The 57671-nt window shown below is 46.5% G+C and carries 50 protein-coding genes and 1 pseudogene (1 of these 51 running past the window's edge); 30 read left to right on the forward strand and 21 right to left on the reverse strand.

What is annotated here, in order from left to right; translation table 11 throughout:
• The 3 genes and pseudogenes from CIK04_RS08620 to CIK04_RS08630 form a co-directional block, all read right to left on the reverse strand.
• Positions 1-203: pseudogene (locus tag CIK04_RS08620) on the reverse strand (IS5/IS1182 family transposase); the annotation flags it as partial.
• A gap of 155 nt (positions 204-358) precedes the next feature.
• The gene (pta, locus tag CIK04_RS08625) at positions 359-2503 is read right to left on the reverse strand and encodes a phosphate acetyltransferase (protein WP_017790247.1); all 2145 of its coding nucleotides are present in this window, start codon (positions 2501-2503) and stop codon (positions 359-361) included.
• 138 nt (positions 2504-2641) lie between these two features.
• Entirely contained in the window at positions 2642-3838 is a 1197-nt protein-coding gene (locus CIK04_RS08630; RefSeq protein WP_097352787.1) for an acetate kinase, read from the reverse strand.
• Positions 3839-4179: 341 nt separating this feature from the next.
• Here CIK04_RS08630 and yfbV point away from each other — a divergent pair, with 341 nt between their 5' ends.
• From yfbV to CIK04_RS08660, 6 genes are all read left to right on the forward strand, one after another.
• On the forward strand, positions 4180-4632 hold the full coding sequence (gene yfbV / locus CIK04_RS08635) for a terminus macrodomain insulation protein YfbV (RefSeq protein ID WP_011080095.1): 453 nt from the start codon (positions 4180-4182) through the stop codon (positions 4630-4632).
• 264 nt (positions 4633-4896) lie between these two features.
• Complete coding sequence (locus CIK04_RS08640) at positions 4897-5862, forward strand: ABC transporter substrate-binding protein (protein ID WP_038939735.1); 966 nt, start codon at positions 4897-4899, stop codon at positions 5860-5862.
• A gap of 60 nt (positions 5863-5922) precedes the next feature.
• On the forward strand, positions 5923-6855 hold the full coding sequence (locus CIK04_RS08645) for an ABC transporter permease (protein WP_011150648.1): 933 nt from the start codon (positions 5923-5925) through the stop codon (positions 6853-6855).
• Positions 6852-7646, forward strand: coding sequence for an ABC transporter ATP-binding protein (locus CIK04_RS08650; RefSeq protein WP_011080098.1), 795 nt, complete (start codon positions 6852-6854; stop codon positions 7644-7646). Before CIK04_RS08645 ends, CIK04_RS08650 begins: the two co-directional genes overlap by 4 nt.
• A gap of 142 nt (positions 7647-7788) precedes the next feature.
• Positions 7789-9627, forward strand: coding sequence for a maltodextrin glucosidase (gene malZ, locus CIK04_RS08655; protein WP_128824609.1), 1839 nt, complete (start codon positions 7789-7791; stop codon positions 9625-9627).
• Positions 9628-9739: 112 nt separating this feature from the next.
• Positions 9740-11233: a GGDEF domain-containing protein gene (locus CIK04_RS08660; RefSeq protein WP_232708660.1), complete on the forward strand. Its 1494-nt coding sequence runs from the start codon at positions 9740-9742 to the stop codon at positions 11231-11233.
• Here the strand turns inward: CIK04_RS08660 and dusC are convergent.
• Positions 11203-12159, reverse strand: coding sequence for a tRNA dihydrouridine(16) synthase DusC (gene dusC, locus CIK04_RS08665; RefSeq protein ID WP_097352784.1), 957 nt, complete (start codon positions 12157-12159; stop codon positions 11203-11205). The two genes, CIK04_RS08660 and dusC, sit on opposite strands and share 31 nt — an antisense overlap.
• A 163-nt stretch (positions 12160-12322) precedes the next feature.
• Between dusC and CIK04_RS08670 the strand changes: the two genes are divergently transcribed.
• Positions 12323-12931 (forward strand): SEC-C metal-binding domain-containing protein, encoded by a 609-nt coding sequence (locus tag CIK04_RS08670; protein WP_097352783.1) that lies wholly within the window; start codon positions 12323-12325, stop codon positions 12929-12931.
• A 79-nt stretch (positions 12932-13010) separates the two neighbouring features.
• Here the strand turns inward: CIK04_RS08670 and dsbB are convergent, their stop codons facing one another.
• A complete protein-coding gene (gene dsbB, locus CIK04_RS08675; RefSeq protein WP_017421915.1) occupies positions 13011-13529 on the reverse strand; it encodes a disulfide bond formation protein DsbB in 519 nt (172 codons plus the stop codon).
• 87 nt (positions 13530-13616) lie between these two features.
• Entirely contained in the window at positions 13617-15206 is a 1590-nt protein-coding gene (nhaB, locus tag CIK04_RS08680; protein ID WP_017421914.1) for a Na(+)/H(+) antiporter NhaB, read from the reverse strand.
• Positions 15207-15845: 639 nt separating this feature from the next.
• Between nhaB and fadR the strand changes: the two genes are divergently transcribed.
• The 9 genes from fadR (at position 15846) to CIK04_RS08725 (ending at position 25564) form a co-directional block, all read left to right on the forward strand.
• On the forward strand, positions 15846-16685 hold the full coding sequence (gene fadR, locus CIK04_RS08685) for a fatty acid metabolism transcriptional regulator FadR (protein ID WP_011080105.1): 840 nt from the start codon (positions 15846-15848) through the stop codon (positions 16683-16685).
• Positions 16686-16898: 213 nt separating this feature from the next.
• On the forward strand, positions 16899-17495 hold the full coding sequence (gene ribA, locus CIK04_RS08690; protein ID WP_011080106.1) for a GTP cyclohydrolase II: 597 nt from the start codon (positions 16899-16901) through the stop codon (positions 17493-17495).
• A 170-nt stretch (positions 17496-17665) separates the two neighbouring features.
• On the forward strand, positions 17666-18928 hold the full coding sequence (locus tag CIK04_RS08695; RefSeq protein ID WP_026050638.1) for an imelysin family protein: 1263 nt from the start codon (positions 17666-17668) through the stop codon (positions 18926-18928).
• Between the two features lie 72 nt (positions 18929-19000).
• Positions 19001-20380 (forward strand): di-heme oxidoredictase family protein, encoded by a 1380-nt coding sequence (locus CIK04_RS08700; protein WP_097352782.1) that lies wholly within the window; start codon positions 19001-19003, stop codon positions 20378-20380.
• A 9-nt stretch (positions 20381-20389) separates the two neighbouring features.
• The gene (locus CIK04_RS08705) at positions 20390-21415 is read left to right on the forward strand and encodes an imelysin family protein (protein WP_176463307.1); all 1026 of its coding nucleotides are present in this window, start codon (positions 20390-20392) and stop codon (positions 21413-21415) included.
• Positions 21396-22490, forward strand: coding sequence for a DUF1513 domain-containing protein (locus CIK04_RS08710; protein ID WP_097352780.1), 1095 nt, complete (start codon positions 21396-21398; stop codon positions 22488-22490). Before CIK04_RS08705 ends, CIK04_RS08710 begins: the two co-directional genes overlap by 20 nt.
• An 82-nt stretch (positions 22491-22572) precedes the next feature.
• Positions 22573-24129: a murein L,D-transpeptidase gene (locus CIK04_RS08715; protein ID WP_038941635.1), complete on the forward strand. Its 1557-nt coding sequence runs from the start codon at positions 22573-22575 to the stop codon at positions 24127-24129.
• A gap of 163 nt (positions 24130-24292) precedes the next feature.
• Entirely contained in the window at positions 24293-24838 is a 546-nt protein-coding gene (locus CIK04_RS08720; protein ID WP_038941634.1) for a YcbK family protein, read from the forward strand.
• 69 nt (positions 24839-24907) lie between these two features.
• Positions 24908-25564, forward strand: a complete 657-nt coding sequence (locus CIK04_RS08725) for an MBL fold metallo-hydrolase (RefSeq protein WP_026050641.1) — start codon at positions 24908-24910, stop codon at positions 25562-25564.
• Positions 25565-25637: 73 nt separating this feature from the next.
• Here CIK04_RS08725 and CIK04_RS08730 read toward each other — a convergent pair whose 3' ends face one another.
• A complete protein-coding gene (locus CIK04_RS08730; RefSeq protein WP_097352779.1) occupies positions 25638-26306 on the reverse strand; it encodes a DUF2982 domain-containing protein in 669 nt (222 codons plus the stop codon).
• A gap of 248 nt (positions 26307-26554) precedes the next feature.
• Here CIK04_RS08730 and CIK04_RS08735 point away from each other — a divergent pair, with 248 nt between their 5' ends.
• From CIK04_RS08735 to CIK04_RS08760, 6 genes are all read left to right on the forward strand, one after another.
• Positions 26555-26953 carry a hypothetical protein gene (locus CIK04_RS08735; RefSeq protein ID WP_017421904.1) on the forward strand — a complete coding sequence of 133 codons (399 nt, stop codon included), beginning with the start codon at positions 26555-26557 and terminating at the stop codon, positions 26951-26953.
• Between the two features lie 445 nt (positions 26954-27398).
• Positions 27399-28487, forward strand: a complete 1089-nt coding sequence (locus CIK04_RS08740) for a TRAP transporter substrate-binding protein (RefSeq protein ID WP_097352778.1) — start codon at positions 27399-27401, stop codon at positions 28485-28487.
• A gap of 124 nt (positions 28488-28611) precedes the next feature.
• Positions 28612-29151, forward strand: coding sequence for a TRAP transporter small permease subunit (locus CIK04_RS08745; RefSeq protein ID WP_017421903.1), 540 nt, complete (start codon positions 28612-28614; stop codon positions 29149-29151).
• A gap of 10 nt (positions 29152-29161) precedes the next feature.
• Positions 29162-30448, forward strand: a complete 1287-nt coding sequence (locus CIK04_RS08750) for a TRAP transporter large permease subunit (RefSeq protein ID WP_097352777.1) — start codon at positions 29162-29164, stop codon at positions 30446-30448.
• A 111-nt stretch (positions 30449-30559) separates the two neighbouring features.
• Positions 30560-31915, forward strand: a complete 1356-nt coding sequence (locus CIK04_RS08755) for a cache domain-containing protein (RefSeq protein WP_011080111.1) — start codon at positions 30560-30562, stop codon at positions 31913-31915.
• On the forward strand, positions 31908-32546 hold the full coding sequence (locus CIK04_RS08760; RefSeq protein ID WP_039468368.1) for a response regulator transcription factor: 639 nt from the start codon (positions 31908-31910) through the stop codon (positions 32544-32546). Before CIK04_RS08755 ends, CIK04_RS08760 begins: the two co-directional genes overlap by 8 nt.
• Before the next feature lie 72 nt (positions 32547-32618).
• Here the strand turns inward: CIK04_RS08760 and CIK04_RS08765 are convergent, their stop codons facing one another.
• Entirely contained in the window at positions 32619-33104 is a 486-nt protein-coding gene (locus CIK04_RS08765; RefSeq protein ID WP_017421900.1) for a MarR family winged helix-turn-helix transcriptional regulator, read from the reverse strand.
• A 397-nt stretch (positions 33105-33501) separates the two neighbouring features.
• Between CIK04_RS08765 and CIK04_RS08770 the strand changes: the two genes are divergently transcribed.
• Complete coding sequence (locus CIK04_RS08770) at positions 33502-35073, forward strand: BCCT family transporter (RefSeq protein ID WP_026050643.1); 1572 nt, start codon at positions 33502-33504, stop codon at positions 35071-35073.
• Positions 35074-35263: 190 nt separating this feature from the next.
• A complete protein-coding gene (locus tag CIK04_RS08775; RefSeq protein ID WP_097352776.1) occupies positions 35264-37147 on the forward strand; it encodes a methyl-accepting chemotaxis protein in 1884 nt (627 codons plus the stop codon).
• A 112-nt stretch (positions 37148-37259) separates the two neighbouring features.
• Here CIK04_RS08775 and CIK04_RS08780 read toward each other — a convergent pair whose 3' ends face one another.
• Together CIK04_RS08780 and CIK04_RS08785 are read right to left on the reverse strand one after the other, a co-directional pair.
• Complete coding sequence (locus CIK04_RS08780; protein ID WP_045595249.1) at positions 37260-37976, reverse strand: 3'-5' exonuclease; 717 nt, start codon at positions 37974-37976, stop codon at positions 37260-37262.
• Positions 37977-37979: 3 nt separating this feature from the next.
• Complete coding sequence (locus CIK04_RS08785; protein ID WP_053543101.1) at positions 37980-39857, reverse strand: DUF294 nucleotidyltransferase-like domain-containing protein; 1878 nt, start codon at positions 39855-39857, stop codon at positions 37980-37982.
• Positions 39858-40043: 186 nt separating this feature from the next.
• Here CIK04_RS08785 and CIK04_RS08790 point away from each other — a divergent pair, with 186 nt between their 5' ends.
• Positions 40044-40676 carry an outer membrane beta-barrel protein gene (locus CIK04_RS08790; RefSeq protein ID WP_017790265.1) on the forward strand — a complete coding sequence of 211 codons (633 nt, stop codon included), beginning with the start codon at positions 40044-40046 and terminating at the stop codon, positions 40674-40676.
• A 57-nt stretch (positions 40677-40733) separates the two neighbouring features.
• Here CIK04_RS08790 and CIK04_RS08795 read toward each other — a convergent pair whose 3' ends face one another.
• The 4 genes from CIK04_RS08795 to CIK04_RS08810 form a co-directional block, all read right to left on the reverse strand.
• Complete coding sequence (locus CIK04_RS08795; RefSeq protein ID WP_026130723.1) at positions 40734-41924, reverse strand: amino acid aminotransferase; 1191 nt, start codon at positions 41922-41924, stop codon at positions 40734-40736.
• A gap of 305 nt (positions 41925-42229) precedes the next feature.
• Complete coding sequence (locus CIK04_RS08800; RefSeq protein WP_225482632.1) at positions 42230-43684, reverse strand: HD-GYP domain-containing protein; 1455 nt, start codon at positions 43682-43684, stop codon at positions 42230-42232.
• Positions 43685-43982: 298 nt separating this feature from the next.
• Positions 43983-44282: a hypothetical protein gene (locus tag CIK04_RS08805; protein ID WP_026050646.1), complete on the reverse strand. Its 300-nt coding sequence runs from the start codon at positions 44280-44282 to the stop codon at positions 43983-43985.
• Positions 44283-44459: 177 nt separating this feature from the next.
• Positions 44460-44690, reverse strand: coding sequence for a hypothetical protein (locus CIK04_RS08810; protein ID WP_017421892.1), 231 nt, complete (start codon positions 44688-44690; stop codon positions 44460-44462).
• Positions 44691-44850: 160 nt separating this feature from the next.
• Between CIK04_RS08810 and CIK04_RS08815 the strand changes: the two genes are divergently transcribed.
• Positions 44851-46257, forward strand: a complete 1407-nt coding sequence (locus CIK04_RS08815; protein WP_039539784.1) for a PLP-dependent aminotransferase family protein — start codon at positions 44851-44853, stop codon at positions 46255-46257.
• An 82-nt stretch (positions 46258-46339) separates the two neighbouring features.
• Positions 46340-46573, forward strand: coding sequence for a hypothetical protein (locus CIK04_RS08820; protein WP_011080124.1), 234 nt, complete (start codon positions 46340-46342; stop codon positions 46571-46573).
• 67 nt (positions 46574-46640) lie between these two features.
• Here CIK04_RS08820 and asnS read toward each other — a convergent pair whose 3' ends face one another.
• Positions 46641-48041: an asparagine--tRNA ligase gene (gene asnS / locus CIK04_RS08825; RefSeq protein WP_097352775.1), complete on the reverse strand. Its 1401-nt coding sequence runs from the start codon at positions 48039-48041 to the stop codon at positions 46641-46643.
• Positions 48042-48216: 175 nt separating this feature from the next.
• Positions 48217-49842, reverse strand: a complete 1626-nt coding sequence (locus tag CIK04_RS08830) for a methyl-accepting chemotaxis protein (RefSeq protein WP_039548542.1) — start codon at positions 49840-49842, stop codon at positions 48217-48219.
• Between the two features lie 299 nt (positions 49843-50141).
• Here CIK04_RS08830 and queD point away from each other — a divergent pair, with 299 nt between their 5' ends.
• Positions 50142-50504 carry a 6-carboxytetrahydropterin synthase QueD gene (gene queD / locus CIK04_RS08835; RefSeq protein WP_026050647.1) on the forward strand — a complete coding sequence of 121 codons (363 nt, stop codon included), beginning with the start codon at positions 50142-50144 and terminating at the stop codon, positions 50502-50504.
• Positions 50505-50576: 72 nt separating this feature from the next.
• Here queD and CIK04_RS08840 read toward each other — a convergent pair whose 3' ends face one another.
• From CIK04_RS08840 to CIK04_RS08860, 5 genes are all read right to left on the reverse strand, one after another.
• Positions 50577-51044, reverse strand: coding sequence for a GNAT family N-acetyltransferase (locus tag CIK04_RS08840; RefSeq protein WP_038964189.1), 468 nt, complete (start codon positions 51042-51044; stop codon positions 50577-50579).
• 180 nt (positions 51045-51224) lie between these two features.
• Positions 51225-52940 (reverse strand): EAL domain-containing protein, encoded by a 1716-nt coding sequence (locus CIK04_RS08845; protein WP_097352774.1) that lies wholly within the window; start codon positions 52938-52940, stop codon positions 51225-51227.
• A 267-nt stretch (positions 52941-53207) separates the two neighbouring features.
• On the reverse strand, positions 53208-54569 hold the full coding sequence (locus tag CIK04_RS08850) for an L-serine ammonia-lyase (RefSeq protein ID WP_017421173.1): 1362 nt from the start codon (positions 54567-54569) through the stop codon (positions 53208-53210).
• A gap of 96 nt (positions 54570-54665) precedes the next feature.
• Complete coding sequence (locus tag CIK04_RS08855) at positions 54666-55919, reverse strand: aromatic amino acid transport family protein (protein ID WP_045628834.1); 1254 nt, start codon at positions 55917-55919, stop codon at positions 54666-54668.
• 290 nt (positions 55920-56209) lie between these two features.
• Positions 56210-56836 carry a CoA pyrophosphatase gene (locus CIK04_RS08860; protein WP_017790269.1) on the reverse strand — a complete coding sequence of 209 codons (627 nt, stop codon included), beginning with the start codon at positions 56834-56836 and terminating at the stop codon, positions 56210-56212.
• 67 nt (positions 56837-56903) lie between these two features.
• On the opposite strand from CIK04_RS08860, the gene CIK04_RS08865 reads away from it, so the two are divergent.
• Both CIK04_RS08865 and CIK04_RS08870 read left to right on the forward strand, forming a co-directional pair.
• Positions 56904-57461, forward strand: a complete 558-nt coding sequence (locus CIK04_RS08865; RefSeq protein ID WP_017421171.1) for a heme NO-binding domain-containing protein — start codon at positions 56904-56906, stop codon at positions 57459-57461.
• Positions 57454-57671, forward strand: partial view of an ATP-binding protein gene (locus CIK04_RS08870; protein WP_097352773.1) — the beginning only. It continues 1501 nt past the right edge of the window; the window shows 218 of its 1719 coding nt (coding positions 1-218); the start codon lies at positions 57454-57456; its stop codon lies beyond the right edge, outside the window. The genes CIK04_RS08865 and CIK04_RS08870 overlap by 8 nt, the downstream gene beginning before the upstream one ends.

The following is a 57671-nucleotide window of genomic DNA, read 5'->3' on the forward strand; positions in this document are numbered from 1 at the left end:
CCAAGCAAGATGATTTTGAAGAGACGAACAGGGTCAACTGGTGGACGCCCATTATCTTTACAATAAAGATGAGCAACTTCATCACGAATGAATTCGAAGTCGATAGCATTATCGATTTTGCGCACTAAATGGTCTTTAGGAACTAACTGTTCCATCGTCACCATTTCCAGTTCGTATTGTTGCGGGGTGGGTTCTTGAAGCATATCGGAGTGTCCATATTTCGATACCCCTATTAGATCAAAGGTCTAGCTCGAAAGCTAGACCTTTGTCAGCAGTCTGAGGGGTTGGCATAGTGCCAACCCCTTTTTCGTTCTATTGCTGCTCAGTCTTACTGACAAGAGACAAAAGATTCAGTGGATTATTGCTGATCTTGAGTCGCTTGGATTGCCGTTAGAGCGATGGTGTAGACGATATCGTCGACTAGCGCGCCACGAGACAGGTCGTTTACAGGCTTGCGCATACCTTGCAGCATTGGACCGATAGAAACAAGGTCTGCTGAACGTTGTACCGCTTTGTAAGTCGTGTTACCCGTGTTGAGGTCAGGGAATACGAATACAGTCGCTTTACCTGCTACTGGAGAGTTAGGCGCTTTAGAAGCTGCCACGTTTTCCATGATCGCTGCGTCGTACTGCAGAGGACCGTCGATGATCAGATCAGGACGTTTCTCTTGAGCCAGTTTGGTCGCTTCACGCACTTTATCAACGTCTGCACCCTTACCAGATTCACCAGTAGAGTAAGAGATCATTGCTACGCGAGGGTCGATACCAAAGGCTGCAGCAGAATCCGCAGATTGAATCGCGATTTCTGCAAGCTGTTCTGCCGTTGGATCTGGGTTGATCGCACAGTCACCGTAAACCAGTACTTGATCAGGCAGAAGCATGAAGAATACAGAAGATACGATAGACGCATTTGGTGCAGTCTTGATGATTTGGAACGGAGGAACGATGGTGTTTGCCGTCGTGTGAACCGCACCAGAAACAAGACCGTCAACTTCATCGTTCTCAAGCATCATAGTGCCTAGGAACACAGAATCTTGCAGCTTCTCACGAGCCACAACTTCCGTCATGCCTTTCGAGCCACGTAGTTCAACAAGACGAGCAACGTAGTTTTCACGAATCGCGTCTGCATCAATGATCTTAACGCCAGCGCCCAGTTCAACACCTTGTTGTGCTGCCACGCGCTTGATCTCTTCAGGGTTACCTAACAGCACACATTCTGCGATACCGCGTTCAGCACAGATCGCTGCCGCTTTTACAGTACGTGGCTCGTCACCTTCAGGAAGAACGATGCGTTTACCCGCTTTACGAGCAAGCTCAGTCAACTGGTAACGGAATGCTGGAGGACTTAGACGACGAGAACGCTCAGTACCTTCTGTCATTGACTCAATCCAGTTGCCATCGATGTGACCCGCAACGTGGTCATTGATGAACTCGATACGCTCTTTGTCGTCTGCTGGTACTTCTAGGCTGAAGCTCTGTAGATTGAGCGAAGTCTGCCAAGTGTTACCTTGTGCTTTGAAAATTGGAAGGCCACTTTCAAACGCAGGCTTACATAGGTTTTCGATCTCTGTAGGAATATCGTAACCGCCAGTCAGCAGTACCGCACCGATTTCCACACCGTTCATTGCTGCTAGAGAAGCCGCAACGATAACGTCTGGACGGTCTGCAGAAGTCACAAGCAGTGAGCCTGGTTTGAAGTGCTCAATCATGTGTGGCAGAGAACGTGCACAGAAGGTGATGCTCTTAATACGACGAGTGTTGATGTCACCTTCGTTGATCACTTCTGCTTTCAGGTGCTTCGCCATATCGATTGCACGAGTTGCAATCAGGTTGATGCTCCATGGCACGCAACCTAGAACGCGAATTGGGCTAGAGTTGAAGATTTGCATCACTTCTAGCTGGTTTTGTTTCGCGCTGTCTGCGTCATCAAAGATCTCTGATAGATCAGGACGCGTACGGCCTGCTTCATCAACTGGTGCGTTTAGCTTGTTGATGATAACACCAGAGATGTTTTTGTTTTTTGTGCCACCGAAGTTTGAACAAGCCACTTCGATACGCTCTTTTAGCTGTGCTGGGTTGTCAGTGCCTGGGGTCGCGACAAGAACAATTTCAGCACCAAGTGTTGCCGCGATTTCGGCGTTTACTTGGTTAGCAAATGGGTGCTTACGAGTAGGAACAAGACCTTCGATTAGCGTTACGTCTGCATCTTTATTAATTTGGTTGTAACGTTCTACAACCGTTTCTAGCAGTTCGTCCATGTTGTCGTTACCGATTAGGTTCTCAGCAACAGACATCAATAGGGGTTCGCCAATCTTCATATCGCTGTTTGCGCCAACGATAGTGGTAGTGAGATCAGGAAGATCACCGCCGCTACGTGGTTGTGCGATAGGCTTGTAGAAAGAAACTTTAACGCCTTTGCGCTCCATAGCGCGAAGAACACCCATGCTTACGCTAGTAAGACCAACACCAGCACTCGCAGGGATAAGCATAATAGTACGGGACATCAGAGAAAGTACCTTTAACTATTGGGGGATTTAAAGCTTTACTGCTTATGGTTTGGTGGACCAAACAATAGAAGTGAAGCCCCAGATTCTTTATCAAAAAGAAATCTGGCTAGCCTGAAGGCTAGCCAGAGAAGTCAATTAAAGACCTGCTAGGCGAGCAGTGTCTTCTGCAATAACAAGCTCTTCGTTAGTCGAGATAACCATTGCTGGGATACGGCTGTTTGCTGTTGTGATAACACCTTCGCCGCCGAAACGTGCTTTAAGGTTAGCTTCGCTGTCAACTTCGATACCGAAGATGCCTAGGCGGTTAAGAACCATTTCACGGATAGGTGCAGAGTTCTCACCGATACCACCAGTGAAAGTGATAGCATCTAGACGACCTTCTAGAGTAGCAGTGTAACCAGCTACGTATTTCGCTAGGCGGTGGCAGAATACGTCCATCGCACGCGTTGCTTCTTCTTTTTGACCGTAGTTGTCTTCAACGAAACGACAGTCAGAAGTCACTTCAGTTAGACCAGCAAGACCAGACTCTTTGGTTAGCATAGTGTTGATTTTCTCAACAGAGTAGCCAAGAGTGTCGTGTAGGTGGAAGATGATCGCAGGATCGATGTCACCACAACGAGTACCCATTACTAGACCTTCAAGTGGCGTTAGACCCATTGAAGTGTCTACAGATTTACCGTTCTTGATTGCACACACAGACGCACCGTTACCTAGGTGACAGTTGATGATGTTTACTTCTTCAACTGGTTTGTTTAGTAGGCCTGCAACTTCACGAGTGATGAATAGGTGTGAAGTACCGTGCATGCCGTAACGACGGATACCATGCTCTTTGTAAAGGTTGTATGGAAGTGCGTATAGGTACGCTTCTTCTGGCATAGTTTGGTGGAAAGCGGTGTCAAACACAGCAACGTTTTTCAGTGCTGGGAAAGATTTTTGAGCGGCTTTGATACCAATGATGTGCGCAGGGTTGTGAAGAGGAGCAAGCGTTGCACAATCTTCAATACCTTTAAGAACTTCGTCAGTGATTAGAGCTGATTGAGTGAACTGCTCACCACCGTGTACTACGCGGTGACCGATTGCAGCTAGGTTTTCAGAAAGCTCTGGCTTAGAAGCAAGAATAGTTTCTACCATGAACGCTAGTGCTTCTTCGTGTGCTGCACCGTTACCTAGTTGAGCTTCGTGCTTACCATCAAGTTTCCACTTGATGCGAGCTTCAGGAAGGTGAAGACATTCAGCAAGACCTGAAAGATGCTCTGCACCATTCTCAGCATCAACAACAGCAAATTTAAGAGAAGAACTACCGCAGTTTAAAACTAAAACTAGCTTAGACATGTGTGACTACCTGTTATTCGTCTGATTAAAATCAGTAAGGATGAAAAATCATTCACAAGAATAGACGATGCAACCAAAGCTGCGCACTAATCTTGGTCAAAAAACTTTCAATTTCCGTATTTCTAAGAGAGAGGTGAACCCGTATCACCACTTTGCGATCCATTGCAGAAGGTCTTCAGAGTTGCTTAAATTGTAAATAACAGCAACAATGAGATTGAGGGTCTGCAAAGGATAGCGATAATAAGCAATGATAACAAAAAAAATTTGAAAGAATATTAACTTTCATCAATTTTTTGCGTTTTCAGTTGAAATCTTCAACTAATTTTTAGTGAGAGAGCAGTATGAACAATAAAGTCGGACTTGCCCACAGTCTGAGAGATGGGCAAAAGTACATGGATACTTGGCCGATGCGCAAAGAGCTGAGCGCAATCTTTCCTGAGCAAAGGATTATCAAAGCGACGCGTTTTGGTATTAAAGTGATGCCTGCGATAGCGGCCATCAGTGTCCTGACTCAAATGGCGTTCAACAATTATCAAGCTCTGCCTCAAGCGATTGTCATGGCTTTATTTGCACTGAGTTTGCCTTTGCAAGGAATGTGGTGGTTAGGTCATCGTTCCAATACTCAACTGCCACCGGCACTGGCCACGTGGTATCGAGAATTGCATCAGAAAATTGTCGAAAGTGGTTCGGCATTAGAACCGCTTAAATCCCGACCTCGCTACAAAGAGTTGGCGCATACCTTAAACCGTGCTTTCCGTCACTTAGATAAATCCGCGCTCGAGCGTTGGTTCTAAGTTTCCACTTGTTCAAAAAAGATCGTTAACGGGCAGCCAATCGGGTTGCCCGTTTTGCTTTTGCCCGCTGAGTGACCGTCATTGATCTCTCGTTTTGTTGTATTTCTGTTAAATCCTGCTTTCCTAATAGAGAAGTTGCTGGTAATAATGTCATTCAGATGTACAAAAAGTGCACAAAAATAATTGCTTAACCTTGCTCATCCAGAGTGGAGGTTTCGTGATACCACACAACATCTCAACCTATGCTGAATTCAAGGAGTCAAGATGAAAGCAGGAAAACTGATCGCCACGGCCGTTCTTGCCGGTGCTGCTTTAATTTCTTCCCATTCTGTGATGGCAAAAACGGCCAAAGTTGCCGTTTCACAAATCGTTGAACACCCCGCACTTGATGCCACCCGACAAGGCCTTTTAGATGGACTAAAAGCAAAAGGGTATGTCGAAGGAGAAAACCTCGAGTTCGATTACAAAACGGCGCAAGGTAACCCAGCGATTGCGGTACAAATTGCTCGTCAGTTTGTGGGGGAAAGCCCGGATGTCTTAGTTGGCATCGCGACCCCAACGGCTCAGGCACTGGTGTCGGCCACGCGCTCTATACCGGTTGTTTTCACCGCAGTGACCGATCCGGTTGGCGCTAAACTGGTGAAATCCATGGAGCAACCGGGGAAAAACGTCACTGGTCTTTCCGATCTCTCACCCGTATCTCAGCACGTCGACCTGATTAAAGAGCTGTTGCCCAACGCCAAGGCGATTGGTGTAGTGTACAACCCAGGCGAAGCAAACGCGGTTACCTTGGTTGAGCTATTGAAGAAAAGCGCGGCAGAAAAAGGGTTAAAGGTGGTGGAATCGACAGCACTAAAAAGTGCGGATGTGCAATCTGCGACTCAAGCGATTGCTGCGAAATCTGACGTGATTTACGCTCCGACGGATAACACAGTGGCCAGTGCGATTGAAGGGATGATTGTTGCTGCCAATCAAGCGAAAAAACCGGTATTTGGTGGTGCAACTTCCTATGTTGAGAAAGGGGCAATCGCAGGCTTAGGTTTCGATTACTACCAAGTTGGAGTGCAAACGGCGGATTACGTTGCTGCGATCTTGGAAGGTCAAGAGCCAGGTAAGCTCGACGTAAAAGTGGCAACGGGATCAGATCTTGTTGTGAATCAAGGCACTGCAGAGAAATTAGGTATTACTATTCCAGCCTCTGTGCTTTCTCGAGCCACAGACGTCAAATAAAATCCTATCTAGGGCCGACGGAGATTCGGCCCTTTGTTAGAGCAGAATAAAGGAGTTGCTATGTCTGCTTTTGCGTTTTTCGGTGCGCTAGAAATTGGCTTACTTTACGGCTTAGTTGCCTTAGGTGTTTACTTAACCTTTAGGGTTCTCGATTTTCCGGATTTGAGTGTCGATGGCAGTTTCCCGATGGGTGCTGCGGTTGCGGCAACCGCCATCGTTGCGGGAGTGAATCCATGGCTAGCCACTGGGATGGCCATTCTAGCGGGTGCGATGACTGGTTGGGTGACCGCTTTTTTGGCGGTGCGCTGCGGTATTCTTCATCTTTTGGCTTCCATCCTAACCATGATTGCGGCGTTCTCAATCAACATTCGTATTATGGGGCGACCAAACTTGGCGTTACTAGGTGAAGAGACCATTTTGACCCCGTTTGAAAGCTTGGGTGATCCCATGTTCATCCGCCCATTGGTGGTCGGTATTCTCGTTTTGATCTCCTCTTGGCTGGTGGTACGCCTGCTCAACAGTGATTTTGGCTTAGGCTTACGCGCTACCGGTGTTAACGCACGCATGGTGCGCGCACAAGGTGGTAGCACCTCTTTTTACACCTATTTCGGCCTTGCGCTGTCGAATGGCTTCGTCGGTTTTGCGGGGGCGTTATTTGCGCAAACCAACAGTTTTGCCGATGTGACGTCGGGTGTCGGGACCATCGTGGTGGGTTTGGCTGCAGTGATTCTTGGGCAAACGTTGATTCCGGGACGAAAAATTTGGGTTGCCGTTGTCGCGGTCATCGTCGGCTCAGTCCTTTACCGTTTGGCGGTCGCCTTTGCGCTAAGTTCTGGCATGTTTGGTCTGCAAGCGTCGGATCTCAATTTAGTCACGGCAGTGCTGGTTGCCATCGCGTTGATTGCGCCAAAACTAAAAGGAAACATGGCGATAAAAAAGCCCGTTAACTCAGGAGCAAGTGGTGGCAAACAGAAGTCAGGAGGTGCGCTATGATTCGTTTGGAAGATATTCAGGTCACCTTTAATCGAGGCACCATTTTAGAAAATCGTGCGCTACGTGGTGTCACGCTCGAAGTGCCAGAGCATCAGTTTTTGACGGTGATTGGTTCTAACGGGGCGGGTAAGTCGACCTTACTTGGCGCGGTGACAGGTGAAACCCCCATGGTGGGTGGCAAGGTATTGATCGATGACGTCGATGTGACATCACAAACGGTTGACCAGCGAGCCTCTCTTTGTGCTCGTGTGTTCCAAGACCCGCTTGCAGGCACCTGTGGCGCGTTAACCATTGAAGAAAACATGGCGCTCGCGTACATGCGTGGAAAAAAGCGAGGTTGGCACTTATCGCTCTCAGCAAAGCGTCGCAAACTGTTCCAAGAGCGGATCAGTATTTTGGGGCTAGGGCTAGAAGATCGTTTGGGTGACAGTATTGGTCTTCTTTCTGGTGGACAACGTCAGGCAGTAAGCCTTGTGATGGCTACGTTGTCAGACAGCAAACTATTACTGCTTGATGAGCATACTGCAGCACTTGATCCACGCATGGCGGCGTTCATCATTGATCTCACCAAACGGATCGTCAAAGAGTTTAACTTGACCGTTATGATGGTGACGCACTCGATGAAAGATGCGTTGGCGTGTGGCGATCGCACGGTCATGCTGCACCAAGGTGAAATTGTGCTGGATGTCGCTGGTGAGCAGCGAGAGGGGATGCAGGTGAAAGATCTCCTCGAGATGTTCTCAAAAGTGCGTGGCGAAGAGTTGGCCGACGACAGCTTACTGCTCAATTAGTTTTTCTCTACGCCCTCATTATCCTCCTACCGATTGTGATCTCCCCTTGAAAAATAACGTGATTTTTATTTCTCAAGGGGGGATGTCGCTCAGCACTGTGCTTTTAGAATGGTATGAAATACCGATTAAAAGAGTACTCGCAATGACCCTACCTTTTCTTTTTCATGCGCAAACGCCGGATTATTTCCGCGTTGAGAATCAAATCGCTCACGTTACCTTAAGAGCTCAGCCTGAAGGCATTCAAGCCGTCTACCTGCGGCACGAGCCGGACAATGAAGAATACTTAGTGGAAATGCAGCGAGTGTCTAAGTTGGGAGATCTCGATGGCTGGCAAGCGTCATTCCCTTTGAATAAAGACCGAGAGATTACCCAGTACGTTTTCAAAGTGATCACAGAGGGTGCCACCGTCTGGTTAGACGCTCGTGGCGTACAGAAACGGATGCCAGGCAGCGAGTACCATTTCAAATACAACCAATCTCATCAGCCGCCAGAGTGGGTGAGTGAGCAGATTTTCTATCAAATTTTCCCTGATCGCTTCTGTAATGGTAACCCAGAGATCAGCGTTAGAAGTGGCGAATACTCGGTAAAAAATGGCACACGTCCTGTGGTCGCAAAAGAGTGGGGAGCAGCCGTTGACAAAAACAATGGCTATGGGGGTTGTGAGTTTTATGGCGGGGACTTGGCTGGAATTCGCAGCAAACTGGATTACCTGCAAACCTTAGGCGTGACAGCGCTCTATCTTAATCCAATTTTTTCGGCGCCAAGCAATCACAAATACGACACCACCGATTACTTAACTATTGATCCGCATTTGGGAAGCAATCAAGAGTTTGCAGAGTTGAGCGAAGTGCTTCATCAACGCGGAATGAAAATTGTGCTTGATGCCGTTTTCAATCACACCTCATGTGAGCACCCTTGGTTTGATAAAAATGGGGTAGGTGAGATGGGGGCTTATCACCACATCGAATCGCCGTATCGCCATTATTATTTTTTCGAAGACGATAGCCAGAATTATATTGGCTGGAAGGGCGTTGACAGCTTACCAGTACTGAATTTTGAACATGAAGAGGTACGTAATTACATTTATGCCAGCGAACAAGCGGCCATTCGCCACTGGTTGAAAGCACCTTATCGAATCGATGGTTGGCGTTTTGACGTGATCCACATGCTTGGAGAAGGTGAAGGGGCGCGCAACAATGCCTACTATGTTAAGCAGTTCCGCAATGCGACTAAACAAGAAAACCCTCAAGCTTATGTATTGGGGGAGCATTTCTTTGAGGCGAGTAAGTGGCTCCAAGGCGATCAAGAAGACGGCTCGATGAATTACTACGGCTTTGCGCATCCAGTGAGAGCATTATTGGCCCAAAAAGACATTGCCTACCATCCTATTGAGATCGACTGCATCGACTTTGTTGATTGGCTAAATGAATCACGCGCTAAAGTACCTTGGCTTAACCAGCTCAGCCAGCTCAATCAACTCGACAGCCACGACACCGCACGTTTTATTACCTTGTTGGGAAATGACCAAGCGCGCATGAACATTGCTCTCGGCTTGCTGTTTACTTATGTTGGAACGCCTTGTATTTATTATGGTAGTGAAGTTGGGCTGGAAGGTGAAAATGACCCAGATAACCGTCGCTGTTTCCCGTGGGAGCAGGTTGGTCATGTGGAAACGTTCCAATATCACCAACGTCTAATTGAACTTCGCAAAACGTCTAAGGCGCTACAGCAAGGAGCGATCCAATTTTTGCATGTTGAGCCAAAGTTGTTCAGTTTTGCTCGTCAGTATGGTGAAGACACTCTGCTTGTTATGGTCAACTTAGATTCAAAAGCATGCACTATGACGCTGCCAATTTGGCAACTTGGAAAGCCGCTAGGACGTCTGGTTTCCCTATTGGGTAATGAAAGTACTTTGCAAGTAAATGGTAAAGTTGTGGTTAATATCTCTTCTGAATCCATTCAAATTTGGAAACTTGAGTGACAGTTCTAGCACAATCTATTAATATTTAAACTGTTCTCAAACAAAAGACATCAAACCCTTTGACATGCAATGCAGTCAAAGGGTTTTGTTTCTCAGCACCCTTGGTTATCGAATGAGAAAAAAAAGACAATTTAGCCGACGCTTTGTGGTTCTTTTCCCTGCGTTAATTTTCTTCACAGTAATGTTTATCACTGTGAAGAATTACTACGATTCGGTAAACCGCAACATTGCTGAAGAATATGACCGTATCAATACAACATTAACGCGTAGCATTAAAATACTGACGGCGCTCGAATACAGCTTTAGCAGCTACACCGATGATGGCTACTCGATTCTCAGTAATCACAATGCCAAAATTGAGAATGGACTTTGTTCTATCTGGCCGATAGACCCTCTGTTGCGCGCTGAGGGAAAAGTGCCTGACCAACCCGAGGTTGATATTAATTACATGTTGGTTGGTGTGACTGAGTTGTGTGAAGTCAATAGTGAGCTGAATGTGAGAGTCAGTAACAAATCAGGCTTTGCTCCGTCGCTTTCATTTCTACATGACATTGAGCCCTTTATGGTGGGCATTTTGTATCTTGATAAACATGGCTATGCCATTACGTCACCAGACAGTTACGCCAGTTCATTTTCATTGGAACTATTAGACACGCTCAAAGCGAGACCATTTTGGCAGAAGACGGCAAACTCGCCAGGGAAAGTCACCTTTACTGGACCAGGATATGATCTCAATTTGGGACGTGTTCAAAATGAAAGCCGTTATTCATTGTCCATCCCCGTTTTTGAGCATAGCGAACACCAGGGCATGCTAATGATGACGCTTGACAGTAATGTTCTCTTGCAAAACAAAAAACAGCTGGGGGGTCAGATACATCTTGCCAATCTGAACTCCGCTTTGCCCGACAATGCGTTTCTTGTCACTAATATAGAGTTGCCCACCTTGGATGACACGCACGCGCTGTATTATGGGTTTTCTTGGAAGAAAGAACTGCAAAATTTTGTTAGTTATGAACGTTATAGTGTGATTGCGGCGGTGTTCATTTACTTACTTTCTACTTTTACTTTGTTTTTAGTTAACACGCGCACTGAACGTCAATATTTCAAAGAACTTGCTACCAGAGACCCAATGACAGGACTACTCAATCGCCGTGGGATGCAGGCGGTTTGGCGAAACAAAATTTCCAAGAAGAAGATAGCGCTTGCGGTGTTTGATATTGATGATTTTAAGGCGATTAATGATACCTATGGTCATGATGTGGGTGATGAAGCGATCAAATTAGTGGCCAGTTGTATTCGCGATAATATCCGCCAATGCGATGTGGCATCTCGATTTGGTGGTGAAGAATTTGTCATTACCCTTTATGGCGATGAATGCGATGGCATGGAGAAAGTGCTAGCGAGAGTTCGTGAGGCCGTCAATGAACGGTCACCTCAAGTGGTGAGGCACGGTTTTACGATTTCAGCAGGCGTGGTGATACGTGAAATGGGTGCAGGTGACAGCTTTGATGCGTTGTTCAAAGCTGCCGATGATAGTCTCTACCAAGCGAAAACCAGTGGCAAAGACAAAATTGTTTACTGTGCCACCTCGAGCTGTTCACGATAGTGGTGCAAGTGAGCCACTATGGCTTCCACTTGCGTCAAGGTGCGAATATCGCGGAACAGGTCAGCCGCTTGTGGGTACGCTTGGCGCAAATAAGCAAACCACTGCTTGATACGATTTGGGTAATATTTCCCTTTGTCGCCACGCACTTCGTATTGCGTGTATTTGAGCAATAAATCCACCACTTCGTGCCACGGCATCGCACGGTGATTGTGCTTAACGATGTTGCCCAAGTTAGGTACGTTTAATGCGCCACGGCACACCATCAAAGAATCGATGCCAGTGATTTCAATGCAGGCTTGACCATCGGCATAGTTCCAGATTTCGCCATTGGCAATCAAAGGAATAGTGGAACGTTGGCGTATTTGGTCAATGTAATCCCATTTGATTTCACTCGCTTTATAGCCGCCAGCTTTGGTTCTTGCATGGACGGTTAGTTCATCCGCTTTGCCTTGCTCTACCGCATCGACAATCTCGAAACAATCTTCCGGGTTTTCCCAGCCCAGACGAATTTTGGCAGAAACTGGAATGTGCGAGGGCACTGCATCACGACACGCTTTGACCACTTGATAGATCAGTTCTGGGTGTTGCAGTAGCGCTGCGCCCCCTTTGCTCTGGTTGACCATTTTTGCCGGACAACCAAAGTTCAGATCGATACCATGCGCCCCGAGCTCTGCGGCGCGGATAGCATTTTCGGCCATCCAGTGGGGATCTTGGCCTAACAGCTGCACTTTGACAGGAACACCATTTTTTGTTTTTGACCCTTGTTTCAGTTCAGGGCAGAGGCGATAAAACACATGATCTGGGAGGGGTTGGCTGACAACGCGAACAAACTCAGTGACACAAAAATCGTAGTCATTGATTTCGGTAAGCATCTCTCGCATCAGGTGGTCGAGCACACCTTCCATCGGTCCCAATATTACACGCATGGTCTATTACTGCCTCTTTAAAAACGAGGCGCGATTGTAGCGATTCACCTTAGCCTTGTCACGATACAGGTTAGGGTAATCGAGCGGAAATCGAGATTAAATGGTCAATTTTACTAGGCATGGGTATATAATCCGTCGAAATTGAAAAAGAAGCCTATTAACGATGCAATATCAATTAATCGAATTAAACGATTCATCATGCCAAGCCACAGCGTGGTTTATTGAAGGTGCCGTACTGGCAGCCAACCTGACGATTCAGCCGACCGATCCTGATACTTGGCTAACCGAGTTGCTCGGGGATGTGTCTGTCGAGCTTCGCGCGGCGGTGACGGAGCAAATTCACAAGCAGCATAATCGGATATTACGCAATGAATATTCATTGCTCGAACTGGTGGGCAATGAAAGAGATAACTTGGCTGACTTTGCCGAAGGTTTTATGTCTTTGTGGCCAAGAGTTGAAGAGCAATGGCAATCAGCCACCGTTAATGACGGTACTCAGCGCATGATGCAGGCGCTCTTTACCAGCTTTATGTTGGCCATTGATGAAGAGAGCACTCAACAGCAAATGCGTGCTGCCGGAATTGAAGCGCCACCCGCTTTGAGCGATTTCATTGACCAAATGGATCTGATGATTAACGAAGTGGCGCTTGCCGCCGATGAGCTGATGGTTGGCAATAAATCACAAAGTTTGAATCCTTTCAAAGGAGTAGGGCGAAACGACCTTTGTCCTTGTCAAAGTGGCAAAAAATTCAAACAGTGTTGTGGCCAATAATCAAAGCGCGACAAACAAAACAGCCGACTCTGAATGAGTCGGCTGTTTTTTTACCTGCAGTTCCAAGTTTTCGTTGGGACTATTTTGATTTGAAAAACTGAGCAATAACGATAAACGCGAGCGCTACTAGGTTACCAGCAAAGATAATCACCAACCATTGTGGCATCGAAAGCGTCATGAACTGCCAGACGATTTTGCTACAGTCGCCATAGGCTTCAAACATCCAAGGCACCCATTGATTCAATGGAGCCCAATCTGGGAAGGTGACAAACAGATCACAAGTAGCAAAAGGCGACGGATTAAACTGGTAATCAACGTGTTGTAATGACAACGCCAACCCTTTGTAAGCACTAGCTCCCCAAGCCGCCAAACCTAACCAACGAACAAGTGGGTTATTGGGGGCAATCAGGCCAAAGAGTGCAGCGCCACCTACGCCAAGCATCGCAACGCGCTCATAAATACACATCACACAGGGTGACAGCATCATCACATGCTGAAAGAACAGCGCCGCTCCTTCAAAAAAGACCACGAAGAGTAGCAATAGTAGCCATGAGATTCTGTTTTTTGAAAACTGATTGAGTGATGCAAATAAATTCACTTCTAAAATCCTTTGTATGTTCAATAAAAAAGCTCTGAATACTCAGAGCTTTTTATCTCGGATAAGTTTCTTTAGCAAACTAAAAATTTAATGTCCGCCGGAAATTGCTTGAGTTGCTTCACCCACATGATGAGCAATCCAACCGGCGTCGTAAAACCAAGTTGTCATAGGTTCAAGTAAGAACACGATGCCGAACAAGCCAACCAGAGCCAGTACAATCGTGTATGGCAGAGCCATGACAACCATTTTGCCGTAAGACAGACGAATCAATGGTGCTAGTGCTGAAGTCAACAAAAATAGGAACGCCGCTTGACCGTTTGGTGTTGCTACTGATGGCAAGTTAGTTCCTGTGTTGATCGCCACGGCCAGTAAATCAAACTGGTCACGTGTAATAATGCCTTCTACTAGCGCAGTTTTGACTTCGTTGATGTAAACCGTACCGACGAACACGTTGTCAGACACCATCGAAAGCAAACCGTTTGCCACGTAGAACATCGCCAACTGCGTGCCCTTGTCTTCCACCGCGAGAACCGCATCGATAACAGGCTTAAACAACTCTTGGTCGATGATTACCGCCACAATAGAGAAGAAAACCGCAAGAAGTGCCGTAAATGGCAGTGCTTCTTCAAACGCTTTACCTAGTGAGTGTTCTTCAATCACACCAGTGAAGGCAGTGGCTAGGATGATGACGGACAAACCAATCAAACCTACCGCGGCCAAGTGCAGTGCAAGGCCGACAATAAGCCATACGGCGATAAGACCTTGAATCCAAAGCTTGGCCACATCTTGGTTGGTACGTGCTTTGCGCTCTTCTTTGTCGAATTCGACAAGGATATGACGAACGTTATCTGGTAGTTCAGCGCCGTAGCCAAACACCTTAAGTTTTTCGACCGCAAAACAGGTGAGCAAACCACAGATGAAAACAGGAAGCGTAACTGGAGCCATGCGAATCAAAAACTCACCAAACAGCCAACTTGCTTGGTCTGCAATGATCAAGTTTTGAGGTTCACCTACCATGGTCGTCACGCCACCGAGCGCAGTACCAACACCTGCATGCATGAGCAGAGAGCGTAAAAATGCGCGGTAGTTTTCTAAGTCGTCACGAGTCAGCTCGGCAAGATGATCATCTTGCGTATGGTCGTGATCGGAACTGACGCCCTTACCCGATGCCACTTTGTGGTAGATCGAATAGAAACCCACAGCAACGCTGATAACAACGGCGATAACAGTCAGTGCGTCTAAGAAAGCGGAAAGAAAGGCCGCGGCAAAACAAAACGCTAAGGACAAAATCGCTTTAGAACGAATGCCAAGCAATATCTTGGTGAAAATGAAGAGTAGCAACTGCTTCATGAAGTAGATGCCAGCGACCATGAAGACCAGTAACAACAACACTTCGATATTGGCGACGAGCTCATGCTTAACCTGTTCAGGGCTAGTCATGCCAATCGCGATGGCTTCAATGGCTAATAAACCACCAGGTTGAAGAGGATAACATTTGAGCGCCATTGCCAACGTGAAAATAAATTCCACGACGAGTAGCCAGCCTGCTACAAATGGGTCAACGAAGAAGAAAACAATCGGGTTAATGATTAAAAAAGAAATGATGGCAACTTTATACCAATCAGGCGCTTTACCAAGAAAATTCTTAATAAAAGCGTTTCCGAGCGACATCGGCATGATAATTCTCTTATTAACTTATATATGAATAGACACTACAACATAGTGCTTAAGCCTATGCTTTAAAGAAGAAATATCTATCTTTATAAACAATAACTTAGAAAAACAACAATCCTTGTTAAAATGTAGTCTTGCCAAGTTACTTCCCTTGAACTTAAGCACCGCTCTTATTTTCGCCCGCAACTCTACTCTCAAGTAACATTTAGTCAACAGGAAATCCCAATCCTGTCTTCATTTGCTGACTTAATTTCGCAAAACGCGATCGAAGTAGCACAAGTATATCATGTAAACTATGCAAAAGTTCGCTTATCATCATAATTTACGTTCAAAGCATAAAAAAGTTAAATTAAGAAGGAGTATTAACCGATTAACTCAATTTTAATTTGCAATTTATGAATTTAAAAATGTGACCCAGTACCCTTTATTTATTCTGGCTTTGTGCATCGCCTTGCGGCCATAAAATGTATTTTTTGACGACTTGCAGATTCGGAAAAGGCATTTTTTATCCAATTTAACTTAGAGTGTTTACTCTATATTGCAATTTGGTTGCATTTCGTGATAGTAAATTTTCGCAAATGAAGAAGTAGTGGTATGATGAGTGCCATTCGACCCAAAACAAATATTGGAATAACAAATATAATGGTCATTAAGGCAAAGAGCCCTGCGGGATTTGCAGAGAAATACATTATCGAAAGCATCTGGAATGGGCGTTTCCCTCCAGGTTCCATTTTACCTGCTGAGCGTGAGCTGTCTGAACTGATTGGTGTTACGCGCACCACACTACGTGAGGTTTTACAAAGACTTGCTCGTGATGGTTGGTTGACGATCCAACATGGTAAGCCAACCAAAGTGAACCAGTTTATGGAAACCTCGGGTTTGCATATCCTCGATACACTCATGACGCTAGACGTTGATAACGCAACAAATATTGTGGAAGATTTGCTTGCAGCACGTACAAACATCAGTCCGATATTCATGCGTTATGCTTTTAAAGTGAATAAAGAAAACTCTGAGCGTACGATCAAAACCGTTATTGATTCATGTGAGCAATTGGTTGCCGCTGAATCTTGGGATGCATTTTTGTCATCGTCTCCTTATGCCGACAAAATTCAGCAAAATGTAAAAGAAGACAATGAGAAAGATGAAGCGAAACGCCAAGAAATCTTGATTGCGAAGACCTTCAACTTCTACGACTACATGCTGTTCCAGCGTTTGGCCTTTCATTCAGGAAATCAAATTTATGGTTTGATTTTTAATGGTTTGAAGAAGCTCTATGATCGTGTCGGTAGTTTTTACTTCTCTAATCCAGCGTCTCGTGAATTGGCCCTCAAGTTTTATCGCCAACTGCTGTTGACGTGTGAGTCAGGACAGCGTGAACAGTTACCAGCGTTGATTCGTCAATACGGTATTGAGAGTGCGATGATTTGGAACGAGATGAAAAAGCAGCTTCCAACGAATTTCACAGAAGACGACTGTTAAGTATTGACGTTGTTAATCGAAAACCGCCAGCCTGGCGGTTTTTTTATACCTGACTGTTGCACTCAAGCATTGTTGTTATAATATAACAAAACTCATTTGTGATCCGATGATTGAAAATTGGAGTATCAACCCCCATAGTTGCAATACAGATGAGAAAACATCATGTACAAAAGAGTCGTTAGATTAGACGTAACCAATCAAGTGAGTAGAGATATGGCGGAAGTTCGAGCCAGGGTCGATTTTAAAGTCGGTGCAAAAAGTAATATTGATGCGGAAATTCTTTCATTTCGTGGTTTGAAGACCGACAAAGAGCACGTGGCTGTCATCTTTAAATCGGCAGATGTGACTCAAGAAGTCCCCCTAGTCCGAATGCATTCTGAATGCCTCACTGGGGATGTGTTCCATTCGTCTCGCTGTGACTGTGGCGAGCAGTTGGAAGAGACAATCAATCGTATGGGTGAGTCTGGCGGTATTATTCTTTATCTTCGCCAAGAAGGTCGCGGGATCGGCCTTTACAACAAAATCGATGCTTACCGTTTGCAAAGCGAAGGGATGAATACTTATGAGGCCAATAACCATCTTGGCTTTGATGACGATCTTCGTGACTTTACGGAAGCGGCACAAATGCTTGAGGCGCTGGGCATCAAACAGATTCGATTAGTGACCAACAACCCTAAGAAGATTCGCGAACTAAGTGAGTACGGAATAGAGATTGTTGAAGTGGTCAATACCTCTGCCCACATCAAAGAAGGCAATGAAAGCTACTTAAAGGCGAAAGTCTCTCATGGTAAGCACCATTTAAAAGTGTAATGCGAAATTGCTTAGCAATAATTGATAAAAAGCTCCACAGTTGTGGAGCTTTTTTTGTTTGTCACTTGCAAAAAAATTGTAACTTTGTATTATCTGGCGACTAAAAGTGCAAATAAGAATAATTAGCACTACGAATAACAAGTAAGAAATGCTCAACAAGGATGCTTCAGATGAATGCAAAAACTCTATTAGTCCAATCTTTAGCAGTGACGACACTGTTTGCCAGTGGTCAACTGCTTGCCGCGAATGTTACCAATCAGCAAGTTGTCGAGCATTATGCTGACGTTGCCCACGCTGTTTTTGCGGATTCATTGACAACCGCACAGCAACTTGAAAAGAAAGTTGAACAGTTTTTGTCTGCGCCTTCAGCGGCAAAGTTAGAAGAGGTTAAGCAGGCGTGGCTAGATGCTCGAGTGCCTTATCAACAATCTGAAGTGTTCCGTTTCGGTAATGCCGTTGTGGATGATTGGGAAGGGCAGTTGAATGCTTGGCCATTAGACGAAGGTTTGATCGATTATGTTTCAACCGACTACCAATATGAGCTGGGTAACGAAGGGGCGAAAGCCAATATCGTTGCGAATACAACGCTGAAAATCGGCGCGTCGCAACTGGATGTTTCCGTTATTACACCTGAGTTGATCGCAGAGCTCAACGAAGTCGGTGGCTCTGAAGCTAACGTGGCTTCTGGCTATCACGCCATTGAGTTTTTACTTTGGGGGCAAGACCTTAACGGTACAAATGCCGGTGCTGGCCAACGTGCTTACACGGATTTTGTTGTGGGTTCGCAATGCACCAATGATCACTGTGACCGCCGTGGCGCCTATCTAAAAGCGGCGGCTCAGCTCCTCGTAACGGATCTTGAGTGGATGGAAAAACAATGGTCTGCGCAAGAGAAAGGTAACTACCGTCAAGAATTGCTTGCACAGTCGGCTGAAAATGGTTTGCGTAAAATGCTGTTTGGTATGGGCTCGCTTTCGCTTGGTGAATTGGCCGGTGAGCGTATGAAAGTGGCACTAGAAGCGAACTCGACAGAGGATGAGCACGATTGTTTCTCGGACAACACTCATAACTCACACTACTACAACGAGCAAGGTATCTACAACGTTTATACCGGTATCTACAAACGTGTTGATGGCTCACTGCTTACAGGGCCGAGCCTACATGATTTGGTGGCGCAACAAGATAAAAATGCAGCCAAAGAGATCCAAGCACAGTTTGATACCACTCGTGCGCAAGTAGGCAAGTTAGTCACATCAGCGGAAAAGCAAAATCAACATTTTGACCAACTGATCGCAGCGGGCAATGCGCAAGGCAATGCGCTAGTGAACGAAACCATCATGTCATTGGTGGCGCAAACCTCAGCGATCGAACGTGCAGCGAAGATTGTTGGTATCGACAGTCTGAATCCAGACACTGCGGATCACGAATTCTAATAATTATTATCATATTTAGAGGGCTCATTAGAGCCCTTTTGCTGTTTATGCAGTTTAGTAGGAAGCAAATCAATGAAGCCGTACTTGCTCAGCACTCTCATCGTGCTCTCTTCAATCGCATTTGCCAACGATCTTAAATCTGGTGGTGACACCAGCGTTAAGAAAGAGGGGCCAAATGCGTTTTCACTACCTGCAGCCAATCTTCCAATGAGCAAAAGATTGGATTTTAGTGTAGGCAACAGTTTTTTCCGCAACCCTTGGGTCTCTGCGCCGGCATCAACGGATGCGCGTGATGGCCTTGGTCCACTGTTTAACACGAATGGTTGTCAAAACTGCCATATTAAAGATGGCCGAGGGCATCCTCCTGAAAAAGGGGATAGTCATGCCGTATCAATGCTGGTGCGCTTGAGTATTCCAGCACTCACGGCGGAGCAGAAAAAAGCGGTGATCACCAGTGGTGTTATTCCTGAACCCACCTATGGTGGTCAGTTGCAAGATTTTGCTCTTCAAGACCAAAAACCGGAAGGGCAAATCAGCATCCGTTACAGCGATGTACCTGTCACATTCAGCGATGGGACGACGGTGGTGTTGCGTAAGCCTGCGGTTGAGATCCGTGATCTGGCTTATGGAGAGATGCATCCACAAACTTTGCTTTCTGCTCGCGTCGCACCTCCGATGATCGGTCTTGGTCTGCTTGAATCGATAGCCGAAGAAACCCTGTTGCAGTGGGCTGATGAAGAGGATCGCAATCAAGACGGCATCTCAGGAAAACTCAATAAAGTGTGGGATGTGCAAACTCAATCCCTCGCAATTGGTCGTTTTGGTTGGAAAGCGGGTCAACCCACCTTAATGCAACAAAACGCGGCGGCGTTTAATGGCGATCTTGGCTTAACCAGTCATCTCTTCCCACAAGAAAACTGCACCGATAGACAAGATCTTTGTCGTAAGTTGCCCAATGGTGGCTCGCCTGAGGTGAGTGACAACATTTTGGATTTTGTTGAGTTCTATTCTCAGCATTTAGCGGTACCGATTCGTCGCAACGTGAATGATCCGCAAGTGAAATTCGGCGAGACGCTGTTCGTACAATCTGGTTGTGAGAGTTGCCATAAGCAGACGGTGAAAACAGCCAAACGCGAGGCATTACCTGCATTGTCAGAACAAACCATTCATCCCTATACTGATTTATTGTTGCACGATATGGGACTAGGTTTGGCGGACAATCGACCAGAATACCTAGCCAATGGTCAAGAGTGGCGAACGCCACCGTTGTGGGGCATTGGTTATACGCAAGAAGTGAATGATCACACTTATTTTTTACACGATGGAAGAGCACGAAATCTGATGGAAGCGGTGCTTTGGCATGGTGGTGAAGCTGAAGCGGCTAAGCAAAAGGTGTTGAAAATGTCAGCAAAAGAGCGCAATGCGTTGATCGCTTTCCTCAGTTCACTATAGGGAGTGGTAATGAAGGCCATACAAATTTCACTTGCAATGAGCGCGGCGCTGCTCTTTGTCGGTTGCCAATCAACAACAGACTCGCACAAGGTTTCACAACATCGTAGCGACGCGGTTTTCCATATCGAACGAGCGGCAGCAGCCACTTTGGCTCAAGAGACCACAGAACTTGTTAGCGCGTTTGTGCATTACTGCCAGTCGCCAGAGGCGGACATGGACATCGTCAAGAAACAGTGGCACCGCAGTATGTTGAGCTGGATGGCGTTGCAAGGTCAAGAACGCGGTCCTGCAGCGGCGCTTGAGCAAAGCTGGAACGTACAATTTTGGCCAGATAAAAAGAACACCACCGGACGCAAAATGTCCGCATTGATTCAGCAGAACAAAACATGGAAAGTAGATGACATCGCGGCACAAAGCGTGACGGTTCAAGGGCTGGGTGCGATTGAATGGCTACTTTATGATGAAAGTTCAGATCTCAGCCGAAATGCTCAAACTTGTCAAACTGGGGTCGCGATTAGCCGTCATCTCAATCAAAACACGCAACGTATTTCGGATGCCTGGTCAAGTAATCCTTGGGCATCACTCAATGAACAAGAGTGGCACTCAGAGTACATTTCACTGCTGTCAAACCAATTGGAATATGCGATGAAAAAGCTGAGCCGTCCGTTAGCCAATATTGGTCAACCTCGCCCTTATTTTTCAGAATCATGGCGCTCTCAAACCTCGCTTTCCAATCTAAAAGCGAACGTGAAAGCACTGAAAGCGCTGTATTTGGCCAACGGAGAGGGACTAGACGCTACATTGAGGGGAATGGATAAAGTAGAGTTGGCAGATCGAGTGGTGAATCAGTTTGATGTGACTCTAGCGACTTGGCCTGAGCAAACGAGCTTATTTGCAGCGTTGCAAGACAAAGAAGGCTATCGAATGGCGTTGACTCAGTTACGTAAATTGGAACAGTTAAAGTACCTCATCCACGATGAAGTGGCGGTCGAGTTAGGTGTCGTCATAGGATTCAATGCAACCGATGGTGACTAACGAGCAACGACGAACCTTATTAAAAGTTGCACTGTTTGGTGTGAGTGCGCCGCTCCTGCCTTTTGGCTGTGCATCAACCAATAAAGATGCGAGACAAGCTGAACCCGCATTGGTGGGATGCGCGATTCGTGGGCGTCACCAATATACAGCGGTAGTGGCTGATCAATATGGCCGACCACTACAGCAGTTGCCGCTTCCTGAACGTGGCCATGGTATCGCCACCAATGCACATGGTCATGCGACGGTATTTGCACGTCGTCCGGGTAGTTTCTTCATGGTGTTTGATTATCACTCGGGAGAAACCATCCATCTGCAAAGTGCTCATCCCGAAAGGCATTTTTATGGCCACGGCGTCTACTCCCTTGCAGGGGATTACCTCTTTGCCACCGAGGGAGAGCGCAGTACAAGCCGAGGTATCATCGGTGTGTACGATGTTGGCGACCGTTATAAAAAAGTCGCGGAGCTCAGCGGATTTGGTATTGGCCCTCATGAAGTGATCATGATGCCTGATGGTGTATTGGCAATTGGTGTTGGCGGCGTTCATACCCTTGGTCGCGCGCCATTAAATTTGGACACCATGCGGCCATCGTTAAGTTACCTCTCACAACAAGGGAAACTGTTGGAGCAAGTTGCTTTATCGGATCCTAAGTTAAGCATTCGGCATCTCGCTCACGATGGTGCGGAAACGGTGTTATGTGGTCAGCAGTATCGAGGTGAGCCGGATGAGTATCCATCGCTGTTGGCGATGCACACTCGTGGAGGAGAGATGATTCCATTGCGTGCTGAACCAGAGCAGTGGGCTCGTTTTAATCATTACATCGCCAGCATTGCGGCAACATCCGATTGGATTTTGGCCACCTCACCGCCGGGCAACTGCTATGGTATCTGGTCTAAAGCCACTGGAGAATTGGTGGAGTTAGCCGCACTGCCTGATGCCTCAGGCGTGGTTGTTTACCAAGATCAGTTTCGCGTGAGCTCTGGGGCTGGAAAAGTGATCACCACATCGGTCCAGATGGGCAGTGCTGAGATTCAATCGAATATTCAATGGGATAATCACTGGTCAAAACTATTGTGAGTGACTTCGCTTAAAATCACACCTCTGTTCTTTGGGAAATTTGCCATACTTACTGAGTGGATTGAGTTCTCAAGGAGCAGAGATGCGGTGGCAACGAGTGTTACTTATGATAGGCATTTTCTTCTCTAGTCCTTCTTGGTCACTGAGTGGATTGGAAGAGAAGCAGTGGTTGGATGGAAACTCCGCCGTGTTTGCCTATGTTCAGTTTCCTGAGTATGTTGAGCGCTTGTATCAAGGCAATCATCATCGACTCATTTGGTCTGACAATGAAGCGACCTCGCAACTTGAGTTCCAACTAGAACTGATCAAAACCGCATCTGTTAGCCCCTATTTTGACCACCAAATTAGTAAACTGAGACGTTATAAAAACGAGCAAAAATGGTTTGAGTATGACATTGTTGCCACCGACCTGTTGCTTTCCTACATCAGCTATTTGGAAAAACTTCCCCAACATGGCAAAGAGTGGCTCTTTACGCAGCCGTTAAGCCAAAGTTTGCCCGCGCCTTCCTACTCATCAATGAATCGTTTATCTGCAGATATTCAGGCTGGGTATTTGGCAACGTTTGTTCGGTCATTGCGTTCGCCTTTACAGCGCCATCAGCAGTTTGCCAATCGTTATAGTCGTTTACTAAAGGCGCGAGATCACGCCGTGCCGCTTTTTCATCAGGTGGGTTTATTGAAGCTGGGGGATAAACTGCCCGATAGAGCCAATTTGATCAAACGTTTAGAAGTGGTGGGTCTTGAAACCAGCCATTTGAAGCGGGATATCAAATACTACGACACGCAGCTTGAACTGGCGGTGAAACAATTTCAAAAAATGCATGGGCTGACGCAAGACGGTGTTGTCGGGCCTATTACCTTAAAATGGCTTAACATGACTCCCGCTCAGCGGCTGCACTCGATGGCGTTGAACTCTGAGCGTTCGAGACTTTGGCCAGAGGAACGAGATCTGCTGGTCTTGGTCAATGTGCCAGGCTATGAGATGAAGTTTTGGTATAAGGGCGAGGAGATCTTTGAATCCAAAGTGGTGGTTGGCAGAAAGAGCCGAAAAACGCCGATTATGGTGGGCAAGATGGATGGGGTGGTGCTGAATCCCGTATGGAACGTGCCGAAAACCATTATGGTCAAAGATATTTTGCCGAAAGTGAAATATGACCAAAGCTTCTTAACCAAACAAAATATTGAAATTATTGAAGGGTGGGACTCGCAAACCGCGGTGAATCCACAAACCATTGATTGGACAAAGGTGTCACTCAAATCTTTCCCATACAAAATGCGTCAACTGGCCGGAGATAAAAACGCGCTAGGGCTGTACAAATTCAATATTCCCAACAAGCGTGCGATCTTTTTGCACGACACTCCGTCGAAAAGTTTGTTCCAAGAAGACAGCCGAGCGTTCAGCTCTGGGTGTGTGCGGGTTCAAAATGCCGATCAGTTTGCGCTGCAATTGCTGAAAACCCAAGGGTTGGAGGAGGAGCTCTCTAATTTAGCCACTCGGCAAGAGGCCAACACTATGATCCCCCTCAGGCGTCGGATTCCGGTGCATATCATCTATCAGACAGTGTGGTTTGAAGGGGAAGAGCTGAACTACCGCGATGATATCTATCAGTACGATCTCGTGGATGATCACAAAGGCTGAAAATTGAACAAAAATTTACATAAGAAAAAAAGAGTGTTTACTCAATAACTAATCACTCTTTTACCGAAGTTTGCCCTATTTGGGCGCGTTTTATGCATTTGACGTGAAAAATACCTTCCGATAAGGTTCGCTGCTGAAGTAATTTTTAGTGGTGACTTTATTCATGTCTGATCAATATTCTCGACGACAATTTTTACGTATGACCGGTGGGGGGTTATTGCTGGCGTCAGCCATGCCTAAACTTGCAATGGCGTCGTATCCTGATCAGCCTCGTACTCTTGCGTTCAACAATCTACACACAGGTGAGTTACTTGAAACTTGCTATTTTGACGGTTCGACTTATCTGATTGAAGAGTTGGCGCGTATTGACAAGATTTGCCGAGATTTTCGCCAAAACGAAGTGCACCCAATGGATCGCCGTTTGTTTGATCACCTGACTCAAATTCAAAAACTGATCGGTACAGAAAACGAAGTGCAAATCATTTCAGGTTACCGATCGCCACAAACGAACGCTGCGTTGCGCGCTAAATCCTCTGGTGTGGCGAAGAAAAGCTACCATATGCTTGGACGGGCCATCGACTTTCGCCTTGATGGCGTGAAGCTTTCAACGGTGCGCGATGCCGCTTTGAGTCTCGAAGCCGGTGGGGTCGGGTACTATCCGGGCAGTAATTTTGTCCATATCGACACGGGTCCGGTTCGCTCTTGGTGAAGGGTCACCTTGTTTTTCGACGCTTCCGGTGTCATAGTTTCGCCCAGTTCGAAATTGACCGAGGTTGCTATGGCACTTAAATATCAGATTGTTCCCGTTACTCCATTTGCACAAAACTGTTCGATTGTTTGGTGCGATGACACCATGAAAGGTATCGTCATCGACCCAGGTGGCGATGAAAAGCAACTTGCTGTGATCATCAAAGAATTGGGTGTGGAAGTGGTCAATTTGGTATTAACTCATGGCCACTTAGATCACGTTGGTGGAACCGAGCGTCTGGCTGAAATGCTTGATGGTATCGAGATTGTTGGTCCTCATAAAGCAGACAACTTTTGGCTACAAGGTCTGGAAGGGCAAAGCCAAATGTTTGGCTTTCCGTTGACAGAGGCGTTTGAACCAAACCAATGGCTCAATGATGGTGACGAAGTGCGTTTTGGCAATCAAGTGCTGCAAGTACTTCATACTCCTGGGCATACTCCGGGTCACGTGGTGTTGTACAGTGAAGAGGCGCGTCGTGCGTTTGTCGGGGATGTGCTATTTAGTGGCAGCATTGGCCGAACGGATTTCCCTCAAGGTGATTTCAATACGCTGATCGCGTCAATCAAAAATAAGCTGTGGCCACTGGGCAATGACGTCACCTTTATTCCGGGTCATGGTCCGGAATCTACGTTTGGGCACGAGCGTCGAACCAATCCATTCGTGGCTGACGAAATGCCACTGTACTAACTGCTACGGTACTAGCGGTTTTTATCGTGTAAGCCAGCTAAGGAGACAACTCGTCGTGTTTCTTTGGTTGGCTTTATTGATCGGGTTCCGCCGCCGCTAAGTAGCGCCTTGCTAGGCCAACAAACTCTGCTGCTTCTCTATCCAAATCTTGCGCTGAAATAAAAATATCGTAATCGAAAAAACGTCGTTGATATTTCATGCGATTCGCCAGCATCGCCTGTAAACCCGTGTGCTCTATCCCTTGCTCATCAATATATGGTTGGGGATCCAATACCATCTCTTCAAATCGGCTTTCGCACTGATGTTGTCGCGTGCCGAGGTAAAGCAGTGCGCGTTGGCTGAGCAGAATTTCCGTCGAAACGCGAGGGCAGATCGCCATCAAATAGGGTGAGTAGCGCACCAGTTTGATGCCAATCCACGGCAAAGGCTGATGCCAGCCTTCCGATTCATAGGTACAAATGCCAATTTTTTCGATGTTCTTCCATTTTACAACCCAACCACCTTGAAAGAGATGTTGCTGGAAGTGCGTGGGCGTGAGGGTATAGGCGACGGTGCTGCGTTGTATCAGGTAGACACCAAACAGCGCAATGGTGATGAGCAGGCCAACAGAGAGCAGCGCTTGCGGCCAGCTTGGAGACAGAAGCAAGATCAAACCGCCGACAATCGCAAATACCACCACCAGCCCTTTAACAAAAACTGAGCTGGCGAGTTGGTAGCGGTTTGACAACTGGAGAGTTTGCATTGTACTCCTTAACTCGTTTTGAGCCGTTAGTGCCGGAGGCGGAATGATGAGAACGATAACGACATTTTACGTTTGGATACCCAATTAAGTTCATTATCTTATTGATTAAAGAATAGTCTCTCTCCGCTCATAACGCATTTTTCGCCACTGTTCACTGCTTAAGCCTACAAATCGAGCTGAAATTTTGGTATAAAACGCGCTTCAAATTTTCATCCCTGCTGATAAGCAGTGAACTGGAGACACATTTAATGAGACTTGCTCATAAGCGTAAAGTGCAGATGAAACTGCAAAAACGCATTAAAGCAGCTGTAGCGAATTTGGCTGCTGCATCAAATACAGTTAAGCCAGCTGCAGAAAAAACCGTTATCTCTAAGTCAGTGGCTGAGAAAAAAGTCGTTGCGACCAAAGTGGCTGCTTCATCTGCAGTAAACACAGAGATTTCTCTGACGCCTAAGCAGCAACAAGTGCTGGATATCGTTGCCGCCAATGCAGAAGGCATTAACCCGAAAAGCATCGGCCTTGCAGCAGGTCAAGAAGATGCTAAAGCGGCATCTTGGGCGACTGGCGCACTGAAAAAACTGCTTGAAGATAACCTAGTGCAGAAAGAGCAGCTTGTAGGTAACAAGGTGATCTACAAGTTGGCGTAATGCGCTGATTCGCCTAGGCGGTTTGTCATCGAGTGTGACGAATACTCAAGTAAGAAGCCCCCAATTGATTGGGGGTTTTTTCTGTCTTTCATCTTTCTCTGACCTTTTTTGAAGCATCATTTGGTTTCTGATGCCTACATGTTTGTATCGAATTCATCACATTTTAGACAAAGCTTGTTAAATATCTTTGCTGATACTACCTACGTAGTTCTTCTCTATCTGGTATGTGTTATTGAAGAGTGAAGTCTAATAAAGACAATCTCATAGCAGAGCTTTAGTCAATATCCTACGTGTTTATACGTATTTGCGTGAGCTGGAGTAGGTTGCCACTTCCCTTTCCCTTGCGTGTTCCTGCCGATTAACAAAGTGTGTTTTTTGTTTCATGTTTAACATGAATTTCCAATGTCAATTGATCCGACATGAATAAAAACAAAGGACGTGAAACATGAGTCTTATCCAAAGAACGATAAAACGAGTGCTAAAAACGACGGCGGTTGCGGCCGCGCTCGCTTTAGTGGCTACCACTGCAAACGCTGCTGATAAAGTCTATCGCTTGAAACTGGCAGAAACTTGGGGGCCAAACTTCCCAATTTTCGGTGATGCTACGAAAAATATGGCCAAAATGGCGGAAGAGATGTCAAACGGCCGTTTGCAAATCCGTATCGACTCTGCCAACAAGCACAAGGCGCCACTCGGCGTGTTTGATATGGTGAAATCGGGTCAATACGATCTTGGTCACTCGGCGTCTTACTACTGGAAAGGCAAAGTGCCGAATACGCTTTACTTCACTTCCATGCCGTTTGGCATGCTACCAGCGGAGCAGTACGCGTGGTTCTACCAAGGCGGTGGGATGGAGTTGATGGAGAAGGTGTATGCACCGCATAACCTGCTGTCGTTCCCTGGCGGCAATACCGATACCCAGATGGGCGGCTGGTTCCAAAAAGAGATCAACTCGGTCGATGACTTACAAGGGCTGAAAATGCGCATTCCAGGTTTTGCCGGTGAAATCCTAGCTGAACTTGGTGCAAAACCAACTAACATTGCCCCGGGTGAGCTTTATACCTCACTTGAGCGCCGTACTATTGATGCGTTGGAATGGGTTGGCCCGTCACTTGACCTGCGTATGGGCTTCCACAAAATTGCCCCTTACTACTACACCGGTTGGCATGAGCCAGGCACAGAACTTCAATTCTTGGTGAACAAACGCACTTGGGATGGTCTGCCTGATGATCTGAAAGCGATTTTAAAAGTCGCAATGAAGACCGCGGCCTATGACATGTACGTTCAATCTGTGCATGAGAGTGGTAAGAACTGGGCGTCGATTAAATCAGAATACCCGAATGTTCAGGTGAAAGATTTCCCTGCGTCGGTGATGGCAGCGCTTCGCACGGCGAATGACAAATTATTGAAAGAACATGCCGCGCAAGATGCGTTGGCAAAAGAAATCCAAGAGTCTCAGGCGGCTTATATCAAGCAAGTTCGCCCATGGACCGATATTTCTGCCCGTGCTTATCTCAATAGCCAAGCACAGTAAGAAATTCGTCAGTTCCCCCTGACGAGAAGCCCAAGAAAAGCTCGAACCGTAAGGTGAGAGCACACCAAAAAGCTCCGCTGGTACTGCTAAGCGGAGCATCTTTCAAAGTTCCATGGAGTAGGGAATGAGAAATTTAATTTACATTGAGCGTCTCTTTAACCGCTTTGGCGATCTTCTAGGATGGCTTTCCAGCGTGCTGTTTATCTTGCTGCTGGCTAACGTTGTCTACGATGTTGTCATGCGCTATGTGTTCAATGACGTATCCATCGCTTTCCAAGAAATGGAGTGGCATCTATTCTCAGCGGTCTTTTTGCTCGGTATTCCTTTTGCGCTGAAGTCGGGTGGTCATGTTCGCGTTGACCTTTTTTATGAGCGCTTATCGCATCGCGCGCAGGCTATTATCGACTTGCTCGGCACGATCTTTTTTCTATTTCCATTCTGTTTGCTGGTGGCTTGGTTCGGTATCGATTTTGCCAAAGAAAGCTACGCCTTAGGAGAAACATCGGGTGATCCCGGTGGTTTGCCTTATCGTTGGGTGATTAAGGCGATCATTCCACTTTCTTTCCTTTTCATGGCAATAAGTGGTGTTGGTCTGCTTCTTCATTCACTCAATAAAATCGTTAACCCGCATCTTATGCATCCATCTCCATCAGATAAGTCGTAAGGAAATCAGGATGATCGGTATAGTAATGTTTTTTGTAGCCTTGTTTGCGCTACTGCTTGGTTTCCCTGTGGCATTTACCTTTGGTGGTATTGCGCTGTTGTTTGGTGTTTGGGCTGAAGGGGTTGAAATGTTTGCCTTCATGCCGTATCGCATTCAATCCATCATGGAAAATACGGTGTTGATGGCGGTGCCGCTGTTTGTCTTTATGGGATTGGTGCTGCAGAAAACTCGTCTGGCAGAACAACTGCTTGAATCTATGGGCAAGCTGTTTGGCAGTGTGCGTGGTGGTTTGGCGATTTCAACCGTGTTAGTAGGCGCACTTCTGGCTGCCTCAACAGGCGTTGTGGGCGCTTCTGTGGTAGCGATGGGGCTCATTTCGCTTCCGGTTATGCTGAAGTACAACTACGACAAAGGGCTAGCGTGCGGCACCATTTGTGCGTCCGGTACCTTAGGGCAAATTATTCCGCCTTCGATTGTCTTGATCCTATTGGGTGATGTGCTCGGCGTGCCAGTGGGCGATCTGTTCCAAGCGGCAGTGTGGCCGGGAATTGTGCTGGTGGGCGTGTATGTTATCTATATTTTGATTTATGCAAAATTAAATCCAGAAGCGGCTCAACCGATGGAGCGCGATGATACCATCAGCCGCAAGCAAGAAGTTGTCAAAGCGTTGAAAGCGGTGATCCCACCTTTGGCTTTGATTGTGGTGGTGCTTGGTTCCATCTTTGCCGGTGTAGCAACACCCACCGAGTCTGCTGCGTTAGGTGGCGCGGGTGCGATTGTGCTGGCCATTCTGTACAAGCAATTTAGCTGGGGGATGGTTTACGATTCAGCCAAAGAAACCGTCAAAGTCACCGCGATGGTGTTTGCCATCTTGCTAGGGGCGACGGCATTCTCCATGGCCTTTACCTACACCGGTGGCGACGAGCTGGTGGAAGAGTGGATGCTGGCTATCCCGGGTGATAAGTGGGGCTTCCTCGTTATCACGATGTTGGTGATTTTGATCCTCGGTTTCTTCATCGATTTCGTTGAAATTTGTTTCATTATTGTGCCGATTCTAGCGCCTGTGGCGGAAATTTTGGGCATCAATATGACTTGGTTTGCCATTCTAATTGCGATGAACTTGCAGACATCATTCTTGACGCCGCCTTTTGGCTTTAGCCTTTTCTACCTCAAAGGGGTCGCTCCTGCGGGTGTGACCACCCGAGATATTTATCGCGGTGTGATGCCATTTATCGGCTTACAAATACTGGTGCTGGCCTCACTGCTGGTGTTCCCATCTTTTTATGGCATGGGTTAGATCGCTAATTTGTTGGATTTGTGAGCCAAAAGTTTCAATATTGGTTCCGTAGTTGATAGAGTAAAACTGCTTCCAAGGAGTGGAAGCAGTTTCTTTATTAGGGACTGAAGTATGCCACTGAAAGTTAAGTTAATTCTGCTAACATTACTGCCACTGTTGTTGGTTTCTGCCAGCATCAGTTGGATCTCTATTTATCAAGCGAAAACCTTAGGGCATAAGGAAGTGGCGATTTTCAAACAGAGCTTGATAAAGTCGCGTGAAAGCGCACTGAAAGACAGTGTCGATCAAGCATTCGATGCCATCTCTTACATCTACAACAACCCTGATTTGTCTCAAGAGGAAGCGCAGCGCCGAGTCAAAGCGCTGTTGACGCAAATTCGCTATGGTGCGGATGGCTATTTTTTTGCGTACGACAAGCGGGGCACAAACTTGGTTCATCCCATACTGCCCGAACTTGTCGGACAAAACTTACTGCATATCCAAGATCAAAATGGTGACCACTTGATTGAAGCGCTGTTGTATCAAGCGCAAACGGGTGGTGGTTTTCACCAGTATTTATGGCAGAAACCGTCAACGGGGGAGACGGTCCCGAAACTCAGTTATGCGGCTTGGCTGGATAAATGGGATTGGATGATAGGGACGGGTCTGTACATTGAAGACATCAGTGAAGAAGTGGCGAACATGCAGGCCGCAATCAATAAAAACATTGAAACGACATTCTTCTCGGTGGTGGTGATTTTGTTGGTCACGGTGTCGGTCATCGTGGTGCTGACGTTAGCCATTAACCTGCACGAACACCGCTTGGCCGATAAAAACCTCAAAGAGTTGGCCCACAAGACGGTGATGTTTCAAGAAGATGAGAAAAAACACCTCGCTCGAGAGCTCCATGACGGGATTAACCAACTGTTGGTTTCAAGCAAATGTCATTTGGAGTTGCTGGCGCACAAGGTGCAAGACCCGTCGCTAAAAGTGCATCTCGATAAATCTCAACAATCGCTCACCACGGCCATTAACGAAGTTCGTCATATCTCACATCAGCTTCGCCCCAGCGCGCTGGATGACATTGGCCTTGAAGCGGCGTTATCGAGCTTGATGCAGGATTTTCGTTCCCATTCGGGCATAGAAATCGACATTTTGTTCGATACGCAAGATGGCCGTTTAAAATCCGAGGTGGCCACGACACTCTATCGGGTGGTACAAGAGTCGCTCAACAACATTGAAAAACACGCAGGCGCGAAAAAAGTGACGGTGATTTTGCAGCAGATGGGCAATATTCTTCAGTTACTGATTCGCGATGATGGCTATGGATTTAACGTCAGTGATGCTTTACGTAAACGAGGCATTGGGTTAAGAAATATGAGAGAGCGAGTGGAATTCATTGGTGGTGATTTTGAACTAATGAGTGAACCTGGCTTTGGGACTGAAATAACGGTGTTATTGAATTTAGATGGATTGACCTATGGATAAGCCAATTCGAGTTGTAATAGTCGATGATCATCAAGTGGTGTTGGATGGGTTTATGGCTCGATTGGAAATGGAGCCGGAAATCGAAGTGGTTGGTACCGCAAGTAATGGTTTGGAAGCCTTGGACGTGGTGAAACAGCATAAACCCGATGTGGTTTTGATGGACATTAGTATGCCCATTTTAAATGGCATTGAAGCCACCCGAATGATCAAAGCGGAGTGGCCTGAGGCCAAAATTTTAATGCTGACTATGCATGATAATCGCGAATACATCATGAAGGTGATGCAAGAGGGCGCAGTCGGTTACATGCTCAAAGAAATATCAGCGGAGAAAATGGTGCAAGCAATCAAGACCGTCAACCAAGGCTCTACCTATTTCTGCGAATCGGTCACGCAAACCTTGTTCACGCAAGAAATTGTCCCCGCGGCCCAAAGGCCAAATCCACTCAGCCGTCGTGAAGAAGCGGTGTTAAGACTGGTTGCACAAGGACACAGCAGCAAGAAAATTGCGACGTTACTGGAGATCAGCTATCGGACGGTTGAAACGCATCGTCATAACATCAAACATAAATTAGATTTGAATTCGACAGCAGAACTGGCGAAGTATGCGCTAGAGCAAGGGTTGATTGAATAGGGGGAGTGCCCCTATTCAATGTTGCAAATATCGCGTCTTCTTTGAAAACATGCCTGCAATGGGTTAGTTGTATTAAGACTCTTGCTCAGTTTTGGCGATGTTGCCAATTTCAAGAATAGGAGCAACGTCTATTTGCTCCGCACTCATCATACTAGAGATGCGTTGCACTGAAGAGAGTAGCAACGACTGCTCCCATTCCTGCAGTTTTTGAAATTCAGTCACAAAGTTTTCTTGCAATGGCATGGGTGCTTGCGCAAGCAGCGCTGATCCTGATTCTGTCAATATCGCGTGGACCTTTCGCTTGTCCTCTTGGCTACGTACACGCTGCACATGACCATTCCTTTCTAGGCGATCAAGAATAGTTGTCGCCGTGGCTTGGCTCATGTTGGTGTGATTAGACAACTGACGGATGGTCACCTCACCCAGATCTTTTATGGCCCGCATCAAGATAAGCTGTGGCGCGGTCAGCCCAGACACCTTGTTCAGTTTCTTTGAATGGAGATCGATCGCGCGAATGATTTGACGAATTGCGATCAGGACTTCTTCATGTTTTTCCACTATGGCCAGCCTATCCGATTTTTACTGTTGGGGGGGGGGATTTGTACATATCGCGATTGACTCGATCCTAAGTCGTTGAATCCCTGTATACATCAAGGGGAGGCATTTGAAATGGACGAGGCAATAAGAAGCCCATTTTAGCGCATCTTTTGGTAAATTTCACTTCGTTGTGTAATGTTTAGATGTCGAATTATTTGTTGTGCCGTTTTACTTGTCATATTGTTCCGTTAATTGAGTTTTAGACCGGATATTCGGTGGTAATTTGCATTTGGTGTGTGATTTCTGTTAGGGTATTAGCCGATTTGAAATGATAAATGTGTTGTTCTCTAACTAATATTGGGCTGTATTTTCAAAATTAGTTAGTGTCTTTTGAAAAGTTATCGTTAAGTGAGTGAGAATGACAAAAGGTATAGATAAGTACAGTATTGACAGTACGGACTACACCGTTGGACAAGATAATGTTCAGCGTTGGGGGTTCGATGTTCACAACCCAGTTTTCGGCATCAGTGCTGGATTAGTGGGTCTATTTTTAGTTGCTGCATTAGTGTTGGATGCGCACACGATGAAAACCGCTTTAGACGGTATTAAATGGCAAATCATCGGCGCGTTTGACTGGTTGTTTATTTGGTCGGGCAATATTTTCGTCATCTTCTGTTTGGCTTTGATCGTTTCTCCGTTAGGCAAGATTCGTTTAGGTGGTCGAGATGCGGTAGCGGATTATTCCTTCCTATCTTGGATCGCTATGTTGTTTGCCGCAGGCATGGGAATTGGTCTCATGTTTTGGAGTGTCGCTGAACCAGTGGCTTACTTTACGGGTTGGTATGAAACACCACTCAATGTGGCACCGAATACACCAGAAGCGGCCAAATTAGCGTTAGGCGCGACCATGTTCCACTGGGGATTACACCCATGGGCGATTTATGGTGTCGTTGCGTTGTCGTTAGCTTTCTTTGCCTATAACAAAGGTTTGCCTTTGTCGATGCGCTCTATTTTTTACCCTTTGCTGGGCGATCGTGCATGGGGTTGGGCAGGGCATTTAGTTGATATTTTGGCGGTTGTCGCCACCTTGTTTGGTTTGGCAACCTCGTTGGGACTGGGTGCTCAACAAGCCGCCAGCGGTATTCACCATGTGTTTGGTGTGGAAGCGGGTCTTGGCCTACAAATCGCGGTGATCACCGTGGTGACTTTACTGGCTGTGGTTTCGGTTGTTCGTGGTATTGATGGCGGTGTAAAAGTCATTAGTAACATCAATATGCTGGTTGCTTTTGCTCTATTAGCGTTAGTTGGCCTGATTGGTTGGGCGGTCAGTGTTGGCTCCGTTTCTACCACCTTAAGTGCCTATATTGAAAATATTATTCCTTTGAGTAATCCAATTGGTCGAGAAGACGAAGCTTGGTTCCAAGGTTGGACTGTCTTCTACTGGGCCTGGTGGATTTCATGGTCACCGTTTGTAGGCATGTTCATCGCGCGTGTATCAAAAGGTCGCACTGTGCGTGAGTTTATGACGGCGGTACTGATTGTACCCACGGCGGTAACGCTGCTTTGGATGTCAGTGTTTGGTGGTATGGCGATTGACCAAGTGATTAATGGCATCGGCGAGCTGGGTGCCAAAGGGCTAACCGATGTTCCGCTGGCGATGTTCCAGATGTTTGATCAGCTTCCATATGGCACTTTACTGTCGGTTATTGCAGTGGTGTTGGTGTTGGTGTTCTTTATTACTTCGTCGGACTCAGGTTCGTTGGTGATCGATTCCATTACCGCAGGCGGTAAAGTGGATGCACCTGTGCTGCAGCGTGTATTCTGGGCCTTTATGGAAGGCGCGATTGCCGTTGCTTTGCTCTGGGTCGGTGGCACCGAAGCGATACAAGCACTGCAAGCGGGGGCGATTTCTACCGCATTGCCATTTACCTTTATTTTGCTTGCGATGTGTGTCAGCTTGCTTATGGGTATGCGCACCGAGAAGCAATAAGCATTCATTAATCTCTAGCCGACCTCTCTGGTCGGCTTTTTATTTGTCGTACGGTATAAAAATGACACTGATAATTGCATGGATAACAAAGACTTAACGTACTCTGTTTGCTGTAATAATTAGTGCATCAATAAGGGATTCTGTGTAATATCGCAGGCGAAAATTTGTTCCCCCAACAAGACCTTACGACATGAAATTAACCCTGAAACAAAAGCTCATAGGCGCAAGCCTATCGGCGGTAGTGATCATGGCTACCGTTTTGACTTGGCTGTCTGCTGGACAGCTGTTTGATCAAACCCGTAATGGCGTTTATGCTCGAGCAGAAAGCTTGGGTGTGGCAGCCTCACAAGGCATTTCTGACTGGATTGCGATTCGTAAAGACATTGCTCGCGCGTTTAACGATTACAGTGAAGAAAGCGATGTGGTGCCGTTCTTGCAGCAAGCGCGCAAAGCAGGCGGATTTGACGATATCTTCTTAGGTACGCCAGCTGGTGATATGTACCGCTCTCATCCAGAGCGTAATCGCCCTGATTATGATCCTCGTGTTCGTCCTTGGTACAAGGATGCCACAGCTGCAGGCAAACAAATCATTACCACTGCTTATCAAGATGCCATCACCAATGCGCTACTGGTGACCATTGCAGAACCCGTCAACCGTGGTGGCAAAATGGTGGGCGTTGTTGGTGCTGACGTTCTTATCGACCAACTGATCAATGACGTTATCAACCTCGATGCAGGTGAAAATGCTCATGCGATGCTTATCGATACACAAGATGGCACTTTCCTCGCACACCCAGACAAAAATCTTGCGCTAAAGCCCGTTAACACTTTATTGAAACAATTTACTTTGCAAGATATCGAGCGCTCTGCGTCTCAACGCAATATCGAAGAAGCGACCATCAACGGCAAACCTAAGCTTTTCTACTTCACGAAGGTGCCTGAGACACCTTGGATGTTCGCGATTGAAATGGACAAAGTGACCGAGGAAGCAAGCCATAGCCGATTATTGCGTGAAATGGTGATCACAGCAGTGTTGATCACCATCGTGGTGATTGTTGCGGTTTCTTGGTTGGTGGGCTTCTTGTTCCGTGACCTAGGTCGTGTATCTAAAGCACTGGAAGAGATCGCTTCAGGTGAAGGTGACCTAACGCAACGTCTTGAGCCTCGCAGTGATGATGAAGTGGGCAAGCTGGCGGAAAACTTCAACCGTTTTGTCGGCAACATGCACACCATGGTGAGCAAGTTGAGCGCCGTTTCAGCTTCGTTGTCTGAGCAGGCAAAAACCACAGCAATGCGAGCGGAAGAGCGTAGCCAGCGCATCTCTCATCAGCAAGATGAGATCAACATGGTGGCAACGGCAGTGAATGAAATGGCAGCTGCAACGCAAGAGATCGCGGGCAATGCCGACCACACGGCGCAAAATGCGGAAGAAGCGGTTTCTGCCTGTGTGCATGGCTCTGAGCAAGTGACACAAACTCAAGGTTCGATCCAAAACTTGGCGAAAGAAGTGCAAGTGGCAACCAGTGTTATCCAAGAGTTGGAAGCACACGGCAATGCCATCAACACCATTCTTTCTACCATTCAAGGGATTGCTGAGCAGACCAACTTACTGGCACTGAACGCAGCGATTGAAGCGGCGCGTGCGGGTGAGCAAGGTCGTGGTTTTGCCGTGGTGGCTGATGAAGTTCGCGTGCTAAGTCAACGTACCCATGCTTCGACCAAAGAAATCCAACACACGATTGAAATGCTGCAAGGCACAACCGTTCAAGCGGTGGGCATTATGGACGACAGTCGCCAGCTAGCGGGCACCAGCGTTGATGATGCGAACTCGGCGGCGGTGAGCTTGACGCAAATCCATACCGCTGTTGAGCGTATCAGTGATATGGCCACGCAAATCGCGTCGGCGGCAGAAGAGCAGGCCTCTGTTACCACCGAGATCACACGTAATACCGAAGGGATCCGCGACGTCTCTAACGAGCTCGCGTACGAAGCGCAGCAAGCGGCTTCTCAAGCTGCGATGCTTTCTGAGCTCTCACACGAGCTGGAACAGGAAATCCGACGCTTCAAACTGTAAGCGCTGTTGCTACACACCAAAAAGGAGCTGGTCATTCAGCTCCTTTTTTATGCTCGAAACTTGAGGATTGTTCTGCGTTCTTGGATATCGCTGTTCTTGGTTTTTGCCTTGACTATCGCCACAGCGCCGAAACAGGCGTTTGCGAGGAAAAATGATGGGCGATCTGCGCTTGGAACAGCTCGGCGGTGGCAATGGCATCGGTAAGAGCGTGGTGCGCGGAGTAATCGGGTAGACCATAGCGACGACGACTTTGGGCTAAGCGGACTGAAGGCAGCGATTTCCCTTTGAGTCGATTCAACCAGCCGCCAAATTGCTGTTTTGCCCACTGACTTTCAATTTCCATGGTGTCGATCAGGGGAAACTCAATGCCTTCATTGATTCGCTTACGTAACGCGCTATCAAAAAATGGTCGCTCAATATGTTGGTAGTGAACCACTACCACTTTTCCCGCGAGGCAATCAAGCACTTCATCCAGTACGTCGATTAAGTCGGGCGCGCGCTGAACTTTGCTGTGCGTAATACCATGAATGACCACGGACTCTTCATGCAACTGGGCTTCCGGTTTGACTGTCCAATAGCGTGCTTGTTGCAGCCGTATTCGGTGTAAATCAAAGGGTACCAGCCCAATAGAAAGAATATCGTGTTGATTGGGATTTAAGCCAGTGGTTTCAAAGTCTAAGGCCACCAGTGGTGTTGAGCCTATCACTGTCTCGCCCGAGACGGGGGGTGATTGATAAAATCGGCGCAAGCGCGCATCGGCAACTCGCTGCTGCTTTTGCAGGAATTTGTGCTGCCATTCAAGCTTGGTGGGTTTGAGTAAAGAGATCATAAGCTACTTAAAATGGCTAGAGGCTTGGTAACGAAACTTCAAGAAGTTCTGCGCGTTACTTAGAATCTGAAACGCATCTTTTAACGTTCGGCGCTCAAAGTCGGACAGATTTTCCGGCTCAATGTTGTTGTCGGGTTCATTGTCATTTGCCACATCAATCGCTTGATGGCGGATCCGTACCATGGAGATGAACTCCAAGGCATCTTTAAGATTTTGCGCACGACCTTTAGGCAATATGCCCGCATCGATAATGTCATCAAGACGTTCAAAGGAGTTTTTCGCCGTTGAACCGACGGCAAGCGCGTGGACACGAATCAAATCGGCCAAAGGTGCGGTGCCTCGACGTTTTAAGTTGATCGAGTTGTTATGTCGACCGTCTTTTTCCATCACAAAATCTTTGAAAAATCCCAACGGTGGGGTTCGATTCAAGGCGTTTCTTGCTAAACAGGCCAGAAAACGTGGATTGCCTTTGGCACGTTTGACGACAAACTCGGTCAGTTGGTCCGCCCATGCGACTTGGCCGGACACTCCGTCAAGGTCAAAGAAAATCGATGCGTTGAGCAGCGCTTTGGGATTAGGATTGTCAATCCAATCGGCAAAGCAATCTCGCCATTGGGCCTTAGTCATACGCCAGATCGGGTTAGTGGCCATAATATCACCAGTGCAATACTGATAGCCGCACTCATTGAGCGCATCACACACAATATGAGCAAGCTGCTCAAAGTATTGGCCGTGCACGCTTTCTTGATAGCTGTCATCCAAAATAATCGCGTTATCTTGATCGGTCACCAGCAGTTGCTCGTCCCGTCCCATCGACCCCAGCGCCAAAAAACAGTATCGGATGGGGGGAGGCCCCAACTCTTCCTCAGCCAATTCGATAATACGCTGCTTAAAGCTTCGCCCAATCACCGACATCGCACTGCCGACCATATGTGAGTTGGCATCCTCGTTGACCAAACGCACGAAACTGGCTTTCACTTCTTGAGCGATTTGCGCTAACCCTTCAAAGCTTTGTTGCTGGAATATCCGGCTAACGAGCAGCAGAGAGTTTTGCGATTCATAACGGACAATGTCTGTCGCTTCAATAATGCCCAGCAGTCGGTTGCCTTGCAAAATGGGCAAGTGATGAACGTTATGGCGTAACATCGTGAGCATTGCTTCATAGACGTAGGCATTGTGATCCAATCGAATCACCTGTGGCGTCATAACCGATGCCACGGGTTCATTGGGGGATTTTCCTTGAGCCACCACACGAGTGCACAAATCTCGGTCGGTAACGATTCCTGCGATAGGATCGTGGTTTTCTTCATCGGCTGTTTGTAACACTAAAAGCGAAGAGACTTGTTCATCGGCCATTCTTTGCGCAGCGGTTTGAATGGTCGCGCTGGCATCAATGGTGGGGGCGGTTCGAGTGAGTAGGGTGCGCACTTTGGAGGTGGTGAGATCATTCGCCTCATTTACCCCTTTCACCGCTTGGCGAAGCCGTGTGGTTTGTTCCACTTCCACAAAGTCAGCGAAGCAATCGTGCTGTTCATACAACTGCTGAAATATCGCTTCAGGAATGGTGTACACCAAGCAATCTTTGATTGCCGTTACGGGGAAGCGCACGCGGTTATTGGTCAACAGGCCCATCTGTCCAAACAGCGCCCCCTCATCGAGACGATTATAGAGTTCGCCATTTCGGCGGTACACTTCCACCACGCCACTTCTGACCAGAAACAGCTCGTGGATCTCGTCGCCGGCGTTAATGATGGGGGTTTGGCTGCGGTAGTAGCCAATCTCGATGTGATGGGCGACGTGCTCCAAAGTTTCATGGGGCAGCTCGCTGAAGGGCGAGTGAAGGGAAAGAAAGTGAAGAATGTCGCTTAATTCTGCTTCCATAATCAAACCTTTTGGGTTTTGAGCCTATGGTGACCCGTTGTACGCATAAGCACTCCATGGTAGCGCAATTGTGCTTTGAGCTAAATGCAATAAGCCAAATTTCTCGGAAAATGAGCCACTTCGCGTATTTCGTTGTCGATATCGTCTACCCTTAGTTTAGGTAAACGCCAAGGAAAGAGGTTGAATATGATAAAACGCGGTTGGTTTGTCATCCCCATATTATGTTCGATGAGCAGTGTCGCAGAGGAAGCCAATGTGCCAGCTTCTACGCAAGCGGCATACAACAGCATCGCATTATGGGTCGGCTCTGGTACGACCAATCAGGATTGGTTAGAAGGGTCGAACGCATCATTTTTTGAAGTAGAAGGCGGATATCTCTATTCCTCGAATGTGCTGGTAAATATCAACTATTCCGCACAATTTTTTCACCCAGACTCTTATACCGTCAGAGTGGATAGAGCACTGCTTTCCGCTGGGTATCGCTATGCGCTTCACGAAAAACTCGATGTTTATGCTTTTTATGGCTTGGGAGGATTTCGAGAAGAAGAACGACAAAAAAGCACAGATACCAAACTAAACTCAGAGAAAGGTCTGTTACGTGGTGGCAAAGTGGGCTTTCACTATTTCGCGACGGACAAACTGAGCGTGCAAATTGAAGGTGAGTTCACACGTAGCGATTGGGTCGATGAAGACAATGCTAAGTTGTCGGTTGCTTATCAGTGGGGCGAGCGATTCGGCAGTAGCGCTTTTTACAAATACCGAGATGCGGGCAAAGACTACATTAACGAAGCAGGCATATCCCTTAAGTGGGTCTATTAGCGCGAGCAAGAAGAAACAAAAAAGGCCGTTAAACGGCCTTTTTTATTGAAATGCGAATTACAGTACCGCAGCGATGGCTTTACAAAGCGGACCCATGTTGGATTTGGTCATGCCCGCAACGCTGATGCGACCAGAGCCGACGATGTAGATCGCAAACTCTTCTTTTAGGCGAGCCACTTGATCTTTGTTCAAGCCAGAGAAAGAGAACATGCCGTTTTGACGTTCGATAAAGCTAAAGTCAGCAGCAACGCCTTCTTCTTTCAGTGTCGCAACAAAAAGTTCGCGCATCTCTTGGATGCGATCGCGCATCTCAGCCACTTCTGCTTCCCACTCTGCACGAAGCGCAGCATCGTTAAGGATGTGAGTCACTACCGCACTGCCGTGCGCTGGTGGGTTTGAGTAGATAGAGCGAATGATCGCTTTCACTTGAGAGAATGCCGTTTCTGCGATCTCTTGGCTTTCAGCCACTAACGTGAATGCGCCGACACGTTCGTTGTACAGACCAAAGTTTTTCGAGAATGAACTTGCTACGAGGATCTCTTTGTTGAATTTCGCGAAGGTACGTAGACCTTGCGCATCTTCTTCAACGCCTTTCGCGAAACCTTGGTAGGCAAAGTCAAACAGTGGAAGTAGGCCTTTGTCTGCCACCAGTTTAGCAAGCGCTTCCCACTCTTGTGCCGTTGGGTCAATGCCTGTTGGGTTATGGCAACATCCGTGCAGCAGTACCACATCACCAGCGGACGCTTTTTCAAGGTCGGCCAGCATAGCTGCAAAGTCTTTGTCTTTGGTTTCTGGGTTGTAGTAAGCGTATTCTACTGTTTCTAGGCCCGCTGCGCGGAACACACCGTGGTGGTTAGCCCAAGTCGGGTTGCTGATCCAGATTTTTACATCGCCGAGTTGGCGTTTGATGAATTCGCCTGCAACGCGCAGTGCGCCAGTACCGCCAGGTGCCTGTGCTGTTTTTGCACGTTGCGCATTGATTAGCTCAGCATCTGCACCAAACAGCAGTTTTTGAACCGCTAATGCGTATTCTGCTGTTCCTTCGATGGTTAGGTAAGATTTGGTTTTCTCGGTTTCAACAAGCGCAGCTTCCGCTTTCTTTACCGTAGCAAGAACAGGTGTTTCACCTTGTTCTGTTTTGTAGATACCCACGCCAAGGTTAATTTTCTCTGCGCGAGGGTCTTTTTTGAATTCTTCAGTTAGGCCAAGAATCGGGTCCGCGGGAGCGGCAACTACTTTTTCAAACATAATCTTCATCCATGTTAAATCGAAGGGGGTAGGTCTGTTTATGTTTCAGGGCCCAGCGAGACCATGAAACATAATCAGGCATTCACACAACAGCATTAGCCTAACCGATAAACATTGAGGCGAAAGGGTGAGCCAGTCGCAACCGTCTATTTATACCTTTGAGACATAGCGGACACAACAGTTTGTAAGTAGAAAAGTTAAAAAAAATTTGATTTGAAACAGAAGTGCTAATGAATTGCGAGTTTTGCTAATAAAACACCCCAAAACCGCGAGAGAAATTGGGGTGTTAACATGATGTTAGAGGTCTAATGAGTTGTGGAGTCTTGATATTGTGCTGCAATACGACAAAACTGTGCTTCTACCGCTAAAAAGGCATCAACCACTTGAGGGTCAAAATGCTTGCCTTTACCATCAAGAATGATCTCTTTGGCTTTATCATGACTAAATGCCGGTTTGTATACACGCTTAGAAATCAGTGCATCGTAGACGTCGGCGAGCGCCATTAATCGACCAGATAGTGGGATCGCTTCGCCAGCCAGTTGATTGGGATAACCAGAACCGTCCCATTTTTCATGGTGAGAGAGGGAGATCTCTTTGGCCACTCGTAAAAAAGAACTGGAGCCCATGCGTTTTTCAGCAATCGAGAGGGCATCAGCGCCAATTTGTGGGTGACCTTTCATGATGTCGAATTCTTCGTCGGTTAATTTACCTGGCTTGAGTAGCACACTATCAGGGATACCGACTTTTCCCACATCGTGAAGGGGGGCGGATTTATAGAGTAAATCGATGTAAGTTGGCGTCAGCAGAGAAGCGTGTTGTGGATCGTGGGCTAAATGCTCTGCCAATGCTTTAACGTATTCCTGCGTGCGAATAATGTGGGCACCCGTCTCGTTGTCGCGTGATTCGGCGAGCGCTGCGAGACTGACGATGGCCACATCTCGAGTGGTTTTTACCTCATCTTGCGATGCTTGCAGGCTATCCAACATTTTGTTGGTGAGCGCTGCCATTGAGCCCAATTCATCATGCTCGAAAACGGCAAGGCGGCATCCTATTGCGCCATTGGTCACTTCTTGTAGGGAATGCTCTTGTCGCAACAAAATCTTTTTCATGAGTTTCGACCACAAGAGAAGAATGGCTAGGACATACCCACCTAGTACTACGCCTAAATAGATGAACTCTTTAATGATGCTGATCTTGCCACTGCCATCGAGTAATCTCTCTGGGTTGTGCTCCAGCCAAAAAATGTCTTTCACTGCCACCATGGTCAGCATGGTGGTCAATGCGATGATAAGCAGCGTCATCATCAAAATGAGCTGTTTGATAATCGATTGCCGCTCGCCACTCAGGGTGTCTTGGCGAGTGGCATTGTTCTCAAGAAGCTCAAAGCGAAGTAATTTGGCTTTGAGTTGCAGGATCAATCCAGTAAAAAAGCCAAACAACGTCATACCAAACAGTACTTTTAAATTGCTATCAATGGTGAAGTCATATTGGCTGTTGTAGTAGTAGGCAAGAGGTAAGCTGCCGATAAAAAACAATATGGTATCGAGCTGCGCGTGTTTTTGTTCGCGGACCCATCGATGTTGAGCAAAGAAAAAGTGTCGTACTGCAAAGACAGCAAGAAAAGTAATAGAAACGTGCGCCAGCACTTCTAGAGGTGACAGCGTTGCCAGCATAGGACAAACGCGACCGCCATAAGTACCAAAAACGATGGCAGCAAGCGCATAGAGTTTGAAAGTTAATGGCGCGTTGTAATGAGACATTGTGTAAGCCCTTGTAATTATCATTCGCAGCAAATGCGACTTGGCCAATTCTCTGCTTAATTTTACCTTCAGCATTACGCTGATTGATCTAAGAAAAGAACCTTCTTCTCACTTTAGTGTAGAAGAGCGCCTCGCATCAGCTTGGAATATTCAAGTAAGCAAAAGCATTCTTGTTGCAAATAAAAGACCGAGCATTCTATGTTCTCATTGCAATAAAGGATACATTTTTACAACGAAAAATAAAAAAGCACCGACGATCATTCGGTGCTTTTTTCATTAGGTGGTGTATCGAAAGCGTTTATTTCTTCAGGTTGATTTCTGATTCGATTGCGTTGGTTTCGATGTCAGGATTGTTTGCTAGTTTTTTCGCTGCCCAATCATTCATATGTTTAAGAATCGCTTTCATCGCGTGTTTCTCAGTTGGCTGAGAACCCTCTTCTACGTCTAGCTCTTGTTTTGGGTGTGAGCCAGTCGCGTCTTCCGCAATGTGCAACCAATCTGGATGCCAATAGTAAGGTTGGCCAGATGGGGCAGTCCAGCTATGGACGCCATTGGTTTCGCCTTTGTATTGAATGTCATCTGAGTTGTATTTTTTCATTTTTATCATCTCTTGTTTTGCGACAGCTGTGCGCATAATCACTATAAGCTGCGTAAATGTAACAGATGCGCGCAAAAATAACGTGAAGTGAATCTCGTTGCTATCGTGTGTCTTTGTGACAATCTGTTCTAGTTCTCATTTGGAACGATTGGCAAGCTCATTGAGACAGTAAGTAAGCTATTCACCGTTGAGATGTTTGACAATCGCTTCAGCGGCGTGTCGCTCTGTGGCGGTTTCACCGGTTGGCACGTCTAATTCGCGTTTGGGATACATTCCAGTCGCGTCTTCTGCGATATGGATCCAGTCCGGATGCCAGTAGTAGGGGTTGTCGCCTTGAGGGTGATTCCAGCTATGAACACCTTGATGCACGCCGTTATATGAAAGATCGTCTAATGTAAAAACTTTCATTGTTCCTCCTAAGAGATGCATGATTTCACTGACAGTATGGGACAAAAATGGCTAATTTGTAGCAAGAAATGTGACAACTAACTTTGAACAATTGCTCATTGCGCAAATTCAGCTCAACAAACTGTGATATGGTTGCTCGGCTTCGTTTTATGAGGGATATATGAATCGTTATCGCCAACTGGCACAGTCGTTTAGACAGCAGATCGAAAGTAAAACTTGGAGAGCGGGAGAAAAACTGCCTTCGGTGCGAATGGCTTGCAAGCATCATGGTGTTAGTGCGGGTACCGTGTTACAGGCGTATCAATTGCTTGAAGCGCAAGGGTGGGTTATTGCAAAGCCGCAATCGGGCTATTTTGTCACCTCTGATTTGCAACGACTCACGGCACCACGAGAACCGTTCGTGAGTGCGCTACCATCATTTAGTGACGAGTTGTATGACTTTCTGAAAGATCAAAGTGAGAGTCAGGCGGTGAAACTGGGTTCGGCTTTCCCCGATGTTCATCTTTTCCCCTTAGAAGCCCTCAATCGCAATTTAGCCAGTGCGGGGCGTAAGATGTCTGCGAATGATCTGCTTAACAACTTACCGCCAGGTAATGAAGCGTTGAGACGCTTGATTGCACAGCGATATATCCAGCAAGGGATGGATTTGACCCATCACGACATCGTTATGACCTCGGGTGCAATGGAAGCGCTAAATCTGAGTTTGCAAGTGGTCACAAGGCCAGGAGATACCATCGTAGTCGAATCTCCATGTTTTTATGGCGCACTGCAAGCGGCTCAGCGGCTTGGGCTCAACGTCATTGAAGTTGATGTCGATGTGTGTGAGGGCCTGAATCTTGAGCAGTTCGAGCACGTGCTTGCTAACAATGAAGTCAAAGCGTGTTGGTTGATGAGTAACTTCCAAAATCCAACAGGCGTGACATTGAGCGAGCAAAAGAAGCAAGCGGTGGTTGAGCTAGTCCATCGTTATCAGCTTTATCTAATTGAGGATGATGTTTACTCCGAGCTCTACTATTCACAAGATAAGCCGAGCTCATTTAAAACCTATGATCGGGAAGATCGTGTATTGCATTGTGGTTCACTGTCGAAAAGCTTGTGCCCCGGTTATCGGCTTGGTTGGGTCGTGACAAGGCGTTTTAACCATGCAATCCAAAAGTTGCAGCTGACTTCTACGTTATCGGGCAGTGCACCGATACAACAAGGCGTTGCGTATTACTTGCAAAACGATGGCTATGATAAACATCTGCGCAAGTTGCGTAGCACGCTAAAACAACGACAGCAATGGATGATGAGCGAACTCAGGCGACAATTGCCTGATACGGTGCAATTTTCATCGCCGACGGGCGGCTATTTTTTATGGCTTAAGTTGCCTGAACCCATTCAAGCGCGTCTGGTGTATGCGCAACTGAAGCAGCAGGGTGTGCTATTGGCTTATGGCGGTTTATTTAGCCAAACAAAGCGGTTTGACCACTATTTACGTATCAATTGCTCATTGCCAGAAAGTGATGACCTTGTGCAAGCAATCCGATGTTTGGCGGTGACGATTAACCGTCTCGCAACTGATTAGGGATTTTTCCAGACAACTGTGCCTGTAGAGAGAAGCGACGGTGTGATTCAATAAAGCTCCCTGACAAAAGGAGTGATGATGGATGGCAACCGAGCGGAGTAAACAACCGGCAAAACAAGAAATTAAACTGATGATTGTCGCGATTTTTAGCGCCTTTCTTTTGGTGTTTGCACACTTGATACTAGCGAAATCTTTTTCACAGCTATTTTGGACTGAGTACACTGCGGCAATCATTCCCTTTTTCATGCTTGGCTTGTGCTTACTAGGCGTGAGGTATGCCTTGAATGCGGATATCGAAAATGATGCGCAAGAGTAATATTGCCTTAAAAAACAAAAGCCTCCGACTTGGGAGGCTTTTTCATTTCAACGACAATTCTAAAAAATTAGAAGTTTGCGTTACGTGGTGTACGTGGGAATGGGATCACGTCACGTACGTTGCCCATGCCTGTTACGTAAGAAACAAGACGCTCGAAGCCTAAACCGAAACCAGCGTGCGGTACAGTGCCGTAACGGCGCAGGTCGCGATACCAGTTCATGTGTTCTGGATCGATACCCATTTCAACCATACGAGCATCCAGTACGTCTAAACGCTCTTCACGCTGTGAACCACCGATGATTTCGCCGATGCCTGGTGCAAGTACGTCCATCGCGGCAACCGTTTTGCCATCTTCATTCATGCGCATGTAGAATGCTTTGATGTCTTTCGGGTAGTTTTTCACGATAACCGGAGCTTTAAAGTGCTCTTCTGCTAAGAAACGCTCATGCTCAGAAGACATGTCGATACCCCATTCAACTGGGAACTCGAACTCACGGCCAGAATCCAATAGGATTTGAATCGCGTCTGTGTAATCCACTTGTGCGAAATCAGAAGTCACGAACTGCTCTAAGCGATTGATGACATCTTTGTCGATACGGCTAGCAAAGAACTCTAGATCATCACGACGCTCTTCAAGTACGGCAGCGAAAACGTATTTCAGCATGTCTTCAGCCAGTTTCGCGATGTCGTTCAGATCAGCAAACGCGACTTCTGGCTCAACCATCCAGAATTCCGCTAGGTGGCGGCTGGTGTTTGAGTTTTCAGCACGGAAAGTCGGGCCGAATGTGTAGATTTTGCTTAATGCACATGCGTACGCTTCGCCGTTTAGCTGGCCAGAAACGGTTAGGAATGTCTCTTTACCGAAGAAATCTTCGTTGAAATCAACGTCACCGCTCTCAGTACGAGGTAGGTTCGCAAGATCCAGTGTTGACACACGGAACATCTCACCAGCGCCTTCACAGTCAGAAGCGGTGATAAGCGGAGCCGATAGCCAGTAGTAGCCTTGCTCGTGGTAGAAACTGTGGATTGCTTGAGACAACGAGTGACGAACACGTGCAACTGCACCAATCACGTTAGTACGTGGACGTAGGTGAGCCACTTCGCGTAGGTACTCGATAGAATGGCGTGTTTTCGCCATTGGGTAGGTATCTGCATCTTCAACCCAACCAACCACTTTTACGTCAGTCGCTGCAAGCTCAAACGCTTGGCCAGCGGCAGGCGAAGCCACAATCTTACCGGTTACTTCAACAGAGCAGCCAGTCGTTAGCTTGAGTACTTCGTCGTTATAATTATTAAGATTATTTGGGACCACGGCCTGAATCGGGTCGAAACAAGAGCCGTCGTAGATGGCGAGGAAAGAGATTCCAGCTTTGGAATCACGACGTGTACGGATCCAGCCGCGTACAGTGACTTCACTGTCCACTGCCAGCTTACCGCTTAATACGTCTTTTACAGGCGCGTAAGTCATGTTTTAAATAATCTCCATTGAGGTAAACATACAACCCAATGTTTGCCAAAAACGTAAGCGTTCAAAAATTAAGCGAAACATTGGGTTGGATAGAATTTTACAGATTCATCGGAACATATTACCTGTCAATTCGCTAGCTTCAACCTTTAATGTTCATTCCAGCCAAGAAATTCTTTCATTTCGACTGAAACGAGCGGTTGCTGAGGGTGAATTGGTTGATTAATTGCTCTAGATGCTCTGAAAGCTGTTCTAACTCGACGGAGATATCACGCGTATGGCTCGCGGAATGCGAGGTGTCATCGGCGTGTTGGGTGATGGTGCCAATTTTGGCTTGAATCGCAAGGCTGGATTGGCTCGTTGCTTGCGTTTGCGATTGAATGTGCTTGGTGTGCGAGAGGACTTGATGCATCTCCTCAACCACTTTGCGCATGGTGTCAGACAAGGCTTCCACTTCAAGAGAGCGCTGGTGGGCATGCTTGGAGACTTGCGCTGCCGCGCGCAGAGAGTCGGAACTGCCTTGCTGGAACTGAGCGATGATGGAGCCGATATCGCCTGTGGCGACGGCAGTGCGTGACGCTAGGCTGCGTACTTCATCGGCAACCACGGCAAAGCCTCTGCCTTGATCTCCGGCACGAGCGGCTTCAATGGCAGCATTCAATGCCAGCAGGTTCGTTTGATCGGCAATGGCGTGAATCACACTTAAAATTGACGAAACCTCATCGGTTTGCGCATTGAGCTCTGAAATCCGGTCTCGCACTTTATCAATATCGCCGACCAGATTTTTGATCTCTTCACTGGCATTGTGCGCTTGGTTGGAGCTGGTGGTTGCCACTTCCACAGTGTGATTCACCAATTCGGTTGCATTGACGGTGGCTTGTTCGACTTCGATTTGCTGATGTTGCATTGCTTCGATGGCGTGTTGCACATCGCTGGTTTCTTGTTGTTGGTTGTTTGCCGCAGAATCGGTGCGTTGGGCTACATGCGTTAGGCGGGTCGCTGAGTTAGCGAGCGAGTGAGAGGTCGATTGTACTTGATTAAGGCTCTCTGTGACCGTGTCCATAAAGGAGTTAATTGATGTGGCAAGCATGCCAACCTCGTCCTTTTGAGTGATAGTAACGCGTTGGGCGAGATCCTTGCTTTTACTCACTTTAGTCATAAAGTGCGATGTGGCTTGAATAGGGCGGACAATGATCTTGCGGATCAGAGTCATGGTGATCAAAAAGCCCACAAAAGCAATCGAAGACATAATCGCAATGGCAAACATCGCTTGCTTATTAATCATCGAATTGACATGGCTTAAGTTGTATTCCAAACGAATTGCACCCAAGATTTCGCCTTCGGCAGCCATATGACAGGCCACACAGTTGGTGCCTCGGTAATTCTCGCTGGATTTCATTGGCAGAGCGACGACCAAACCTTTGCCCCAATCGGCTTCCACAGGTTCGATCACCAACTCACCATTTAACGCTCTCTGATCGATGTCATCTTGTGGGGCTTGATTCGCTTGGCCTGGGCCATACAACTTACTCACCAACTCACTGCGTAATACACGGACTTGCTCAATACCCTCTTGGGCGAGGGCTTTTTGTCGCAATGTCTCCTTCTGGGCCATAGTCCCCGTGATCATCATCATATTTAGGCTGTCGAAATAGTTACTGGCTTTGTCGTGCAGTTGTTCACTTAAAACAGAGTTAATAAGCTGTTTTTGTTGATAATATTGATAGGCTGTCGATACCGCTAGGACAAAGGTAAAGACGGTGATAAGGGCGACAAGTAATTTGAAGGTTATGGTTGAGCGCATAATTTTTATAATTGAGTTTTGGAATAGACCTCAATATTTTAAGCTGACGTTTAAAGTGTCGCGATCATGAGATTTCTGCAGTGTGACCATAGACAAAATAAGGTTTTTGTAAATGTGATGTGAGTACGTTGTGAACGTATTATTGACGTAATGGTCATTATTCCGACATGCGACTTAGGTCTAGTCCATATAGCTAAACGTTTGGCAGGAGATTATTGTTCGATATTCACAGCCAACGCTTGTCACCCCTATAATTAATCCTTAGTATTGCCACTCTTTGAAAAAGCCTGAGTATCGTGATGAGAACCGAATTGTATAAAGAGTTCATGTTTGAAGCTGCCCATCATCTTCCACATGTTCCTGAAGGTCATAAATGTGGTCGCCTACATGGCCATTCATTCTTAGTTCGTTTATATGTTGAAGGTGAAGTGGATCCGCATACTGGCTGGGTAGTGGACTTTGCTGAAATCAAAGCGGCGTTTAAACCGATTTATAACCGCTTAGATCACTATTACTTAAATGATATTGAAGGCCTAGAAAACCCAACCAGCGAAGTATTGGCAAAATGGATTTGGCAACAACTTAAGCCAAATTTACCACTACTGAGCAAAGTGGAAATCAAGGAAACTTGCACCGCAGGCTGTATCTACAAAGGTGAGTAATCGCCCTTAGAAAATTGAAACAAAGGCAAGCATGAAGCTTGCCTTTGTTGTTTCTGAGCTGTGTTAAAACGCCTATCCCAATGGGTGGCGTAAAATCCACTCTTTTTCTACTTCGCCATAGATGACTTTATCGGTATTGGTAAAGCCAGCGGAGAGGAAAAACTCATTGGCCGTTTTGTGGCTATTTGGCACAGTCAGACAGAGAGAATTACTCTCTGGATCAATGGTGTACGCGTACACAAACAGCTTCTTCAGTGCCTCAGTTCCTATACCTTGACGTTGGTATTGACGATCAATCATCAGGTAGTTCAGCCCCAGCTCATGGCGTTTGGCAAATGGCGCGTGCTGAGAAAACCCTTTATCAATGACCAAATAACCAACCGTCGAACTGTCCGAATAAATCGTAAAAAACGCTTCGGACTTATGGCGTTTTTGATAAGCCTGCTCAAAAGGCTTAAAAAATCCTTTTTGTTCTTCATGCACATCCAATTGCATCAAGCTGGCGAAATCTCGTAGCTTAGTAGGCTTTATTGCAATCATGACAGTAACTAGCGAAACGATAAGTGCGAGGCCGCATTATAAATTCCAATCAATGCTATCGTCTAGGTATTTGATTGTATTCATAATTGGCTTCATTAATGCGGGCTTTCATTTCGTGCAAAGTTTGTTCACGGTGATTGTGCCGTTGATGAAATGACACTCACCGTGACAAGCAAAGTATTAATAGTGAAGTGGGTAGTAATAACCCTGATGCACGTAAGCCCCAAGGGTGGTGAGCAAATGGGCGCTGTCGGCCGTTTCAACGCCTTCAACAATCACAGTGCAGTGGTAGGTTTTGCCCATGGCAATTAGTTGTCTTAGTGTTTCAATTTTCTTGTCATCACTTTTTACCCCAATTACAAACTCGCGGTCGATTTTGAGATAGTCAGGATTAATCTTACTGATCAAGGCGACGTTATTATTGCCTGTCCCAAAGTCATCAATGCTGATTTTGCAATCGAGCTGCTTTAGCTTGGCCACATTTTGGTAAATTTCGGCAGTGTAATACATAGAGGCATTCTCGGTTATTTCAATCGTCAGCAAACGGCAATCGAGACTGGAGAGCTCACGATAAAGGGCGGAGAAATTGTGTCCTTGCAGTAAAGAGGGGCAGACATTGATGCTAATCGGCACTTTAAGTGATGGTTGGTTAGCATAAATGGCCCGAAGAACCAGAATAGTATGAGTCAGCAACAGGCCATTACCAATCAGGGTTTCAATGAACTTTTGCGTGTTTTTGACCGTGAATCGGGATAAGGCTTCAAAATGGATGGTTTTCTGTGTCGAAGTGTTATAAATCGGTTCTAGGCGGATACTAAAATGTCGAATAGCGAGAAGATAATACAGAAAAGCTTGGATCGACTTGTATCGAAGCACACACAAAAAGAACGTACTTAAAGCTAAGATGCTCTGAAAAGGGCCAGAGACATAAAATACTTCCTTGTAGCCGTTGTTGTCAGTTTTAAAATGAAAAAAGCGCTCCTTGGTATTGCCAATCTCAAGGGACGTACCCGTGTTGGTGGAGAGTTTCATTCCCGCGAGGAAAAAGCGTGAGATATGATTTTCGACACTGTTTGAAAGATTGATGTTTTTGACTCGCACCAGCACCACAGCGTCATTGAGTTCATAGGCTTGGGTGGTGTAGTTTTCATTTTTGCTCCATTCGTTGAAGGCTTTTTCACTGACTGGAGAAACCGTCTCTGGCGTGATCAAGCATCGTATGTTGAATCTATCGAGCATCATGCTCGACTCCACTAACTTAACATTGTCAAATTGCTCTCTTAGCGCCGCTTCGTTGGCAAAACAGCTCATTTCAGACAGGTTTTGCGCAATGTCGAGTGAGCTGTCTAGGTAGTTATGCCGCACAATACTGTTAATGGCGTAATAGCATACGGCGAAAAAAATCAATGCCGTTACCAACATGACTAGCGTGATGTCAGAGTAGATCTTGTGGTTCTTTAGCCCAATGGCCAGCGCTTTCCAGACACTGTTTTTGGTGTGTCGATTAATGCGCTCTTGCTGATAAAGGCCGTTGTCGTAGTGATGCTGCATAAGAAATGGGATGAAATATCCTGTCCGATGAATGTTTTCGATGATGTTTTTATGGGTGATGAAATGATCTTCCGTGAGCTTGCGAAACTTCTTTCTCAAAGCGGCCACCGCATTTTTAAACCCATTTTCGGGCAGTGCCACCTTGTACTGCTGAGTGATTTTTCTCTCGACAGAGCGCTGACTGACGGGGGCATTTAGGCTACCGTGTGCGGCGATAATCGACAGAATGGCATACTCATTTGGTGTAACGGGAATGGCGTCGTGGAGTGTGTTATTGAGCTCTAGTGAAATTTCGTTTTCGGACAAGCAAACGCAGATTTGGTTTCCTAGTTCAAACCTAATCATGTGTTGTGGGGCTCCAAATTAAATTTTTGGCTACGTTATCAATAAATTGTGGCTTGGGATGTGATTTTTTACGGGGATATCCTAAACAATTGGATATAGTGATGGTTTTAGAATTTTTTATAGTTTTATAAATGAAACGATTCAGAGCGTAGTAATCAGGGAAAATGAGCGATCTAAAGGCGAAAAAATGCTTGGAATGATGAACAGAGAACAGAACAAAAAAGCCCAGGTCATTTCCTGGGCTCAAATCTTATTACGCTGTGGATATTAGCAAATCACTTTAATGGCCAGGCCACCTTGTGATGTTTCACGGTATTTCGCGTTCATGTCTTTGCCCGTTTCCAGCATCGTCTCAATCACTTTATCCAAAGAGACACGAGGTGCAGAAGAGCGACGAAGTGCCATACGCGTTGAGTTAATCGCTTTCACCGCCGCAATACCATTACGCTCGATACATGGAACCTGTACCTGACCTGCAACAGGGTCACACGTTAGGCCAAGGTTGTGCTCCATAGCGATTTCTGCTGCCATACACACTTGCTCTGGGCTACCGCCCATAAGCTCTGCAAGGCCAGCTGCTGCCATAGAACACGCTACGCCTACTTCGCCTTGACAGCCGACTTCAGCGCCAGAGATAGAAGCGTTACGTTTGTACAGACCGCCAATCGCACCCGAAGCAGCAAAGTAACGGATGTAATCTTTCTCTGTTACTGTTTGGATGAACTTGTCGTAGTACGCAAGAACGGCTGGGATGATGCCACATGCACCGTTAGTGGGTGCTGTTACGACTCGACCGCCCGCTGCGTTCTCTTCGTTTACCGCGAAAGCGAACATGTTTACCCAGTCAACCACGGCCATAGGATCGTTCGAGGTTTTTTCTGAGGTTAGCAGCAACTGGCGAAGTGAAGCAGCACGACGAGGAACACGCAGTGGACCAGGTAGAATGCCTTCTTCGTTCATACCACGCTCCATACACTCGCGCATGGTGCGCCAAATGTTTGCGAAGTAAGTACGAGTCTCTTCATCTGAGTGCAGAGCGTGCTCGTTTTTCATCACAAGTGCGCTGATAGACAAACCGTGCTCTTTACACTGGTTGACTAACTCTTCCGCTGAGATGTACTCATAAGGGACTTTGATAGAGCTGTTGTTGTCTTTACCAAAGTTCTCTTCATCCACGATGAAACCACCACCGATTGAGTAGTAGGTTTTTGAGTATACTTTTTCGTCATCAATCCAAGCGTGGATTTGCATGCCGTTTTCGTGTAGCTCAAGGTTGGTCTTGTGGAAGTTCATTCCGCCTTCACGAGGGAATGAAACGGTATGACAATGCATGCCAACTGGCAGGCGTTCAGTTTCTTCTACACGAGCAATAAAGCCCGGAATGGAATCGATATCCACCTTCTCTGGTGTGTTACCAGCAAGACCCATGATGATGGCGATATCCGTATGGTGACCTTTCCCTGTCAGTGATAATGAACCATAAACATCAACGGTGATTTTAGTGATGTCACGTAATTTTCCCATTGCGCGAAGATCATCAATAAACTCTTTACCCGCTTTCATTGGACCTACAGTGTGTGAGCTTGAAGGACCAACGCCGATCTTATAGATATCAAATACACTAATCATTTTGATTACCTCAAAAGTAAGCCTCCCAAGGAGGAGGGAGGCTTTATCTTATCGTTATGCTTTTGTCTTTATTCTCATCTTACAGGGGGAGTGAGATTAAAGAGCGCCGTAGATTACAGAAGTAATAGAAGCAAGACCACAGATAACTGTGAAAATCTGCACAGCTGCTGAAGTTTTGTACTTCGCCATCGCTGGCACTTTTTGCATTGCAAATACAGGCATTAGGAACAGGATTGCCGCAATCATTGGTGCGCCCATTGTTTCAATCATGCCTAGGATACTTGGGTTAACGATAGCCACGATCCAAGTGGTGATAACGATGAACAGTAGCGACGCTTTCTCGATCTTGCTGATAGGGCTGTTTGAACGAGATTTGATCAGACCAACTAAACCTTCATGTGCACCAAGGAAGTGACCGAAGTAGCTAGAGGTGATCGCTGCAAATGCAACCAGTGGACCAAGGTAAGAGATCAGTGGAGACTCATGTACGTTCGCTAGGTAAGAAAGTACAGAGATGTTTTGCTCTTTCGCAGAAGCCAGTTGCTCTGGAGACATAGACAGTACAACAGAGAATACGAAGAACATAACAAAGCCCATTAGCATCATCGCTGCACCGCCAGTGATCGCATCGGTTTTCTGAACCGCTTTGTCACCATACTGTAGGCGCTGTTCTTTAGAAAACTGAGAGATGATTGGGCTGTGGTTGAATGAGAACACGATGATAGGAATTGCTAGCCATACGACAACAGGCATAGAAGACCAATCCGGTGCTACTTGCATCATCGACGTGTTCCAATCTGGGATCAAGTAGACAGAAAGTGCAAGAAGAACGAATACTAGTGGGTAAACCATTGCAGATGTTGCTTTTAGCATCAGTTCTTTACCAAATACCACACCAGCGGTCATTGCAAGGATCAATGCGCCAGATAGCAGTGGACGTGGAATGGATTCCATACCCATTTGGTTAACAAGGAAAGAGTCCACTGTGTTTGTGATACCAACACCGTAAATCAGAACGATTGGGTAGATAGCGAAGAAATAGGCAAAAGTAATAAGGTTTGCGCCAGTCTTACCAAAGTGCTCTTCTACAGTGTCAGTGATGTCCGCTTCTGGGTTTTTAGCAGAAAGAACGAAACGAGCGAGAGATTTGTGAGCGAACCAAGTCATTGGTGCTGCAAGTAGCGCTAACATTACTAATGGCCAGAAGCCGCCAGCACCCGCTTTAATTGGAAGGAAAAGTACACCAGCACCTACCGCTGTACCGAAAAGGGACAGACACCAAGTGAAATCTTTGTAAGTAAACTTACTAGAAGATTGTACGGCAGGAGCCGCAGTTGAAGTTGTTTTCATTTTTGATTACTCATTTTGGGAACAGGAAATAAGTCGGCCGCAATTCTGCACTTTTTTGTGGCAAGAAAATTAGATCTAAATCATGTATTGCTCGTGCTTATTGAATGATATGTCAAAAACCTGTTTATCATCACGAAAATGATGTGCTACACGTGATGATTGCTAATGCGTGGCATTATAAAAACTAATTTGAAGGGGTGTTTGTACAAAATATTTTCATGCCAAACGTTTGCTTTGGCGGAGATTAAAATAACTAACCTGATGTTTGGTAATGAGGCCGTTAACAACTCTTAACCTCGCTTCATAATTTGTTGCTGCATGGCTTGGATTATCTGGGCAGTCATCCCCCAGATAAAATGATGCTGATAGGGAATGGCAAAGACTCGATGATGAGATTGATTCACGCGAAACTGGGCACTTTTCAGTTTCTGCGTATCAAGTAGGTGATTGGCGGGTACTTCGAACACCTCATCGACCTCATTTTTATCAATGACGATTTGATAATTTGGTTCGACAAACGCCAATATGGGTGTGACTTTGAATCGGCTGACGGTAACCAATTCCGGCATTTGGCCAAAAATGGAGATCGCATTTGGTGCAATTCCTATCTCTTCACGCGTCTCGCGCAACGCCGTTGCTTGTAAAGAACTATCACTTTCTTCGTACTTGCCACCCGGAAAGCTAATTTGTCCCGGATGATGTTTCAGATGAGAGGCGCGTTTAGTCAAAATTACATTCAAGCCTTGCTCTCGTTCAACAAAGCCAATTAACACGGCGGCATCGCGAAGTTTACTGCCTTTCAAGTGCGCAACACGTGCGGTGGACTCTGCGTGATAACCGCGAGGCAGATTGAACTGAAAAGATTGTAATAGTTGATTTTTATTAAGCTCAAACAAGGTATTACCTCTGCCCGTCATTTGATCAAACCTACTTTATACACCATGCTTATTTGGCATAGCGTCTAATTACAGGGTAGCGCAAAAAATGAAGGGAATCATTTTCACTGAATTTTTGGAATTGGTCGAAGAAAAGTTTGGCTTGGCGGTTTTGGATGACATTTTGGATAGAGCCAATGACCAAGGCATCTACACCGCAGTAGGGAGCTACGACCACCGAAAACTGGTCAGTTTGATTGTGCATCTTAGCCAGGTGACGGGGCTTCCCGTTGAGCAGCTGCAAGAGGTCTTCGGTGAGGCGGTGTTCGATAACTTATTGGCGTCCATTTCTAATCGTTCAAGCCTGCATCAATGTCACTCAACCTTTCAGTTTATTCGCCATGTGGAAGAGTATATCCATGTTGAGGTGAAGAAACTTTACCCCGATGCCAAGCCGCCGGAATTTATTTTCATAGAACAAGATCGAATGAAGATGGTGTTTGACTACAAAAGCGCGCGTTGTATGGGGCATGTTTGCCTTGGATTGATGAGAGGGTGTGCCAAGCATTTTGGCGAAGAGCTAGCGATACAGATGGAGACACTCAACCCGACAGGCAGTCACGTTCGTTTCAATGTTGCTTTGGTGAAGGGTAAACAAGATGGATGATTCTTTGCATCTCAATCGCAAACTCCAACGCGCCATCGCCTCAAGAAAAGAAGCGGAAAGGCTGTTGGAAGAAAAAAGCTTGGAGCTTTACCAATCCAATCAACAACTCAAACTGGCGTTGAAGCAGTTGGAGTTAAAATCGGAACAACAGCTTTTCAAGTTTGAGTTTGAGCAGCAAATTGATGACACCTTAATCACGTTTGGTCGAGT

This window comes from Vibrio sp. 03_296, from assembly GCF_002265885.1.

Bases quoted from the DNA above. Each gene is read 5' to 3' on its own strand.
- CIK04_RS08795 (WP_026130723.1), bottom strand. From the start codon at position 41,924: ATGTTTGAAAAAGTAGTTGCCGCTCCCGCGGACCCGATTCTTGGCCTA.
- queD (WP_026050647.1), top strand. From the start codon at position 50,142: ATGAGAACCGAATTGTATAAAGAGTTCATGTTTGAAGCTGCCCATCAT.
- CIK04_RS08860 (WP_017790269.1), bottom strand. From the start codon at position 56,836: ATGACGGGCAGAGGTAATACCTTGTTTGAGCTTAATAAAAATCAACTA.
- CIK04_RS08815 (WP_039539784.1), top strand. From the start codon at position 44,851: ATGAATCGTTATCGCCAACTGGCACAGTCGTTTAGACAGCAGATCGAA.
- CIK04_RS08705 (WP_176463307.1), top strand. From the start codon at position 20,390: ATGAAGGCCATACAAATTTCACTTGCAATGAGCGCGGCGCTGCTCTTT.
- nhaB (WP_017421914.1), bottom strand. From the start codon at position 15,206: ATGCCGATGTCGCTCGGAAACGCTTTTATTAAGAATTTTCTTGGTAAA.
- CIK04_RS08630 (WP_097352787.1), bottom strand. From the start codon at position 3,838: ATGTCTAAGCTAGTTTTAGTTTTAAACTGCGGTAGTTCTTCTCTTAAA.
- CIK04_RS08850 (WP_017421173.1), bottom strand. From the start codon at position 54,569: ATGATTAGTGTATTTGATATCTATAAGATCGGCGTTGGTCCTTCAAGC.
- pta (WP_017790247.1), bottom strand. From the start codon at position 2,503: ATGTCCCGTACTATTATGCTTATCCCTGCGAGTGCTGGTGTTGGTCTT.
- CIK04_RS08785 (WP_053543101.1), bottom strand. From the start codon at position 39,857: ATGGAAGCAGAATTAAGCGACATTCTTCACTTTCTTTCCCTTCACTCG.
- CIK04_RS08855 (WP_045628834.1), bottom strand. From the start codon at position 55,919: ATGAAAACAACTTCAACTGCGGCTCCTGCCGTACAATCTTCTAGTAAG.
- CIK04_RS08750 (WP_097352777.1), top strand. From the start codon at position 29,162: ATGATCGGTATAGTAATGTTTTTTGTAGCCTTGTTTGCGCTACTGCTT.
- CIK04_RS08640 (WP_038939735.1), top strand. From the start codon at position 4,897: ATGAAAGCAGGAAAACTGATCGCCACGGCCGTTCTTGCCGGTGCTGCT.
- fadR (WP_011080105.1), top strand. From the start codon at position 15,846: ATGGTCATTAAGGCAAAGAGCCCTGCGGGATTTGCAGAGAAATACATT.
- CIK04_RS08755 (WP_011080111.1), top strand. From the start codon at position 30,560: ATGCCACTGAAAGTTAAGTTAATTCTGCTAACATTACTGCCACTGTTG.
- ribA (WP_011080106.1), top strand. From the start codon at position 16,899: ATGGCGGAAGTTCGAGCCAGGGTCGATTTTAAAGTCGGTGCAAAAAGT.
- CIK04_RS08865 (WP_017421171.1), top strand. From the start codon at position 56,904: ATGAAGGGAATCATTTTCACTGAATTTTTGGAATTGGTCGAAGAAAAG.
- malZ (WP_128824609.1), top strand. From the start codon at position 7,789: ATGACCCTACCTTTTCTTTTTCATGCGCAAACGCCGGATTATTTCCGC.
- CIK04_RS08670 (WP_097352783.1), top strand. From the start codon at position 12,323: ATGCAATATCAATTAATCGAATTAAACGATTCATCATGCCAAGCCACA.
- CIK04_RS08730 (WP_097352779.1), bottom strand. From the start codon at position 26,306: ATGCAAACTCTCCAGTTGTCAAACCGCTACCAACTCGCCAGCTCAGTT.
- CIK04_RS08840 (WP_038964189.1), bottom strand. From the start codon at position 51,044: ATGATTGCAATAAAGCCTACTAAGCTACGAGATTTCGCCAGCTTGATG.
- CIK04_RS08820 (WP_011080124.1), top strand. From the start codon at position 46,340: ATGGCAACCGAGCGGAGTAAACAACCGGCAAAACAAGAAATTAAACTG.
- CIK04_RS08710 (WP_097352780.1), top strand. From the start codon at position 21,396: ATGCAACCGATGGTGACTAACGAGCAACGACGAACCTTATTAAAAGTT.
- CIK04_RS08645 (WP_011150648.1), top strand. From the start codon at position 5,923: ATGTCTGCTTTTGCGTTTTTCGGTGCGCTAGAAATTGGCTTACTTTAC.
- CIK04_RS08695 (WP_026050638.1), top strand. From the start codon at position 17,666: ATGAATGCAAAAACTCTATTAGTCCAATCTTTAGCAGTGACGACACTG.
- yfbV (WP_011080095.1), top strand. From the start codon at position 4,180: ATGAACAATAAAGTCGGACTTGCCCACAGTCTGAGAGATGGGCAAAAG.
- CIK04_RS08845 (WP_097352774.1), bottom strand. From the start codon at position 52,940: ATGATTAGGTTTGAACTAGGAAACCAAATCTGCGTTTGCTTGTCCGAA.
- CIK04_RS08715 (WP_038941635.1), top strand. From the start codon at position 22,573: ATGCGGTGGCAACGAGTGTTACTTATGATAGGCATTTTCTTCTCTAGT.
- CIK04_RS08770 (WP_026050643.1), top strand. From the start codon at position 33,502: ATGACAAAAGGTATAGATAAGTACAGTATTGACAGTACGGACTACACC.
- dusC (WP_097352784.1), bottom strand. From the start codon at position 12,159: ATGCGTGTAATATTGGGACCGATGGAAGGTGTGCTCGACCACCTGATG.
- CIK04_RS08660 (WP_232708660.1), top strand. From the start codon at position 9,740: ATGAGAAAAAAAAGACAATTTAGCCGACGCTTTGTGGTTCTTTTCCCT.
- CIK04_RS08735 (WP_017421904.1), top strand. From the start codon at position 26,555: ATGAGACTTGCTCATAAGCGTAAAGTGCAGATGAAACTGCAAAAACGC.
- CIK04_RS08775 (WP_097352776.1), top strand. From the start codon at position 35,264: ATGAAATTAACCCTGAAACAAAAGCTCATAGGCGCAAGCCTATCGGCG.
- CIK04_RS08800 (WP_225482632.1), bottom strand. From the start codon at position 43,684: ATGTCTCATTACAACGCGCCATTAACTTTCAAACTCTATGCGCTTGCT.
- CIK04_RS08745 (WP_017421903.1), top strand. From the start codon at position 28,612: ATGAGAAATTTAATTTACATTGAGCGTCTCTTTAACCGCTTTGGCGAT.
- CIK04_RS08790 (WP_017790265.1), top strand. From the start codon at position 40,044: ATGATAAAACGCGGTTGGTTTGTCATCCCCATATTATGTTCGATGAGC.
- CIK04_RS08780 (WP_045595249.1), bottom strand. From the start codon at position 37,976: ATGATCTCTTTACTCAAACCCACCAAGCTTGAATGGCAGCACAAATTC.
- CIK04_RS08700 (WP_097352782.1), top strand. From the start codon at position 19,001: ATGAAGCCGTACTTGCTCAGCACTCTCATCGTGCTCTCTTCAATCGCA.
- CIK04_RS08805 (WP_026050646.1), bottom strand. From the start codon at position 44,282: ATGAAAAAATACAACTCAGATGACATTCAATACAAAGGCGAAACCAAT.
- CIK04_RS08740 (WP_097352778.1), top strand. From the start codon at position 27,399: ATGAGTCTTATCCAAAGAACGATAAAACGAGTGCTAAAAACGACGGCG.
- CIK04_RS08760 (WP_039468368.1), top strand. From the start codon at position 31,908: ATGGATAAGCCAATTCGAGTTGTAATAGTCGATGATCATCAAGTGGTG.
- CIK04_RS08810 (WP_017421892.1), bottom strand. From the start codon at position 44,690: ATGAAAGTTTTTACATTAGACGATCTTTCATATAACGGCGTGCATCAA.
- asnS (WP_097352775.1), bottom strand. From the start codon at position 48,041: ATGACTTACGCGCCTGTAAAAGACGTATTAAGCGGTAAGCTGGCAGTG.
- CIK04_RS08725 (WP_026050641.1), top strand. From the start codon at position 24,908: ATGGCACTTAAATATCAGATTGTTCCCGTTACTCCATTTGCACAAAAC.
- CIK04_RS08650 (WP_011080098.1), top strand. From the start codon at position 6,852: ATGATTCGTTTGGAAGATATTCAGGTCACCTTTAATCGAGGCACCATT.
- CIK04_RS08830 (WP_039548542.1), bottom strand. From the start codon at position 49,842: ATGCGCTCAACCATAACCTTCAAATTACTTGTCGCCCTTATCACCGTC.
- CIK04_RS08720 (WP_038941634.1), top strand. From the start codon at position 24,293: ATGTCTGATCAATATTCTCGACGACAATTTTTACGTATGACCGGTGGG.